The sequence below is a fragment of the Campylobacter lari genome (assembly GCF_001017575.1).
In the GTDB taxonomy this organism is placed as follows: Bacteria; Campylobacterota; Campylobacteria; order Campylobacterales; family Campylobacteraceae; genus Campylobacter_D; species Campylobacter_D lari_C.
The window spans coordinates 400,503-458,173 of the sequence record NZ_CP011372.1 but is presented as its reverse complement, the minus strand read 5'-3'; the positions used below and the strand labels follow the sequence as shown (position 1 = coordinate 458,173).

Genomic DNA, 57,671 nt, shown 5'->3' with positions numbered 1-57,671 from the left:
TATTAAAGAAGTAAGTACCAATGATAATGAAATTTTCATACTTACAAAAGATGGAAGAATTCTTAAAAATGATTACAATCTTAGAAAAATCGATGAAATAAAATTTCAGTTTGCTCTGTTTTCTAAAAGCACCTTGTATAACAACTCTTTGTATATTTTTGAAAAAACAGGCTATTTGATCAAGCTAAATACAAATTTGAAAGATTATACAGTATATAAACTAAGTGAAGCCGTTGATAAAAAAAGTTTTATGGCTAATGGCAAATTTTTCTTTCAAAATAAATTTTTACAATTAAACTAAAATGAATCAAGAGCTTAGTGATATTCTTATAAAATATGGGATTGTTTTAAAAAATACTAAGTCTTTAGATATCCATGCTTTTAGTAAAAAGAAAAAAATAACTTGTATTTATGGAGAAAATACAAGTAAGCAATACTGCTTAATTTTATTTTCTTTTGCGAAAAGTAAAATTTTAACAAAAGAATGTCTAGAATTTGAAGATATTTTTCAAAATATAAACCAAACTCTAAATTTAAATTTCAAAAATTATTTTATTTTTCATCAAGCTTTGATTTGCTCAAAAGCAAAAGAATATTTAACTACCAAAGGGATTAAAAGCTATGCTTTTATGTGATATTGGCAATACAACCGCAAGTTTTCTAAATGAGCAAAAATTTCATTCTATGAGTATAGAACAGTTTTTACAATATGAGCCGACGCAGAAAGTATTTTATATCAATGTTAATCCAAATTTAGAGCAAAGATTAGAACAAAATCCTTTATTTATTAATCTTGCTCCATATTTTAATTTTGATACCATTTATAATAATTTAGGTGTTGATAGAGTAGCAGCGTGTTATACTATAGAAGATGGTGTTGTAGTCGATGCAGGATCTGCAATCACTGTAGATATTATCTCTAATTCTATTCATCTTGGTGGTTTTATTCTTCCTGGTATTGAAAGCTATAAAAAATCTTTTTCTAATATTTCTTCTCGTTTAAAGTACGAACTAAACACTCAGATTAATTTCGATGCTTTTCCTCAAAGAACTATCGATGCTTTGAGTTATGGTGTCTTTAAAAGTATATATTTACTTATAAAAGATAGTGCATACGATAAAAAATTATATTTTACAGGCGGCGATGGGCAATTTCTTGCAAATTTTTTCGACTATGCTATTTATGATAAATTTTTAATTTTTAGAGGTATGAAAAAAGCTGTTTGTGAAAATTTTATACTTTAAAATTTATTTCTATATCTCTACACTTTAATTTATAAGCTTTATTTAAACTCAAAACAACTATATTTTGATATCATTAGCAAAAGTAAACACACAAAAGGAAAAACAACAATGGATCAAAAACATTTTGATACCGTAGTAATAGGCGGTGGGATTTCTGGTGCTGCAGTATTTTACGAACTAGCTAGATATACAAATATTCAAAATATTGCTTTATTAGAAAAATACAATAATGCTGCAACTTTAAACAGTCATAGCACAAGCAATTCTCAAACCATCCACTGTGGCGATATAGAAACAAACTATACTCTAGAAAAAGCAAGAAAAGTTAAAAAAACAGCAGATATGATTGTAAAATATGGACTTTTACAAAATGCGCAAAACAAATTTATGTACTCACATCAAAAACTTGCACTTGCGGTTGGAGACAAAGAATGCGAGTATATGAAAAATAGATATGAGGAATTTAAAGAATTATATCCTTACATTAAATTTTACACCAAAAACGATATCAAGCAAATAGAACCTAATGTTGTCTTAGGTGAAGATGGTATCAATGATAGAGCAGATAATATAGTAGCTATGGGTGTAGAGGAAGGTGAAATTTACACCACAGTAGATTTTGGATTAATGAGTCAAAATCTCATAGAGCAAGCTTGTAAACAAGGAAAAAACACTCATGTAGCTTATAATCAAGAAGTTATTTTTATAGAAAAAAAAGATGATATTTTTTATATAAAAACAAGAGATTTTAAAGAATATAGTGCAAAATCAATTATAGTAAATGCAGGTGCGCACTCCTTATTTTTAGCACATAAAATGGGTATAGGTTTAGACAAATCTTGTTTTCCTGTTGCAGGAAGTTTTTACATGGCAAAAAGAAAAATTCTAAATGGTAAAGTTTATATGGTACAAAATCCAAAACTCCCATTTGCTGCGTTGCATGGTGATCCTGATTTATTAGCTAATATGAATACGCGCTTTGGTCCTACTGCTTTAGTTATTCCTATGCTAGAAAGATACCATGGTTTTAAATCATTACCTGAATTTTTCAAAACACTTAACTTAGACATGAATGTAGTCAAAATTTGCCTTAATCTTTTTAAAGATTCTACTATTAGAAATTATATTCTTTATAATTATTTGTTTGAAATTCCTTACATTAATAAAAGACTTTTTGTAAAAGATGCAAGAAAAATAGTTCCTAGTTTGAAAACAGATGATATATACTATGCTAAAAATTTTGGCGGAGTACGTCCACAAGTGCTTGATAAAAAGGCAGGAGAATTAATGCTTGGAGAGGCAAGCATTACTGAAATTCCAGGTATAATTTTCAATATGACACCAAGTCCAGGTGCTACAAGCTGTCTTGGCAATGGTTATAGAGATGCAAAACTTATTTGTCAATACTTGGGTGCTAATTTTAATGAGGATTTATTTACTAGCGAACTACTATAAAAAGGATAAGAAATGTTAAAAAAAACAAAAATAGTTGCAACGATTGGACCAGCAAGCGAAAATGAAGCTACAATAAGACAAATGATTATTAATGGAGTGAATGTTTTTCGTTTAAATTTTTCACATGGAACCCATGAGTATCATAGTCAAAATCTAGCTACCATTAGAAAAGTAGCAGCTGAACTTAATGCAAGAATTGGAATTTTACAAGACATTAGTGGGCCAAAAATTAGAACTTTAAAAATTCCAGAAGCTTTTGAATTAAAAAATGGAGATAGACTAGACTTTTATAAGGATACTTTTGAAGGAGAAAAACTTTCTAATGAACATTATAAAGTCTGTATTAATCATCCAGAAATTCTTTCTATGCTAAAGGTAGGAGAATACATCTATCTTTGCGATGGTTCCATCAAAACCAAAGTAGTGCAAGTTGAAAAAGATTTTATCCAAACCCAAGTAGAAAATAGCGGGGTGCTTAGCTCAAACAAGGGAATTAATTTTCCAAATACAAAAATTAATATTGATGTTATCACTCAAAAAGATAAAGACGATCTTGCATGGGGCATTAAAAACGATGTAGATTTTTTGGCCATATCTTTTGTGCAAAATGCTCACGATATTGATGAAGTTAAAAAAATACTCGATGAAAATAATGCCAAAATAGCTATTTTCGCAAAAATAGAAAAATTTGATGCGGTTGAAAATATCGATGAAATTATAAATAGCAGTGATGGTATAATGGTAGCAAGAGGGGATTTGGGCATTGAAGTGCCTTATTATAGAGTGCCAAACATACAAAAACTTATCATTAAAAAGGCTAATGAAGCCAATAAACCTGTTATCACTGCTACTCAAATGCTTTTTTCACTTGCAAAATCCAAAACTGCCACAAGAGCTGAAATTTCAGATGTTGCTAATGCTGTGCTTGATGGCACTGATGCGGTTATGCTTAGCGAAGAAAGTGCAGTAGGGATTGATCCAGCAAATGCAGTTGATATTATGACTCAAACTATCATTGAAACAGAAAAAAACTATCCTTATGAAAAATTTGAAAGCTTTAAATGTTTCAATGAAACCGATATCATTGCTAAATCAAGCACACAACTAGCAACTGATTTAAATGCAAATGCAATTTTTACCATCACAAGTAGTGGCGCTTCTGCGGTTAAAACAGCAAGATATCGTCCAAAAATGGATATCATAGCTATCACTCATTCTAAAAAAGCTTTAAATTTTTTAAGCATAGTTTGGGGGGTTCAACCTGCTATATTAATAGAAAAGCATGAAAATTTAACAGAACTTTTAAGCAATTCTGTAAAACTTGGAGTTGAAAAAGGTCTTATGAAAAAAGATGGGGTTTGCACTCTTACCGCAGGATTTCCAGTAGGTGTTGCAGGAAGTACAAATTTAATTAGAATTTTACAAAAAGATCAAATTGAATATTATTTAAGTTTGGGAAAATAACCCAAACTTAATATTCTTCTTCTATCAAATCACATAAGCAGTGTATGATTAAAATATGCATTTCTTGAATTCTAGCCGTATCATCGCTTGGAATGACTATATTATACTCGCATAATGCATTCATCAAACCACCGCCCTTTCCACTGAGTCCTATACATTTAACACCGATTTCTTTAGCCTTTTCAAAAGCTTTGATCACATTTGGACTTTTTCCACTAGTAGAAATTCCAATCAACACATCATTATCACTAGCTAAAGCTTCAACTTGTCTTGAAAAAATAAATTCAAAACCATAGTCATTTCCTATAGCGCTTAAAGCAGAGGTATCAGTACTTAAGGCAATAGCAGCTAAAGCCTTTCTTTCTTTTTTATATCTTCCGCTAAGTTCAGCTGCAAAATGTTGGCTATCTGCAGCACTTCCACCATTTCCACAAATTAAAATTTTCCTTCCATTTTTCAAACATACTTTTAACTCTTGAGCAACCATAGCAATTTGCTCTTTTAATTTTAAACTTTCCTCCAAGGTTTTTTGATGTTGAATAAATTCCTTTTCGATTTTATTTATCATTTGCAATCCTATTAATTATATTGGTAGTGCTAAATCCATCTTCAAAGTCAATCAATTCTACTTTTTTTACTAAATTTGAACCCACTACTTCTTTGCCTTTATAATCAGCTCCTTTAACTAGCACATCAGGTTTTAAAAACTCTATTAATTCATAAGGAGTATCCTCATCAAAAATCACTACATAATCTACAAAATACATGCTCGCAAGCATACATGCGCGTTGGAACTCTAAATTTATAGGTCTTGAGTTTCCTTTTAGTCTTTTTACGCTTTCATCTGAATTTAAACCTACAACTAAGATATCTCCTAATTTTTTAGCTTTTTCAAGATATTTTATATGGCCATAATGCATAATATCAAAACACCCATTTGTAAAAACTACTTTTTGACCTTGTATCAATTTTACAAGCTCTTCTTTGCTTTTAATTTTATCTTCAAAAGAAGCTTTTTTTAGATTTTTAATCTCTTCTAGACTTACACTCACACTTCCAACTTTTGCTACCACAACAGCCGCTGCATCATTTGCTAACTCACATGCTTTTGCAATGTCAACTTTTAAAGCCAAAGCATAAGCAAGCATAGCTATAACACTATCTCCAGCTCCTGTTACATCATAAACTTCTAAAGCTTTTGCAGGAATAATATGTAATTTTTCATCAAAAAGTGCTATTCCTTCTTCGGATAAAGTTATAATAGAATAAGTTAGATTTAAATCGTCTTTTAATTTTTTTAAAGCTTTTTCTAAATTATCTATTTTTTCTACCCCTAAGGCCAAAGTAGCTTCTTTTTTATTTGGAGTTAGCAAGGTTGCATTTTGATATTTGCTAAAATCACTTCCTTTTGGATCAATCAAAATAGGTAAATTTAAAGTATTTGCATACTCTATCAAAGCCTTTGTAACTTTTGAAGTTAAAGTTCCTTTAGCATAATCACTCAAAATAATTGCATCATAATCTTTTGCAATTTTTTTATACTCTTTGATAATTTCATCTTCTAATTTAGTGTCAAAATCATTCTCATCATCAAGTCTTAAAACTTGCTGAGAATGTGATAAAACCCTACTCTTAAGAGGAGTTTTTCTACCTTTTTCTACTAATAATTTTGCATTTAAATTCTCTTTTAAAAATCTCCCGCTCTCATCATCACCCACAAGTCCTAGAGCAAAAACCTCAGCACCAAGACTTTTTAAATTTGCATATACATTACCAGCTCCACCTAGTCTTTTATCTTCTTTTTGTGACTTCATCACCATTACAGGAGCTTCTGGAGAAATTCTAGTACAATCACACCATATATAATGATCCACCATAAAATCCCCAACAACTAAAATTTTTGGCTTTTTAGAACTTAAAAAATCAAGCATTTACTTCCTTTTCATAAAGCCTTTTAATCTCATCTAAATAATCTTTTATACCCTCTTCAAGACTAAATTTAGCTTTATATGAAAAACTCTCATCTAATTTTGCTTGGGTATGAAATTGATAAGCGTTTTTATAAGGATTAGGAATATACTCACAAGGATAATTAGTGTTTAATTCTTTTTGTAAAATATCAACTATATCTTGAAAAGTTCTTGCCTTGCCTGTAGCTACATTATAAATTCCACTTTTTGCTTCTAAAGCTTGTAAATTTGCACTCACAACATCTTTAATATATACAAAATCACGATAAATTTGATCGCTTCCCTCAAACAAACGCGGGCTTTTACCCGCTAAAATTTGATGTCCAAATTGCAAAATCATAGAAGCAGTACTATTTTTAAAAAATTCTCCCTTGCCATATACATTAAAATATCTAAGCCCGACTATATGCATTTTATCAAAGTATTTTTTTGCTAATTTATCCATCATTAATTTTGAAAATGCATAAGGATTTTTAGGAGCTTCACTTAAATTTACAGTTTGCGGGCTTGGTGCATCTCCATAAACTGAAGCTGAACTTGCATAGATTAATTTTGCATTAAGCTCTAAGGCAAGTTCTATAAAATCTTTAAAAGTGTTTAAATTAGTCTTTAAAACTTTGTTTTGATCATAAACAGTTGTATCTGAAATTGCAGCTTTATGAAAAATTACATCAGGTTTGAAAGCTTTTATAACTTTTAAAGTTTTTTCATCATTAATATCACCCACATAAAGCTCACCTTCAAAATCTAAAATATTTTTAAAATGACCAAAACTTTCTAAATTTCCATTTTCAAAAGTAGCACTTGAACGCATTTTATCCACAATTAAGACTTCATGCTTATTTTGAAGTTCCAAAGCAAGAGCAGAGCCTATAAAGCCCGCTCCACCCGTTATCACTATTTTCATTTTCTATCCTTTAAATAATGCAAAAGTTCTTTTAAATTTTTAAAGACCTTATAATTTTCATCATCATTATAATTTTCATTAATCAAAAATAGATTTTTTATACCAGCATTAATTCCGGCCTGCATATCACTTAAATTATCCCCTATAAAAAAAGATTGTGAAAAATCTATATTAAATTCTTTTTGTGCTTTTAAAAACATACCAGGTTTTGGCTTACGACATTCACAATTTTCTAAATGCGGGCAGTGATAAATTTTTTCTATTTTAATGCCTTTTTTCAAAAACTCACCTAGCATATACGAGCTTAAAATTTCAAAATCTTTTTCATTATAATAAGCCCTTGCAATACCTGATTGGTTAGTTGCAACAAAAATTACAAAATTTTGCTTTTGAAAAAGGTCACAAAGTTCAAAAATACCATCGCAAAATTCAAAATCCTCAATTTTATGAACGTATTTTTTATCTATATTAATAACACCGTCTCTATCTAAAAATAATGCCTTTGTTTTCATAAAAAAATTATAATGTATTTTTATTAAGATTTTTATAATTTATCAAGTAAAAAAAATTTTTAAGCGACTTTAAATAAAAAAATCTTATAATTAAAAACATTTTATTTTCAATTTATATAGGAGTGATACAATGAAAAAGCTACTTGTTTTATCAGCTTTAGCATGTCTTGGCGTTTCAGCTTTTGCTGCAGATGGTGCTACACTTTATAAAAAATGTGCAGTATGTCATGGTGCTAAAGCAGATAAAGTTTACCTTAATAAAGTTCCTGCTTTAAATTCTCTAACTGCAGCTGAAAGATTACAATATATGAAAGATTATGCAGCAGGTAAAAGAAATGCTTATGGCCAAGGCGCAATTATGAAAATCAACCTTAAGGGCTTAACAGAAGAAGATTTTAAAGCTATTGAAGATTATATCGAAAGCTTAAAAAAATAATTCAACAGCCTTTATGGCTGTTTTTTATTCTTTTCCATGGCTTCTTTTTTTCTTTTTTCTAAAATCACTGCATCATTTAAAGCATCTTCACTATCACTTAAAGTAGTAAATTTATAATCATCATCAAATTGTTTATTCTTTATACCCCAAAGCAAAGCGCAAATTGCCAAAAATAAAGCAACCAAAGAAACACCTATCATCATCATCAAAACGCCATTCATTTTTTTATCCTTAAAGCATTTAAAATTACTATTATACTACTAAAAGACATTGATAAGGCTGCAATTAAAGGATTAATCAAACCAAAAAAAGCTAAAGGCATACTCAAAGCATTATAAAGCAAAGAAAAAGCTAAATTTTGCTTAATAATTTGATAAGTTTTTTTAGCTATTTGCATAGCCTTTTGCAAACTTTTTAAGTCGTTTTTTAACAATATAATATCGCTATTTTCCATAGCAAGCTCAGATCCTTCTTTTAAAGAAACCCCAACACCTGCATAAGAAAGTGCTAAAGCATCATTTACTCCATCTCCTACCATTAAAACCTTGCCTGTTTGATTTAAATTAGCTATTGTTTGCATTTTATCTTCTGGCATACATGCGGCTTTGAAATTATTTATTTTTAATTTTTCAGCTACCTTACTCACAGCAGATAAATTATCACCACTTAACATATAAATTTGCATTTTACACTCTTTCATAAATCTAATCAACTCTTCAGAGTTTTCTCTTATACTATCTTCTAATTCAAAAACTGCTAATATAGTTTTATTTTTAGCAAATATAAAATGCGTAGTTTGAAATTCTTGTACTTGCATATGGTTTTCTTTGAAAAATTTCTCATTTCCTCCCAAAAATTCATCTTTACCCAAAAAGGCTTTATAACCTCTTGCTTGAAAATTTTGAACTTTTTCAAATTCTATTCTACTATCAATTTTTTGATCTAAAAATTTCAAAATACTTTTAGCCACTGGATGATTAGTTAGGTGTAAGAAATTTAATAACTCATTTTTATCTAACCTCTCATCTAAAAAGCTTTTTTTAACTTCCAAACTAGCCTTTGTTAAAACCCCTGTTTTATCAAACACAGCCACATTACACTTGCTCAAATCCTCCACAACACCTGCTTCTTTAAATAAAATTTTTTCTTTCAAACCAGCACTAATTGCTACTAAAGAACTCACCGGAGTAGCCAAAGCTAAAGCACATGGACAAGCTATGATTAACACAGAAACCATGCGTATCATAGCTTCTTCAAAACCCAAATTTAATACAAAAAAAGTAAAAGCGAAACAAAGCAAAGCACAAGTTAAGATAATAGGTGAAAAATACTTACTTACTTGCTGTACCATTTTTTCTATTTTGGCTTTTTTTGAACTTGAGTTTTCGAGTAAATTAATAATCCTAGCTAATTTAGAATCCTTATAAAGTGCATTTGCCTTATATAAAGCATTCCCGCTTAAAACCAAAGAGGCAGAATAAATCATATTATCTTTTTGCACATCAAGCGGTAAACTCTCTCCACTTAAACTAGACATATCCAAGCTAATATTACCACTAACACACACTCCATCTATTAAAACCCTATCGCCTTCTTTTAATTCTATAATATCCCCTATTTGCACTTCTTCTACATCGATATTTTCTATTTTGTCATTTTTTAAAACCCTTACTTCGTTGCTTAAAAACGATCGCAAATGATCAAGTGTATCAAGAGCTTTTTTCTTACTTAAAAGCTCTAAGTACTTTCCTATAAAAACAAAACAAATAATCATCGCTACAGAATCAAAATACACTTGCGAAGCTCTTGAAAACATTGCCCATATTGAATATATATAAGCTAAACTTGCCCCACTAATTACCAAAGTGTCCATATTAACACTTTTAAATTTTAAAGCATAATAGGCATTTTTATAAAAAATCGAGCCTGTATAAAAAAGCACAGGAGCACAAAGTAAAAATTCAGCAAAATGCAAAATATCCTTAGTATCAGCTTCCATGCCACTAAAAAACCCAGCATACTTGGCTACAGATATCCACATGATATTCATCACACAAGCTATGGCAACTATTAATTTTGCATAAAAATCTCTTTTGGTTTGAGTTGCTCTTTGTTCATTTTTTGTAGGTAAATATACACTAGCTTTATAGCCTATACTTTCTATACTTTGGATGATTTTTGCTAAATTTATGCTTTTTTCATCAAAAACAATTCTAGCTTTATGAGTAATAGAATTAATATCAACTTCTATCACCCCTTCACTTTTAATGAGAATTTTTTCATTAAGCCAAACACAGGCAGCACAATGAATTTCTTCTATAAGTAAAAAAATCTCACTAAAACCCTCTTTGGTTTTTTGTATGTATTTTTCATAATCTTTAACATTATGTTCTATTATCGCAGGAGTTAGAGTTTGATTGCCAAGTTTTTCATAAAATTCTTCCAAATTATTTTCTTGTAAAATCTCATAAACACTCTCACAACCCTTACAACAAAAATAATTTCCATTTTTTTCTATCATTTGATCTTGTCTAAAGCTTAATTGGCAGTGTTTGCATTTCATCTTATACTTTCTTTGATAATTTTTACAATATTTTATCATTTTTTTAAAATCACTATTTTAAAAATTATTTACAAAGCTATATTATAATTTTAAAAATTTGACAAAGAAGCATTTTTTTGAATAAAATCTCTTATTCATTATTAAATACTACATTTTCTACATTTTAGAGGATATATGGAAAATACAAAAGAAAAAAAACAACATCAAAGAACACACATTCCGGTGGAAGGTTATAAGATAGAAGATTTAAAGTTGCTTGATCTAGAAAGCTTAGTTAAAATTGCTAATGAAGCAGAAATAGAAAATCCAAGAGAATTTAGAAGACAAGATCTTATTTTTGAAATTCTAAAAGCACAAACCAAAAAAGGTGGTTTTATACTCTTTACAGGGATCTTAGAAATTTCACCTGAAGGCTATGGGTTTTTGCGTGGAATGGATTCAAATTTAAGCGATAGTGTAAATGATGCTTATGTATCAAACTCACAAATTCGCAAATTCGCTCTGCGTGTTGGGGATATAGTTACCGGTCAAGTTAGAGAACCAAAAGATCAAGAAAAATACTATGCTTTGTTAAAAATCGAAGCAATTAATTATCTTCCATTAAAAGAAGCCAGAGAAAGACCTTTATTTGACAATCTTACTCCAATTTTTCCAACTGAAAAAATCAAATTAGAATACGATCCTTTAAAACTTACAGGTAGAATGCTTGACTTATTTGCCCCTATAGGAAAAGGCCAAAGAAGCTTAATTGTAGCACCTCCAAGAACTGGTAAAACCGAGCTAATGAAAGAATTAGCCACTGCTATTGCTAAAAATCACCCAGAGGCTCATTTGATTGTGCTTTTGGTAGATGAGCGCCCTGAAGAAGTTACAGATATGCAAAGATGTGTTAAAGGTGAGGTTTTTAGCTCAACTTTTGACTTACCTGCTTATAATCATGTTAGAGTAGCTGAGCTTGTTATAGAAAAAGCAAAAAGGATGGTAGAAACAGGCAAAGATGTCATTATTCTGCTTGATTCTATTACAAGATTAGCAAGAGCTTATAATACCGCTACACCAAGTAGTGGTAAGGTTTTAAGTGGCGGGGTTGACGCAAATGCCTTGCATAAACCAAAACGCTTTTTTGGTGCAGCTAGAAATATAGAGCATGGTGGCTCATTAACCATTATAGCAACTGCTTTGATAGAAACAGGCTCAAGAATGGATGAAGTAATTTTTGAAGAATTTAAAGGAACGGGAAATAGTGAAATCGTTCTTGATAGAAATATTTCAGATAGAAGAATTTACCCTGCAATTAACATCATAAAATCAGGAACTAGAAAAGAAGAATTGCTCCAAGGTGTTGAAAAGCTTCAAAAAATTTGGGCAATTAGATCAGCTATTTCGCAAATGGATGACATAGAGGCTTTAAAATTCTTATACTCTAAAATGCTAAAAACCAAAAGCAATGAAGAGTTATTATCAATCATGAATGAGTAGTAATGCTTCAAGCTCTTGCTGTTAAATACAGACCAAAAAATTTCAATGAACTTGTAGGGCAGAATACTGTTTCTACAAGCTTAAAATACGCTCTTGAAAATAATCGCCTAGCACATGCTTATTTGTTTTCAGGATTACGTGGAAGCGGAAAGACTTCAAGTGCAAGAATTTTTTCAAGAGCTCTAGTATGTGAAAATGGGCCAAGTGCTAATCCTTGTGGAGAATGCTCTCAATGTTTATCTTCGCTTAATGGTTCTAATATAGACATTATAGAAATGGATGCTGCAAGCCATAGAAGCTTAGAAGACATTCAAGAGCTTATCGAACAAGTCAAATACGCTCCATCTTTAGCTAGATTTAAAATTTTTATTATCGATGAAGTACATATGCTTACCCCACAAGCTGCAAATGCTTTACTTAAGACCTTAGAAGAACCACCAAGCTATGTAAAATTTATACTAGCAACAACCGATCCCTTAAAACTTCCTGCCACAGTTCTTTCAAGAACACAGCATTTTAGATTTAAGCAAATTTCTACCCATGATATCTTAAATCATCTTGAGTGGATTTTGGAAAAAGAAAATATTAGTTATGAAAAAGAAGCTTTAAAACTCATTGCAAGAAGTGGAAACGGATCTTTAAGAGATACCCTAACCTTACTAGATCAAGCCATAGTATATTGTCAAAATGATGTACAAACGCAAAAAATCACTGCAATGCTAGGCTTTTTAGATCCAGCTAAAATTGAAGAATTTTATCAAGCCATTTTAGCTAATGATAAAGATAAAGTTCTTGAGTTTTTAAAAGAATTTGAAGATTATGAAGCAAGTAATGTCATTGATGAGATGATATTTTTTCTAAAAGAAGCATTTTTTGCCAAAAATAATCTTTTTTCTATGTTAATTTATGAAAGATTTTTTAGAATTCTTTCACGCGCTAAGACTATGTTAAATTCTAGTGATGATGATAGCTTTGTACTTTGCGTTATGGCTTTTATGCTTATTGAAGCAACTTATTTAAAAAGCATTGATGAGGCTATTAAAAGTTCAAAACAAGATAGTATACCAAGTCCAAAACAACAAGAAACTCCTTCTATTCAACAAACCCCTAAAGAAGAAAAACTTAATCCTTATGAAAATCTCTTAAAAGCAATATATAAAAGAGATTATGACTTAGCTGAAGTTTTCAAAAAAACTACACAGTTTGTTTCTTTTGAAGATGACATTTTAAGTATTAGCTCACATGCTAAAGATGATGATAGAATGGTTTTAAACAATGGTTTTAAATTAATCAAAACATTACTTCATGAGCTTTTTGGAGAAAAAGCACAAATCAAAATTCAAAAAACAGAAACCATAGACACTCAAAAACTACAAGATATATTCAAAACTCCCATAAAACAAGAAGTAAAAAGCACTCCAAATTTAAATGAGCATTTTGAAAATTTTAAAAAAGATGCTAAAAAATACAATCCTAAAGACGAAACCAAAGAAGCTCTTAGCAAGCTCTTTGGTTCACCAACTATACAAAATTAAAAACTACCATTGATTGAAATATAAATTCTTCTTCCCTCTTCTATACGATTATAAGTATTTACCCAAGTATCTTCGCCTTTGTTTTTATAAGATTCCCAATTATTTGTAAAACTTTTATCAAAAAGATTATAAATTGCTGCATTGATGTTCCAATTTTTATTGATATCATAACGCACGCCCATAGAAGCTAAAAAGACATCTTGATAGTATTCTCTATTAATATTTGTATCACCCATATAACGATCTATTTGCCACTCACCTTTTACCCATGGAGTAAATTTATTAAAGATGTTATAACTTGCTTTTAACATGATATTGTGTTTTAAACTATCAATTTCTGGCTTTCCTATCACAACCTTATCTTGTGCATCTTTTACTTCACTATCAAGATAAGTGTAAGCTAAATCTAGATTTAAATGTTCTATAGGAGTGATCCCCGCTCCAAGCTCTATACCCTTATATTCAACCTTGCCAAGATTTACATCCTTATAACATTTATCAGCTCCGCAAGTACCAACGCCTGGTATCATATCATCTTTTTTAAATTCTTGTTCTGAGATTTTATCTTTAAAATGAGTTAAAAAACCAGTTGCTGAAATATAAAATAAATCATTATTATAAACAGCGGCTAGTTCATAATTAAGCGATGTTTCTTCTTTTAGATTTGGATTTCCATAAATAGGAATTTTTCCTTGTCCACTGTAATTATAAGCACCAGCTATCAATCTATTAGCATATGGAGTTCTAAAGCCCGTTGAAACACCACCTTTTAAAGTGAGTTCGCTAGTAGGATTATAAACTAAATAAGCTCTTGGTGAAATATTATTTCCAAAAATTTCATGATGATTATACCTTGCGCCAAAAGTAAATCTCAAATCATCTCTTATACTATATTCATCTTCTGCAAAAAAAGCTAATAAATATTGATCAAAATTCGTAGGATTAGCGATTTTATCTTGCATTTTTTCAAGTCTATATTCACCACCCACGCTTAAAATATGACTTTGGCCTAAAGGAATAACTGATCTTGTATCTAAAATAATATCTTCAGCAACTATATCTCTATTTTGCCCTAAAAATGGCTGATTTGCTTGGCCAACCACCTCACGCCCATCGTTACTTACACGGTTATACTGCAAAGTAGAAGTAATCGAAAAATCTTCATACACACCCTCATGGCTTAAATAAGTTGCTAATTTATCTACTTGCATGGTGTCTTTATAGCCACCCTTTAACGAACCTGCGTCGTCTCCAGGCAGAGTTAAATCACCTATTTGACCTCTATTATTATCATAATGATTTCTTGAAAAATCAATATCAAATATCAAAGTATTATAATCATCTACTAAATAATTTAACCTAGTTCCTAAATTAAAATTATTTGCTTTTGTAGGACTTTGTTCCTTTTTTGCTTCGATTTCTTTTCCACCACCATCTCTATATTTTATATTAGATTGCTCCCTATAAAATTCCCTAAAACGCAAAGTAAGTCCCAAACGATCATTCATCAACGGGCCGCTTGAATATATACTTGTGCCATAAGTATTGCCCCATTCTTTATGCGCATTAAAAATACTATCTAAACTAACTGATGTTTCCCATTTATCACTTACTTTTTTTGTGATGATATTTACAACACCACCTAAAGCTTCAGATCCATATAAAGTACTCATTGGTCCTTTGATTACTTCTATTCTTTCTATGCTAGAAATTGGAGGTAGGAATGAATTTGAAATTTCATTAAAACCATTAGGTCCTACTTCTCCGCCTATCCCTTGACGGCGCCCATCAGTTAAAATTAAAGTATATCCAGTAATACCTCTCATGGTAATATTATAAGATCCGGTTTTTCCTTTGCTAGCAAATAAATCCACACCAGGAATATCAGCAATAGCTTCGGCAACATCTCTATAAGGCTTACTTTCTAAATCTTTTTTGCTAATCACATTTATAGTAGCAGGGGCTTCTTTGATATCTTGAGAAAAACCAGAAGCACTTACTATGGAGCTATCTAATAAAACTTCTTGTGATAAAGCATTACAGACCAAAAAACTAGCAACACAAAATGATAAACAATGTTTTTTCATTATTTCCTTTCTTAAATAAACAAAAATTTTAAAAATTGGTATATTATGATAATAATTATTAATTTAAAATAAATTTATTGTATCAATTATGATAATTGTTATTAATAAAAAATTTAACTTTTAGTAATATAATCACAAAAATTTTTAAAATGAGGGTATGATGGAATTTTTAAAAACTTATATCGATTTAATTATATTTGTAGTTTTAGGGATAATGGCATTTATTGCTATATGGTGTACTATTGAGCGTATCTTGTTTTTTAGAAAAATTAAGCTAAATGATTATCAGTGTCAAGAAAAATTTGATGATGCAATTAGTGAAAACCTCACCATGCTTTATATTATTTACACTAATGCTCCTTATGTAGGACTTTTGGGAACTGTAGTAGGGATTATGATTACATTTTATGACATGGGCGCAAGTGGGAATATTGATGTTAAATCTATTGTTATTGGTTTATCGCTAGCTTTAAAAGCTACAGCATTGGGAATTTTAGTTGCTATTCCTTCTTTAATGGCTTATAATGGATTGCTTAGAAAAATATCAACTTTGAGTAATGCATATCGTATTTTTAAGGATAAAAATGCTTAAATTACCAAAAAATGAAGGTTTAAACATTATTCCTTTTATAGATATAATGCTTGTTTTGCTAGCTATTGTTTTAAGCATATCCACTTTTATCGCGCATGGTGAAATCAAAATCAATCTACCTCAAAGTGAAAATTCAAATTCCATAAACGAAAATAAAGATAAAGTAAGTATTTTAATCAACAAAGAAAATGAATTTTATATCTATGGAAAAACAGCTTCCTTAGAAGAAATAAAAGAAAAATTTGACACTATAGATTCTAAAACATTAGTAGAGTTAAGAAGTGACAAAGAAGCAAAATTTGAAAGTTTTGTAAAAATTATTGATATTTTAAAAAATAAAAATCATGAAAATTTTCAAATTTTAACAGAGCAAAAAAGATGAAAACATTCATAAATAACCATAAAAATCAATCCTTTTTTATCACTTTATTTCTCTTTTTGCCTTTATTTTTTGTTTTTATTTATACTAAGAGTTTTTTACATATACAACATAGTGCTTCAAAAGAAGAAAAATTTAATATAGCTATAAAACAATTTTTACAAGATTCCCCTAAAGTAAAAACCGAACAGCCTAAACAAGAAAAAATAAAAAAGCTAGAACAAACAAAAGAAAAGTCTGTTGTTCAACCTAAAAAAACAAATACTTTAACCAATACCAAGGCAATAAATCAATTAAATGAAGAAATAAAACCTCAAAAAACTTTAATCCAAGAAAAAAACACTCCAATAACTTCTCAAGAAAGCATATCTCTAGCTAATAATAATGAGCTTTTAAAAGAAGTCAAACAAGCTATAGATGAAGCTTTAATCTATCCTAGGCAAGCCAAAAAAATGCGAATGAGTGGTGAAATTTTAGTAGAATTCACATGGACTAAAGATAAAAATCTATTAAACTTAAAAATATTAAAACCATCAAAATATAAATTATTGAACGATAGTGCCTTAGAAACTATACATATAGCATCTAAGAATTTTCCACAATATGAAAAAACTTTTCATATAAGAATACCATTAATATATAAAATAAACTAAGCAAAATTGCTTAGTTTGTGGTAATTAAATTATGTCCTTTATAGATCCCATAAATTTTATAATCTCCATTTTTAAGCATTAAAACCACAGGATATTCTTCTTCATAACCTTGCTCCATCCCAGGACTTCCTTGAGGCATACCAGGAGCAGAAATACCTATAACATCTTCAGGTTTATTTTTCAAAAGCCAAGCAACTGCATCTTCAGGAACATGTCCTTCTATGGCATAACCATCAATTACACCAGTATGGCAACTTTGATACATAGGTTGAATATTCATTTTTTCTTTTATTTTTAAAAAATCCTCACTTTTATGTATTTGCACTTTATAGCCTTTATCTTTCATATAATTAGCCCAAAGATCACAACATCCACAAGTGGGACTTTCATAAACATTCAATAATTTATCTCCACCAATTAAAGCTATACTTGATAATGCTAAAACACTAATAATTTTTTTCATAATTCTCCTTTATCTTAAATAATTACATAAAAACATCCGATGTTTTAAGAGTCGCTTTTTGTTTTTCTTCAAATTGTGCTTGTGCTATTAACTGCTTAGGACTTAATTGAATATTGATATGAGAAATTTTATCTTGCAAACTATTTTGTATATTTTCTTTAATTTGCTCTTCTATTTTCTCTTTTATCTTTTCTTTGTATTTTTCATTACTTTCTGTAAATTTTTTCTCATATTTACCGGTCTCTTTATTATAATACATTTCCTCTTTGTATTCTTTCAAGGCATTCTCTGAAGCTTCTTTTGCTTCTTGAAACAATTCCTTTAAAGGTCTATCATATAAGCTATTTTTTTCTTGGATGCTTGAATTTAATTCAAGTGAAAATGCTTGTTCTTGATGGGATTGCACAGTTTGTTTTTCATTTTTTTGTTTTGAACTAAAAATATCATATGAGTGATTAGAAAATCGATTTTCCTCTATACGAAACATCTTTATACTCCTGAATAAATTTATAAATTACAACAAGCAAAAAATATTCCAATATATAAGTTACAAACCTAGCAAACCATTAAAAAATTATCAACCTTTTCAACTAAAACATAAATCACAATCTAAAATCATAAAAATTTAAAAATAATGTCGTAAACAAAAATATCTATAATAAAATAATCCAACTAAATAGTCAAACAATTTACTATTTTCTCATCACCCAACCTCAAACCATCAAATAAACCATTAAAACAATTCAATAACCAAACAACACAAATCTAAGCCATAAAAATAACTAAAACAACCAAATCATCTAATTCTTAGTAAGCATTCTATCAAATCTTAAAGCTACAGTTAATTAAAAAATTTCACAATAAAAACGTACCCTACCGTTTAACCAAACAACCAAACAACCAAACAACTAAACAACTAAACAACTAAACAACTAAACAACTAAAAATCTAATTTTTCATATTAATAAAAAAGCAAAAAAATAAGCAGTAAAAACTAAAAAACTAAATTTATCAAACTCGCTATAAACATTTTAAACTTAAAACGACTAAATCCCCAAACAATATAAATCCAAAAGCTAAATCACTAAAAACACAAACAACTAAAAACAAAAATAAAAACCATGACAAAAAATAAAAAACAATAGCAAAAAAAATAAAACAATAAAGAATAAAAATAAATTAAAAAATAAAAAGGAATATAATTAAATAAAAAAACCACAAAAAATAAAATAATAAACCTAAAAACCATAAAAAATTTAAAAATAAAAACAAACTACTACTAAAAAAAATTAATAGCCACTCAAACTAAAACATCTAAAAAATAAAACCATCCAACTAAATAACTAAATTTTATAAAATAATAAAAAATAACAATAAACATCCTACCTAATCAACACAAACTAATTAGAAATTTTCACAAGCTAACCAAACTAATCCACCACAAGCAATAAAAACTAACTAAACCAATAAATAATTCATGATCGCACCATAAAAGAAATAAAAGAAATAAAAGAAATAAAAGAAATAAAAGAAATAAAAGAAATAAAAGAAATAAAAGAAATAAAAGAAATAAAAGAAATAAAAGAAATAAAAGAAATAAAAGAAATAAAAAAAAAAGAAATAAAAGAAATAAAAGAAATAAAAGAAATAAAAGAAATAAAAGAAATAAAAGAAATAAAAGAAATAAAAGAAATAAATTATAAAACAATAAAAACTATCTCTAAAGAAAAGAAATAATAAACTAATTAAGGATTCAACTAAGTAATAAGTAAGAATAATAAGAGAACTAACAAGTCCGCAATGAGCTACTTTCCCCCTGCCAGTAAGGCGTAGTATCATCACCCACGATGTGCTTAGCTTCTTGGTTCGGGATGGAGCAAGGCGTCTCCACATCTGTATAATCACGGACATTGTTATTTAAATATTCTATTTAATATAGCATAATAAAAGCAATCAATAAGATTTAGATATAAAAATCATTTTTATTTTAGTTTTTAATCTTATTCTTATATTTAGATGTTTTATTAAACTAAATCACTTTATTGTTTTAGAATACTTAAAAAACAATGTTAAGAGCAAGTTCTAATATAAACTTTACTTGTAAGATTTTATAAGCTAAATGTAGTTTTCATATAAAAACATTCAAAGCTTTATTAAAAACCTTAACAAGGAAGTGATGCTTAAATAAGATAAGCCAAACGCTCTATTAGTACTGGTCAGCTAAAGGACTTTCATCCATTACACACCCAGCCTATCAAACTAGTAGTCTTCTAGAGAGCTTAGAGAAGATTCATCTTAGAGTTGGCTTCACGCTTAGATGCTTTCAGCGTTTATCCGTTCCAAACTTAGCTACGCTGCGATGCTCTTGGCAGAACAACAGCTACACCAGTGGTTTGTTCAACCCGGTCCTCTCGTACTAGGGTCAAATCTCTTCAATCTTCTTACGCCCACGGCAGATAGGGACCGAACTGTCTCACGACGTTCTGAACCCAGCTCGCGTACCGCTTTAAATGGCGAACAGCCATACCCTTGGGACCTGCTCCAGCCCCAGGATGCGATGAGCCGACATCGAGGTGCCAAACCTCCCCGTCGATGTGAGCTCTTGGGGGAGATCAGCCTGTTATCCCCGGGGTACCTTTTATCCTTTGAGCGATGGCCCTTCCACACAGAACCACCGGATCACTAAGACCGACTTTCGTCTCTGCTTGACTTGTATGTCTTGCAGTTAAGCTGGCTTATACCTTTATACTCTACGAACGATTTCCAACCGTTCTGAGCCAACCTTTGTAAGCCTCCGTTATTATTTGGGAGGCGACCGCCCCAGTCAAACTACCCACCAGACATTGTCCCACTTGAGGATAACTCAAGCTGGTTAGCTACCCAAATAAGAAAGAGTGGTATCTCAACAACGGCTCATATACAACTGGCGTCATATACTCAAAGCCTCCCACCTATCCTGCACATTCTTATCCAAATAGCAGTGTCAAGCTGTAGTAAAGGTCCACGGGGTCTTTCCGTCTTGCCGCGGGTAGGAGGAATTTTCACCTCCACTACAATTTCACTGGATCCCTCTTTGAGACAGCTCCCATCTCGTTACGCCATTCATGCAGGTCGGTATTTAACCGACAAGGAATTTCGCTACCTTAGGACCGTTATAGTTACGGCCGCCGTTTACTCGGGCTTCGATCAAGAGCTTCGCTAATGCTAACCCCATCAATTAACCTTCGAGCACCGGGCAGGCGTCACACCCTATACATCCTCTTACGAGTTAGCAGAGTGCTGTGTTTTTGGTAAACAGTCGGGAGGGACTCTTTGTTGTAAGTTTCTTCGCTTTCGGAGTAAATCCTAATACGAAGCGAACCACACCTTATACCGAAGATACGGTGCTATTTTGCAGAGTTCCTTAAAGAGAGTTCTTCCACGCGCCTTAGAATACTCATCCCACCCACCTGTGTCGGTTTACGGTACGGGCAACATTAGCTAAACTTAGAAACTTTTCTTGGCTCGACGGCATCAGCAATTCTCCTCGCTGTCCGAAGACTTTGAAGAGCCTTTCAGTTCTCGGAGTATTGTTATACGGATTTGCCTATATAACCTCCTACGACCTTAGACTAGCACTTCCATCCGCTAGCTTGCTTAGCCCTAAGCGTCCTTCCATCGCACACTAATGTTGGTATTGGAATATTAACCAATTTGCCATCGTCTACCCCTTTCGGACTCGACTTAGGACCCGACTAACCCTACGATGACGAGCATCGCGTAGGAAACCTTGGGTTTACGGCGTTAATGATTCTCACATTAATTATCGCTACTCATGCCTGCATGCTCACTTCTATTCGCTCCAGCACTCCTTACCGGTATACCTTCGGCGCAAATAGAACGCTCTCCTACCACTTGATAAAATCAAGTCTACAGCTTCGGTACTTACTTTAGCCCCGTTATATTTTCCGCGCAAAATCACTAGACCAGTGAGCTATTACGCTTTCTTTAAAGGATGGCTGCTTCTAAGCCAACCTCCTGGTTGTTTAAGTAACTTCACATCGTTTTCCACTTAAGTAAGATTTAGGGACCTTAGCTGGTAGTCTGGGTTGTTTCCCTCTTGACGACGGATTTTATCACTCGCCGCCTGACTGCTGTGATTACATATAAGGTATTCGGAGTTTGATAGGGTTTGGTACATTGGTGTATGCCCTAGCCCATTCAGTGCTCTACCCCCTTATACTACGACACAACGCTATACCTAAATATATTTCGGAGAGAACCAGCTATCACGAAGTTTGATTGGCCTTTCACCCCTATCCACAAGTCATCCGGGGGCTTTTCAACGCCTATCGGTTCAGTCCTCCACTAGTTCTTACACTAGCTTCAACTTGCTCATGGATAGATCACTTCGTTTCGGGTCTGCAGCATCTGACTTAAGCGCCCTATTCAGACTCGCTTTCGCTACGGCTTCGCGTGTGCTTAACCTTGCCAGACACCACAACTCGCAGGCTCATTATGCAAAAGGCAGTCCATCACACTGTATTGCTACATAGTGCTCTGAATGATTGTAAGCAAATGGTTTCAGGTTCTATTTCACTCTGATCACCTCAGTTCTTTTCACCTTTCCCTCACGGTACTTGTGCACTATCGGTCTGGTATTAGTATTTAGGGTTGGATCGTGGTCGACCCAGCTTCAGACAGGATTCCTCGTGTCCCGCCCTACTCAGGATACTGCTAGCTAAGGTTTGGTTTTCGTATACGGGACTATCACCCTCTATGGCTACACTTTCCAGAGTGTTCTACTAACCTCACCTATTGCACATTGCAGTCCTACAACCCCCAGTGCAAGCACTGGGTTTGCCCTCTTGCGCTTTCGCTCGCCGCTACTGACGCAATCTCTATTGATTTCTTTTCCTGTAGGTACTAAGATGTTTCAATTCCCTACGTTCGCTCCATTATGGTAGTATATATCTCTATATACTGGGTTGCCCCATTCGGAAATCTACGGATCAAAGCTTCTTGACAGCTCCCCGTAGCTTATCGCAGTCTAGTACGTCCTTCATCGCCTTTACCAGCCAAGGCATCCACCATTCGCTCTTAATAGCTTACCTTTTAATTCATTCTAAAACGCATCACTTCCTTGTTAAAGTTTTTATGATAAGACTTTACTATCTTAAGACGGAAAGCATTTAAACACTTAATAAAACTAAATAAATTAGTCTCACTAGGTTGTGAGTTTAAAACTTGTCTTTAACTAAAAGCTAAAGAAAAGATAGCTAGGTTTTATCCTTTAACAAGTCCTGTAAAATTGTTTTTATTAAAACTTGCTTGTGACTCTTAACAATGATAATTCAAATAACATTAAATAACTAATCTAATATATAAAATATTCTATTATTTATTTAGCTTAGGTCTTAAAACCTAAAGGAAGTATATATAAAGAGTTTAAATAATTTAAAAACATAAGTAATAAATTATTTTACTTTACTTATTACTTTATTATTAGTTATATACTTGCTTTAAGTTTTAAAACTTTATTATATGATTGATAAACAAATCTTTTTTATGGTGGGCCTAACAAGACTTGAACTTGTGACCTCACCCTTATCAGGGGTGCACTCTAACCAGCTGAGCTATAGGCCCTTATAAATGGTGGAGAATAGCGGGATCGAACCGCTGACCTCCTGCGTGCAAAGCAGGCGCTCTCCCAGCTGAGCTAATTCCCCAAAATTAGCTTTTCATCAATCTTTGAAATCTAAACAAGGATGATTGAGTCTATATATGAACTGATAGTTGTGAGACTTATCAGTTTGTACTCTAGAAAGGAGGTGATCCAACCGCAGGTTCTCCTACGGTTACCTTGTTACGACTTCACCCCAGTCGCTGATTCCACTGTGGACGGTAACTAGTTTAGTATTCCGGCTTCGAGTGAAATCAACTCCCATGGTGTGACGGGCGGTGAGTACAAGACCCGGGAACGTATTCACCGTAGCATGGCTGATCTACGATTACTAGCGATTCCGGCTTCATGCTCTCGAGTTGCAGAGAACAATCCGAACTGGGACATATTTTATAGATTTGCTCCACCTCGCGGTATTGCGTCTCATTGTATATGCCATTGTAGCACGTGTGTCGCCCTGGGCATAAGGGCCATGATGACTTGACGTCGTCCACACCTTCCTCCTCCTTACGAAGGCAGTCTATTTAGAGTGCTCGGCCGAACCGTTAGCAACTAAATACGTGGGTTGCGCTCGTTGCGGGACTTAACCCAACATCTCACGACACGAGCTGACGACAGCCGTGCAGCACCTGTCTCTAAGTTCTAGCAAGCTAGCACCCTCTTATCTCTAAAAGGTTCTTAGGATATCAAGCCCAGGTAAGGTTCTTCGCGTATCTTCGAATTAAACCACATGCTCCACCGCTTGTGCGGGTCCCCGTCTATTCCTTTGAGTTTTAATCTTGCGACCGTACTCCCCAGGCGGTACACTTAATGCGTTAGCTGCATTACTGAGATGACTAGCACCCCAACAACTAGTGTACATCGTTTAGGGCGTGGACTACCAGGGTATCTAATCCTGTTTGCTCCCCACGCTTTCGCGCCTTAGCGTCAGTTAAGTTCCAGCAGATCGCCTTCGCAATGGGTATTCTTGGTGATATCTACGGATTTTACCCCTACACCACCAATTCCATCTGCCTCTCCCTCACTCTAGACTACCAGTTTCCCAAGCAGTTCAACGGTTAAGCCGTTGGATTTCACAAGAGACTTGATAATCCGCCTACGCGCCCTTTACGCCCAGTGATTCCGAGTAACGCTTGCACCCTCCGTATTACCGCGGCTGCTGGCACGGAGTTAGCCGGTGCTTATTCCTTAGGTACCGTCAGAATTCTTCCCTAAGAAAAGGAGTTTACGCTCCGAAAAGTGTCATCCTCCACGCGGCGTTGCTGCGTCAGGGTTTCCCCCATTGCGCAATATTCCCTACTGCTGCCTCCCGTAGGAGTCTGGACCGTGTCTCAGTTCCAGTGTGACTGATCATCCTCTCAGACCAGTTAAGCGTCATAGCCTTGGTGGGCCATTACCTCACCAACTAGCTGATACTATATAGTCTCATCCTACACCGAAAAAACTTTCCCTACTCAACTTGTGTTAAGCAGGAGTATAGAGTATTAGCAGTCGTTTCCAACTGTTGTCCTCTTGTGTAGGGCAGATTAACTATACCTTACTCACCCGTGCGCCACTAATCCACTTCTAGCAAGCTAAAAGCTTCATCGTTCGACTTGCATGTATTAGGCACGCCGCCAGCGTTCACTCTGAGCCAGGATCAAACTCTCCATAAAAAATAATTGGATAAGTTTAATCTTTTTCTTCAAAGAAAAAGTTGATTGTTAAGATTTAAAAATAAATCTTTCTGGCTCAATCGATCACTTATTTAGATTTCAAAGATTGACTATAAGATTTGATTAACAATATTAATAATTTAAAGAACAAATACTAAAAAATTAAGACAAAAAGTCTTAGCTTTTTAAAACCCTTTCGTTTAAAAAGGAAATGAAATTATAGCAATAAAAGCTTAAAGTTTTATTAAATAGATTATATATTTAAAGGAATTTGTTTTAGGATAAAAAAAAAAAGGGGGGGGGTATTTGCTTATAACATGTAGTAGAGTTTTTAGTAAAAATAATGGAAAATAAGTTATTATAAAAAATGTGGGAATTTTGTGTCAAATATAAAGAAAATAATATTTTAAATATAAATATAAATTAAGAAAATGAAAGAAAAAATAAATAGTTAAAGATAAAATATGATTAGATAAATTTATGATCAAAATATATGAAAACAATAATATTGATTATGTTGCAAGACAATATAGGTATATTATCTTTTTTGTTTATTAAGAAGATTCACACTTAGTAAAACAATAAAACTAAAAATTAAAAGTATGAGACTATAAATATGAGCTGTGGTAAAATCTAAATTTTCCATACTTTCATATATAGCAATACTAGCTACTTTTGTTTCTCCACTTAAAGAACCACCTATCATTAATACTATACCAAACTCGCCCATAGTATGTGCAAAACTTATTACTAAAGCACTGAGTATAGCTGGTTTAATACTAGGTAAGATTACTTTTAAAAGCGTAATGAAAGAATTTTTTCCCAAAGAAAAACTAGCTTCTATAATATTTTTAGAAATCGTAGACATTGCATTATATAAAGGATTAAACATAAAAGGTAAAGAATAAATACAACTTGCTATTACCAAACCTTCAAAGGTAAAAGCTAAAGTGATATTAAAATATTTTTCTAAAAAACTACCAAAAAAAGAGTATTTTGAAAATAAAATCAATAAGTAAAAACCAACAACAGATGGTGGTAAAACTAAAGGTAAGGTTATTATGGTTTCTAGAATTTTTTTTGCTCTAAATTGCTTAAAAGTAAAAACCCAAGCAAGGGGTATGCAAAAACAAAACAAAATTATACAAGTAATAATAGAAAGTTTTATGGAAACTAAAAAAGGTGTCCAATCTATACTTAATAATAATTGTGTCATTGTTAAAACTTTCTCAAGTCAAAAAAGACTTGAGATTATTTTCCTAAATTTGGCTCCATTTCTATAATTTTCCAAGGAAGTCCTTGAGTATTTAACTCATCCATGAAAGGCTTGGCATCAAATTCTTCCATGTTAAACACACCTTTTCCTTGCCAAATTCCTTTAGCAATTAACTTTGTTCCTATCATTGCAGGAACTCCAGTAGTATAACTCACAGCTTGTGCTCCGGTTTCTTTAAAGCATTCTTCGTGATTACAAACATTATAAATATAAACTTGTCTATCTTTTCCATCTTTTACACCGCGAATCACACAACCTATATTAGTATAGCCTTTGGTGCGAGGGCCTAAACTAGCAGGATCAGGAAGTAGTGTTTTTAAAAATTCTATTGGTATTATTTCTTTGCCTTGATGCATAACAGGCTTAATACCTAGCATGCCAACATTTTCAAGACATTTCATATGAGTTAAATAGCTTTGCCCAAAAGTCATAAAAAATCTTATTCTTTTTAAACCTTTGATATTTTTTACTAAGCTTTCAAGCTCCTCATGATAAAGTAAATAGCTATCTTTTACCCCTACTTCAGGATAATCCCATTCCATTTTTATTTCCATAGGTTCAGTTTCTATCCATCTACCATTTTCCCAGTAACGACCTTTAGCAGAAACTTCTCTTAAGTTAATTTCAGGATTAAAATTAGTTGCAAAGGCATAGCCATGATCTCCTGCATTACAATCTAATATATCTATATAATGAATTTCATCAAACAAATTTTGCTGTGCATAAGCACAAAATACATTAGTAACACCTGGATCAAAACCGCTACCTAAAAGTCCTAAAATTCCTGCTTGTTTAAATTTATCATTTCTTGCCCATTGTTCTTTATATTCAAATTTAGCTAAATCAGGATGTTCATAATTTGCAGTATCTATATAGTGAATATTAGCTTGAATACACGCATCCATTAAGGTAAGATCTTGATAAGGTAAAGCTACATTTAATAAAATTTCAGCTCCTGTTTTTTTGATAAGTTCTACAACAGCAGCAGTGTCGTCTGCATCTATTTGCTCAGTTTGAATTTCTATACCCAAACGCTCTTTTATAAAAGCTGCTATTTCATCACATTTACTTTTAGTTCTACTTGCTAGAGTTATTTTGCTAAAAACATCACTATTCATTGCACATTTTACAGTCGCAACACGACTTACACCGCCTGCACCTATAATCAAAAGATTTTTCATCATTTTTCCTTAAATTTTTTAGAAAATTGTAACAAAAAAACTTTATAAAGCATTGAAATAAAAAATAAAAAATAATTTTTATAATGTTTTTTTAAAATAAAACAAGTAAAATGATAGTTTTTTAAATTTTTAAGGACACTTATGAATTTACAAAGTGTAGAACTTTCTTATCCTATTATTATTACTTTTATTACCTATGCATTTTTAATGCTTTTTATAGGTTTTTATTTTTACAAAAAAAATCAAAACAGTAAAGATTATTTTGTTGGTAATGCTTCCATGGGACCTGTAATATCTGCCTTAAGTGCAGGTGCTTCTGATATGAGTAGTTGGCTTTTAATGGCTTTTCCTGGTGCTTTATATGCAGCTGGCTTGGGGCAAATTTATATAGCCATAGGCTTAAGTTTTGGTATGTTTTTAAACTGGACCTTTGTTGCTAAAAGATTGAAGATTTTTTCTCAAATAGCTAAAGAATGTATTACAATTCCTGATTTTTTTGAAAGCCGTTTTCATGATGATAAGCATATTTTAAGAAGCATTTGCGCAATAGTTATTTTAGTATTTTTTACTATTTACATTAGCGCTGGATTGGTAAGTGGCGCTAAGCTTTTTGAAAGCGTATTTAATTTACCTTATATTTTTGCTTTAAGCATTGGATTTTTAGTTATTGTTTTATATACTTTTTTAGGTGGTTATAAAGCCGTATGCTGGACTGATATGATACAAGGACTTTTAATGATGAGCTCATTAATCATCATTCCTTTTGTGATGATTTTTGAACTTGGTGGCTTTGGTGAAGCCTTTTCTACTATAAATGATGTAAAACCGCAAGCCTTTGGTTTAGACGGTGGTGGTTGGCTAGTCGTGGTATCGACCCTAGCATGGGGGCTTGGTTATTTTGGCCAACCTCACATTTTAATCCGCTTTATTTCTATAAAAAATGTAAAAGAAATTCCTACTGCAACTTTTATAGGTATAACTTGGATGGTAATTTCTTTATTTGGTGCTGCTATGATAGGATTTTTAGGTATTGCTTATATAGCCAAATTTAATCTTACTTTAAATGACCCTGAAAGAATATTTATTGTAATGTCTCAAGTGCTTTTTAATCCTTGGGTTGCAGGAATTTTACTCAGTGCAATTTTAGCAGCTATAATGAGTACTGCGAGTTCTCAACTACTAGTATGCGCTTCTAGCTTGGTGCAAGATTTTTATACACAAATCTTAAAAAGAAAAACAAATGATAAAAATATTACTTTATTATCACGTCTAGGTGTTTTAGCTGTTGCATGTGTAGCTTTTATACTTTCACTTGATACTCAAAGTCAAATTTTAAGTATAGTTTCTTACGCTTGGGCTGGTTTTGGTGCTAGTTTTGGAAGTGTTATTTTATTTTCTTTATTTTATAAAAATATGAGCAAAGAAGGTGCTATAGCTGGAATGGTTAGCGGAGCTTTAACTGTTATATTTTATAAACATTTTGGCTCAAATTTTATAGCAATTTATGAAATCATCCCTGGATTTTTAGTTGCGAGTTGTTTTATTGTGATTTTTAGCATAATTTTTAAAGCAAAAAAACATACAATAAAACACTATGAAAAAATGTTAAAAGAGATTTAAATGTTTAAATCTTTTTTTTATTCAAAAAAATGGGCATTGTGGGCTTATTTGGGTTTGTTTTTTTTGCTAGCTTCTTTACTCGCTCAAACTTCCATTAATGTTGCAATAAATGAATGGTATAAAGAATTTTATGATGTTTTACAAGATGCAAAAAATCACAGCATAGATGACTTTTATCATTTTATTAAGCAATTTTTATATTTAGCATTGCCTTATGTATTAATCGCTACTATCACACAATATTTTGGAAGTATTTATGCCTTTAAATGGCGTGAGGCTATGACTTTTGATTATATTAAATTTTGGCAAAAAAAAGATGACAATATAGAAGGTAGCTCACAAAGAATTCAAGAAGATATTTATAATTTTTCAAAAATCATAGAAAGCTTAGGATTGGCTTTTGTTAAGGCAATTATGACTTTAATTGCTTTTGTGCCAATTTTGTGGATGTTAAGCGCGCATGTTAATTTACCTATCTTAAAAGACATTAATGGCTCTTTAGTATGGATTGCATTTTTGGTTTCTTTAGGAGGTCTTGTTATATCATGGTTTGTTGGCATTAAATTACCCGGACTTGAATATAACAATCAAAAAGCTGAAGCTGCTTTTAGAAAAGAACTTGTTTTTGCTGAAGATGATAGAAAAAATTATGCGAGCGATGAAAGTATTTTAAGTTTATTTACCGGACTTAAAATCAATTATAAAAGATTATTTTTGCATTATGGATATTTTAATATATGGCTTTATCTATTTGAGCAAATCATGGTTATAGTGCCTTTTTTAATCATGGCTCCAAGCTTGTTTTTAGGACTTATACAACTTGGAATTATCATACAAGTTGGCAATGCTTTTGATCAAGTTAGATCTTCATTTAGTATTTTCATCACCAACTGGACAACTATCACGCAATTGCGCAGCATTTATAAACGTTTAGATGAATTTGAAAAAAATATTGAATACAGAAAACATTAAATTAATTTAAAATATATCATTTATTTTAAGCTAATTTTATAGTTTTGATTTGATATAATTTTGCAAAAATTTTATTAAAGGAGTTTTTTTGGACCCCAGTCAATCTTTAGACTTAAATCAAACATTACCCGCTGTTGCCTCAATTGATGTAGGCTATTCTACTTTTATGATTCTTGTTGCATTAGCTTTAGTGCTTTTAAATGGATTTTTTGTTTTATCTGAATTTGCTATTGTTAAAGTACGTAGATCAAAACTTGAAGAAATGGTAAAAGAAAAAAAACGTAATGCAAAAAAAGCTTTAGAGGTAACTTCAAAACTAGATACTTATTTAAGTGCTTGCCAACTTGGTATTACGCTAAGCTCTCTTGCTCTTGGTTGGATAGGTGAACCTGCTATTGCTAAAATTCTTGAAGTTCCTTTGGCAAATTTAGGCTTAGCTCCGGCATTAATTCACACCATAGCATTTATTATTGCTTTTGCTATTATCACATTATTGCATGTTGTATTAGGTGAGTTAGTTCCAAAAAGTGTTGCTATCGCTATTGCAGATAGAGCTGTTTTATGGATTGCAAGACCATTGCATTTATTTTGGTTGCTTTTCTTACCTTTTATCAAAACATTTGACTTTTTAGCTGCAATTTCTTTAAAAGTTATAGGTATTAAACCTGCTAAAGAACATGAATTAAGCCACTCTGAAGAAGAGATTAAATTTATTGCAAGTGAAAGCCAAAAAGGTGGAATACTGGATGAGTTTGAAACTGAAATCATACGCAATGCTGTTGATTTTTCAGATACAGTAGCAAAAGAAATCATGACACCTAGAAAAGATATGATATGTCTTAACAAACAAAAAAGCTATGAAGAAAATATGCAAATAGTTTGTCAATACAAACATACACGCTTTCCATATATAGATGGTTCTAAAGATATCATTTTGGGTATGGTACACATTAGAGACATCATGCAAAATGAACTTAGCAAAGATAAGAAAAATTTAGATGATTTTTTAATCAAAATGATCTTAGTTCCAGAAAATATCAGCATATCCAAAGTTCTTTTCATGATGAATAAAGAACAAGTACACACAGCATTAGTAGTAGATGAATATGGTGGTACAGCCGGTCTTTTAACCATGGAAGATATTATGGAGGAAATCGTTGGAGATATTAACGATGAACATGATGATTCTAGTCCACATTTTAAAAAACTTGCAGAAAACATTTATGAATTTCAAGGAAGATATGAAATTAGTGAAGTAGAAGAAATGCTTGATATACGCTTTAATGAAGAACTAGAACAAGTCACTATAGGTGGATATGTTTTCAATCTCTTAGGACGCTTACCGGTGGTTGGAGATAGAATAGAAGATGAATTCTGCTACTATGAAGTCAAAAAGATGGATGGCAATAGTATAGAACGTATTAAAGTTGTACGCAAAAATACTGATGAAGAAGAGTGATAAACTCTTCTTTTTACTCTCATACAACCCTCGCAATCTTATTGATTCTAACCACAAGGAAAATATATACAATTACAAGATAAAATTAATCAATTTATACAAGAATGCAAAAGCATTGTGATATCTTCTTTAAATTTAAATAATCAAACAGTAGCTCATATGTACCCATTATATGACTTTTATATTTATATTAGTGAAATTTGCTGAGTATTTTGAAGGAATTAAGTGCAACAATAAAAACATAGAAATTATGTTTATAGAAGATGAAAAAGATTGCATGTCAATCTTTGCAAGAAAAAGACTTAAATTTAGAATAGAATGTATAGAAATAACAAGAGATAATCAACTCTTTGAGCAAGTATTAAATGCTTATGAAAATAAAAACAATAAAAAATAATCCAAGTTATTAAGAGTACACAACATTTTCATTTATTTCAACTTATACTGAAAAATGGAAGATATGTTAAAGGTTTTGAAAAAGCATATGAAATTAATGAATGAGTAATTAATTTAATTAATTCAAAAGGACATAAATAATTCAAGATGAGCAATAAGCTCATCTTGATAAATTTAGCCGTTTCTTTTCTTGATAATTTCTTCAGAAACATTTTTTGGAACTTCATCATAGTGATCAAATTCCATAGAGTAAGTAGCACGACCTTGAGTTTGACTTCTAAGATCAGTTGAATAACCAAACATTTCAGCCAAAGGACAAAATGCTGTAATAATTTTATTACCACCTCTTTCATCCATTGAATTTACTTGACCACGGCGTTTATTTAAATCACCAATAACATCACCCATGTATTCTTCTGGAGTTTCAACTTCAACTTTCATCATAGGTTCTAAGATTACCGCACCTGCTTTTCTAGCACCTTCTTTAAAGCCCATAGAAGCTGCAAGTTTAAATGCCATTTCAGAAGAATCCACTTCGTGGTAACTTCCGTCATAAACAGTTACTTTAACATCTTCAACAGGATATCCTGCTAAAACACCGTTTTGCAATGCTTCTTGAACACCTTTATCAACTGCTGGAATATATTCTTTTGGAATTACGCCACCTTTGATATCATTTACAAACTCATAACCACTACCTGGCTCAAGTGGCTCAAGTCTTAAGAATACATGACCATACTGACCACGACCACCTGATTGTTTAGCGTATTTGTATTCTTGCTCAACTGTTTTTCTAATAGTTTCACGGTAAGCAACTTGAGGTTGACCAACTTCTGCTTCAACTTTAAACTCACGAAGCATTCTATCAACGATAATTTCTAAGTGAAGTTCACCCATACCTGAGATGATAGTTTGACCGCTTTCTTCATCTGTAGAAACTCTAAAGCTTGGATCTTCTTGAGCTAATTTATTTAAAGCAATAGACATTTTTTCTTGATCTGCTTTTGTTTTAGGCTCAACAGCAACTGAAATAACAGGATCTGGGAAATCCATTCTCTCTAAAATAACTTTATCTTTTTCACTTGCTAAAGTATCACCGGTTAGTGTATCTTTAAGACCAACAACCGCTCCGATTTCTCCTGCGTATAAAGTTTTAATCTCTTCTCTTTTATTAGAGTGCATTTTCAAAAGACGGCCAATTCTTTCTTTTTTATCTTTTGTTGAGTTGTATGCATAAGAACCGCTTTCTAAACTTCCTCTATATACACGAACGAAAGTTAATTGTCCAACAAAAGGGTCGGTCATAATTTTAAATGCAAGACCTGCAAATTCACCATCATCAGTTGATTTTACAGAAACTTCTGTACCATCTTCATATTCACCTTTGATATTAGCAACTTCATCAGGAGCTGGTAAATAAGCAACAACAGCATCAAGCAATGGTTGAACACCTTTATTTTTAAAAGCTGTACCACAAAGCATAGGAACCATAGAAAGACTTAAACATCCTGCTTTAATACCTGCTTTGATTTCTTCTTGAGTAAGTTCTTCACCGCCTAGATATTTTTCCATTAACTCATCGCTTGTTTCAGAAACCGCTTCTATCATTTTTGTACGATATTCTTCAGCTTTTTCTTTAAGCTCAGTTGGAATTTCTTTTTCTACATAATCAGTCGGCTTGTTTTCATCTTCCCATACCAAAGCTTTCATGGTAATAAGATCAATTACACCTTTGAAATTATCTTCAGCGCCAATTGGAATTTGAAGTGGAACTGGGTTGCCTTTTAAGCGATTTTTAATTTGCTCTTCAACATTAAAGAAATTTGCACCAATTCTGTCCATTTTATTTACAAAAACAATTCTTGGAACACCATATTTATTAGCTTGTCTCCAAACAGTTTCTGATTGTGGTTGAACTCCACCTACTGAACAAAATACCGCAACAGCACCATCTAAAACACGCATTGATCTTTCAACTTCGATTGTAAAGTCAACGTGGCCTGGAGTGTCTATAAGATTAATTTGGTGATTTTTCCAAAAACAAGTTGTAGCAGCAGAAGTAATTGTAATACCTCTTTCTTTTTCTTGCTCCATCCAGTCCATTGTAGCTGCACCATCATGCACCTCACCAATTTTATGACTCATACCTGTAAAGAAAAGAATTCTCTCACTAGTAGTTGTTTTACCAGCATCAATGTGAGCTGCAATACCTATATTTCTAACTCTTTTTAAAGGAGTACTTCTTGACATGCTTTACTCCTCTTACCAGCGATAATGAGCAAATGCTTTATTAGCTTCTGCCATTTTGTAAGTATCTTCTTTCTTCTTGAATGAAGCACCTTTACTATTAGCTGCATCTAATAATTCAGCTGCTAATTTTTCAATCATAGTTCTTTCACTTCTTTTTCTAGCAAAAGAAATAATCCATCTTATAGCTAAAGCTTGTTGTCTAGCTGGGCGTACTTCTACTGGAACTTGATAAGTAGCACCACCAACACGACGAGATTTAACTTCTAATAAAGGCTTGATATTTTCAATAGCATCATTAAAAATTTCTATACCTTTTTTTTCTCCACCTTTTTTATCGATAGCTTCTAAAGCACCATACATAATAGTAGTAGCTGTGCTTTTTTTACCATCATACATTAAAGAATTAATGAATTTTGTGATTACTTTGTTTCCATAAATCGGATCTGGCAAGACTTCTCTTACCGGAGCTTTTCTTCTTCTCATAATTTTCCTTCAAATTTATAATTTTACTCAAACAAAATCAAATCTAACGGATTTGTCTGCAATCTTATTACTTAGCTACTGCTTTAGGGCGTTTTGCACCATATTTAGAACGAGAAACAGTTCTTTTTGCAACACCTGCAGTATCTAAGGCACCACGAACAATGTGATACTTAACACCTGGTAAGTCTTTTACCCTACCACCACGCACTAAAACAATGCTGTGTTCTTGTAGGTTGTGACCTTCACCACCGATATAACTAATAACTTCAAAGCCACTTGTAAGTCTTACTTTGGCAACTTTTCTTAACGCTGAGTTTGGTTTTTTAGGAGTTGTTGTATAAACCCTAGTACAAACTCCCCTTCTTTGTGGGCAATTTTTAAGCGCTGGTGATTTAGATTTTTCTAAAACTTTTTTGCGCTCTTTTCTAACCAATTGATTTATGGTTGGCACAGTAATTCCTTTCATTAATAAAATAATAAACTTTGGATAATATCTAAATTTTACTTATAAAATTATAAACTATTAAGGTTTTCTTGGAGTTTTTCTAAAAACAAATAAACGTGATAAGCATCATTGGTGGCATGATTAACATTAATACTAAAAGGAATGAGAATTTTTTATTTTCTTTTATAATCTTTCCACTTGCTATAATCTAGGAAAGAAATTTTGCTCTTTTTTGGCAAGCATAAAGAAAAACTCTTAAAAGTTATCCAAGGAATAGTAAAAATATTAAAAAAATTATCTATAGGTTCTTTTAAAAACATACTTTTATTGCTTTTTAATAATTGTTTATCCTCTTCATATAAAGATAAAAAATCATTTAAATTTTCTTTATAGAAAGTCCAAAGAACAGAAAAAGTTTTAGAGTCCTTATGAAAAATAGTATAAGAAGGATGGATAATATCATAACATATTAGTTGTTTGTTTTGATCTAAACTAAATTTAAAATTATCAAAAGAATTTATACTTTTACTAATAGTGTGGATAAAACAAGGATAGAATTCATAATTATTGTTTTTAATAAAATAACAAAAAGAACTAATATCTAATTTGACAGTAATTTCAAACGAGCAAGGGATATTTTGAGTATAAAAGTTAAAATGTTCTTTTCTTTTATATTGTTCTAAATCAATTATTTAAACATAAAATACTTTAAAAAATCCTAGCAAAATTGCTAGGATTGAAAATTAATTTTGTTGCTTAAGCTTTAAATTTTGATCTCCATAAAGACCCGTACCAACAGGAATCATACGACCTAAGATTACATTTTCTTTTAGATCTTCAAGATAGTCAAATTTACCTGCAATACTTGCTTCTGTTAAAACTTTTGTTGTTTCTTGGAATGAAGCAGCTGAAATCACACTATCACTTCCAATAGCTGCTCTTGTAACCCCAAGCAATACAGGCTCAGCTACAGCGGGTTCGCCACCGTATTTTAAAATTCTTTCATTTTCTTCTCTGAATTTTCTTCTTGAAACCAAATCTCCCACAATAAAGTTTGTATGACCACTATCAACAATTTTTACTTGTCTTAGCATTTGCGATACGATGATTTCAATATGCTTATCAGAAATCACAACACCTTGACCACGATAAACTTGCTGAATTTCAGAGATAAGATAATAATGCAACGCTTTTTCACCTAAAATTCTAAGCACATCATGACTTGAAATAACTCCATCGGTTAATTTCTCACCCGCATGGATAAATTCACCATCTCTTACTTGAATGCGTTTTGATTTATCTATCAAATACTCTGCACTACTTCCATCTTCTGCTTGAATAATGATTCTTTCTTTTGATCTTAAAGGTTTATCAAATCTAACAACCCCGTCAATTTCAGCCACAACAGCAGTATTTTTTGGCTTTCTTGCTTCAAATAATTCAGATACCCTTGGAAGACCTCCAGTAATATCTTTTGACTTAGCCGCTGCCTTTGGAGTTTTAGCTAAGATATCAGCTTGTTTAACCTTATCGCCATCATTTACATAAATAACAGTTTTTGGCTCTAGTTGATAACGCACTACTTTGTCATTTTCACCTATAATTAACAATGCAGGACGCACTCCACTTGGTAAATACTCATTAATAACAAGTGATCTTTTACCCGTTGCTTCATCAATTTGCTCATCAGCACTATAGCCTGATTCAATATCTTCAAAATTAATTGTACCTGCAACTTCTGCAATTACAGTATTATTATACGCATCCCATTCAGCAATAATGGTTTTATCTTCTTTGCTTGATTTTGCTATGATGGTTTTAGGATTATCCACAAAAGCACTATCATCAAATTCAATCACAGATTCTCTTGGTATATAATGTCTTTTTGCTTCTCTATCATTTTCATCAGCAATAACAACAAAAACACCTTTTTCTTTAACCACATCACCTTTTTTTAGATTTCTAATTCTATCTAAACCGTCCCCTTTAAGCATATAAAACTTCAAAGTACCTTTTGCGCCAGCTATAATATCTTGAGTGATAGGATCACCATCTTTTACTAGCAATTCACTCGCATAAGGAATACGATTTGGTATATTCCAACCCTCTTTGATTACTTCTACAATACTTTCATTTTCAGCTACTTCAGCACCATCACTATATGGAATATATAATTTACCTTCTATATTACCACTTACACCCGCAAGTTCGTTAGCTTTTGCTAAGTCATACTTTCTTAATATAAATTTAGCTTCATTGTTTTTTGCTTTAACGCTAACCACCACATCTTCATACGCATGCTCAATATGGATAGTTCCTTTAAATGGAGCTTTGATTTTTGGCTCAACAAGTAAAATAGCAGCATTGCGGTGATTAGCCACTATAGTTTTGCCTTGTCTATCTTCATAGGTATTAAGATTATAAAATCTTACAAAACCTTCTTTGTGTGCTACTACTTGGCGATCTTGTAAATCTGTACTAGCAGTACCACCACTGTGGAAAGTTCTTAGCGTAAGCTGTGTTCCTGGCTCACCGATTGATTGAGCAGATATAATACCTACAGCTTCACCTGGTTTAACTAATTTGCCTTCACCTAGGTTAATACCATAGCATTTAGAACATACGCCTTTTTTAGCTTTACAAGTAATAGGAGTTCTAATGCTTACACTCTTTACTCCACTTTCAACAATAATTCTAGCTTTTTCCTCATCTACTAAAGTACCTTCTGAGAATAAAATCTCATTAGTAATAGAATCAATGATATTTTCAGCTAAAACTCTTCCTAAAATTCTTTCTTCTAAGGTTTCAATTACAACACCATCTGCGGTAATTTCATTAATCTCAACACCCTCATGTGCGCCACAATCTTCCATTGTAACTTTTACATTTTGTGCCACATCGATAAGTTTTCTTGTCAAATAACCTGCATTTGCTGTTTTTAAGGCTGTATCTGCAAGACCTTTTCTAGCACCGTGAGTTGAAATGAAATATTCAAGAACGTTAAGTCCTTCACGGAAGTTTGAAATAATCGGTGTTTCAATAATAGAACCATCAGGTTTAGCCATAAGACCCCTCATCGCAGCAAGCTGTGAAATTTGAGCTGCTGAACCCCTAGCACCAGAATCTGCCATCATATAAATAGAGTTAAATCCTTCTTTGTCTTTTTTAATTAACTCCATCATATCTTTTGATAAGACATTATTAGTACTTTTCCAAATATCAATAATCTTATTATATCTTTCACCTGAAGTAATCAAACCTAAATTATATGAATTTTGGATTTCTCTTACTTGTTTTTTAGCTTCTTCTATACTTTTTTGCTTTTGATCAGGCACAATAATATCAGCAATTGAAATAGAAATACCCGCTTTTGTTGCATATTCAAAACCAAGATCTTTTAATTTATCTAAAAAGCTAGCACTTACTTCAAGGCCACCTTCTTTATAAACATAATCAACCAAAGCTGCAATATCTTTTTTCTTCATGACTTTATTCCACATATTTTCAGGAACAAAATCAGGTAAGATAGACTTAATGATTAATCTTCCCGCAGTTGTTGTGATTTTTCTACCATCAACCACACTTCTAATACTTGCATGAATATCTAAAGATTTTGCTTCTAGGGCAATCATAACCTCTTCAATACCTGTACAAATTTTATGTTCACCCTTAGCACCATCTTTTTCTAAAGATAGATAATAAATCCCCAAAACCATATCTTGAGAAGGCACAGTCACAGAACGACCACTTGCTGGAAGCAAGATATTCATAGATGAGAGCATTAATACTTTACACTCAGCTATTGCTTCTTGCGATAAAGGCACATGCACAGCCATTTGGTCTCCGTCAAAGTCAGCATTAAACGCTGCACATACTAATGGATGAAGTTGAATTGCCTTGCCCTCTACAAGCACAGGGTGAAATGCTTGAATAGAAAGTTTATGCAAGGTTGGAGCACGGTTAAGCATTACAGGATGACCTTTAACAACTTCTTCTAAACACTCCCAAACTTCGTTGGTTTTATTTTCTATCATTTTTTTAGCTTGTTTTACAGTGGTAGCATAACCTTTTTCTTCAAGTTTAGCTAATAAGTGTGGCTTAAATAATTCTAAAGCCATTTTTTTAGGTAAACCACATTGATCCATTCTAAGTTTTGGTCCAACAACAATAACACTACGACCTGAAAAATCCACCCTTTTACCAAGTAGATTTTGTCTGAAACGACCTTGTTTACCTTTGATGATTTCACTTAAAGATTTTAATGGACGTTTATTTGCACCTTTAACCGCATTTGCTCTTCTACCATTATCAAATAAAGCATCAACTGCTTCTTGTAGCATTCTTTTTTCATTTCTAATGATAATTTCAGGCGCATCAAGCTCCATAAGTCTTTTTAAACGTGTATTTCTATTAATAACTCTTCTGTATAAATCATTCACATCAGAAACTGCAAATTTTCCACCATCTAAAGCTACTAAAGGTCTTAAATCAGGTGGTAATACAGGTAAATTTGTAATCATCATCCACTCAGGACGATTAGGTACCACTTCATCAATATTTGTATTGCTATTTAAATTGCTATTTAAGAAATTTTCTACCACTTTTAAACGCTTGATGATAGTTTTTTTCTTTGCTTCTGAATTAGTTGCTGCAATATCTTCTTTTAGTTTATTTAAAAGCTCTACAAGATCTAAATTTGCTAGCAAATCTCTAACAACTTCACCACCCATTCTAGCTTTAAATCCACTACTTTCATAGCGCTGCATTAAATTTAAATACTGCTCTTCATTTAATACATCACAAAATTCAACTTTTTTAGTATTTTCGTTATCATAGTAAGCATCACCTGGATTTTCTACTATATATGCTTCATAATACAATACGCGTTCTAAGTCTTTCATCTTTACACCAAGCAAAGTACCGATACGACTTGGTAAAGAATTTACATACCAAATATGAGCCACTGGAGTAACTAATTCAATATGCCCCATTCTTGAACGACGCACTTTAGAACTAGTAACTTCAACACCACATTTTTCACACTTAATGCCTTTGAAGCGCATTTTTTTATACTTACCACAAAGACATTCATAATCTCTTACTGGTCCAAAAATTTTAGCACAAAAAAGCCCGTCTCTTTCAGGCTTTAAGGTTCTATAATTAATCGTTTCTGGTTTTTTTACCTCCCCATAAGACCATGATTTGATTTTTTCAGGACTTGCAAGTCTTAATTGAAAAGCTTCAAAGTCTCTAGGTCTGCCATCTTCTTTTATTTCGATAGGTTTAAATTTACTCATTATTCTCATCCTTATCAAAAATCTCAACATCTAAAGCAAGAGATTTTAATTCATTTGTAAGTACAAAGAATGTTTCTGGAATACCTGTTGCTGGAACATTCTCACCTTTTGTTAAAGCTTTATAAGCACTAAATCTACCTTCAACATCATCAGATTTTATGGTTAACATTTCTCTTAAAGTATGAGCTGCCCCATAAGCTTCAAGAGCCCAAACCTCCATCTCACCAAATCTTTGTCCACCAAATAAAGCCTTACCACCAACTGGTTGTTGTGTTACAAGACTATAAGGTCCGGTACTTCTTGCGTGAACTTTTTCATCTACTAAGTGGTGTAATTTAAGCATATACATACATCCAACATGTACACGCTCTGCCATTTTTTCGCCAGTTCTTCCATCATAAAGTTCGCTTTTTCCATCCATAGCTATTTTAGCCATTTCAAAAAGCTTACCAAATTCTTCAACCGTTACACCCTCAAATACAGGAGTAGCAAATTTTACTCCTTTAGCCCAATCTCTAGCATAAGAAATAAGTTGCTCATCATTTAAAGTTTGTACAAATTTCTTTTCTAGCTCAAGTCTAGATACACTGCAAATTTCAAGAATTTTTTCGCGTAATTCTTTTACAAAATCTTTTTGTTTTCTATCAAAAATTTCTTGAATTTGATCACCTAATTTCATACCAACAATTCCTAAGTGACTTTCAAGAATTTGCCCTATATTCATACGGCTTGGAACCCCTAGAGGATTTAAAGCTATATCAATAGGTCTTCCATCAGGTAAATATGGCATATCAACTTCTGGAACGATATTAGATACAATACCTTTATTTCCATGGCGTCCTGCCATTTTATCCCCAACTTTTAATTTTCTCTTAGTCGCAATATATACTTTAACAAGTTTTACTACTCCACTTGGTAAAATATCATCTTTTTCTAAAATTTCTAATTTTTCATCATGTTCTGTTTTAAGCTTTTTCTTCTCATTTTGGAAATGGTTTTTTAAATCATCATATTCTTTTTGCACTTCTTTAGAATAAGCCTTAACTAAAGAATTTAATGCAAAACGATTGATTTTTTCTAATTCTGTAATTTCTACTTTGGAACCTTTTTTATATTTAACACCATTTATTTCTTCATCTGAATTTAAAGGCGACTTAGAAAGCAAAGAACAAACCCTTAAAGTTTCTTCTCTATCCATCATTAAAAGTCTATCATGATGTTCTTTTTCAAGGTTTAATTTTTCATCATCATAAGCTTTTATAGCGCGTGCATCTTTTTCATAACCTTTTTTAGTAAAGATTTTCACATCTACAACAACACCTTCTAGTGAAGCAGTTGCATATAAAGATTTATTTACAACATGTCCTGCTTTTTCACCAAAAATAGCTCTTAATAATCTTTCTTCAGGTGTAGGTTTTACTTCACCTTTAGGAGAAACTTTACCTACTAAAATCATGCCAGGCTTAATATGGGTTCCTATTTTAGCAATACCACTCTCATCAAGATGTGCTAAATCCTCTTCTTTTACATTTGGAATATCTTTTGTAATTTCTTCTACACCGTCTTTAAGTTCTCTAGCCTCTACTTCTTTTTCATAAATATGAACACTAGTAAAAGTATCTTCACGTAAAATTTTCTCACTAATTACAATAGCATCTTCATAGTTATACCCATGCCATGGCATAAATGCGATTAAAGCATTTTTACCAATAGCAAGTTCACCTTGATCCATACTTGGACCATCTGCAATGATTTGACCTGCTTGAACAAATTCACCTTTTTTAACAATTGGATGTTGAATAAAAGTTGTATTTTGGTTAGTTCTTAGATTTTTTTCCATTTTGTAATGATCTATAAATGGTCCATTTTCATCCTCACCCAAAATGAAAATATTTTTATTATCAACTTTTTCTACAATCCCTGCTCTTTTAGCTTTAATAGCTTCCCAAGCATCACGCGCAATGATTTTTTCCATACCAGTACCTACTATAGGTGCTTGCGCAGTTAGCAAAGGCACTGCTTGACGTTGCATGTTTGAACCCATCAAAGCTCTGTTTGCATCATCATGCTCTAAGAATGGAATCAAAGATGCTGCAACCCCTACTATCATACCCGAACAAAGGTCAATCAAATGCACTTCTTCTCTTCTTGCTAAGATTGTTTCACCATCTTGTCTTGCTTCAACAAATTCCTCAACAATATTACCCTTTTCATCAATTTTTGTTGAAGCTGCTGCGATCACTAAACCTTCTTCTTGCGTAGCGGTTAAATAAACGATTTCATTGCTTACTTTACCATTTTCTACCTTCTTATAAGGTGCTTCAACAAAACCCAAATCATTTACTTTAGCATAAGTTGAAAGTGTATTAATCAAACCGATATTTTGACCTTCTGGGGTTTCAACAGGACAAATTCTTCCATAATGCGTTGCATGGACATCACGCACTTCAAATCCTGCTCTTTCTTTTACCAAACCACCCTCGCCAAGTGCAGATAAACGACGCTTGTGAGTTACTTCACTCAATGGGTTTGTTTGATCCATAAATTGAGATAATTGACCACCGGTAAAAAATTCCATAATTGTTACAGTAATGGTTTTAGGATTGATCAAATCATAAGGCATTACTTTGTCAATATCCGCATTTAAAGCCGTAAATTTATCTCTAATAGATTTTTGCATTTTAGCAAGACCTACATGAAGTTCATTCGCTAAAAGCTCTCCGATTGATCTAATACGACGATTACCCAAGTGATCTCTATCATCGATATGACCTCTACCATTTTTTACTTTAATTAGATATTTTGCAGTTTTTACTATGTCCTCATTAGTTAAAACTGTAACGTATTCAGGCGTATCTAAACCTAATTTATGGTTCATTTTCATACGACCAACTTTTGTTAGGTCATATCTTTCAGGATTGAAAAACAAATCATTCACAAAAGCTTTTGCAGCATCTTTCACTACAGGCTCACCTGGTCTCATCACTTTATAAATTCTAATAGCTGCTAAATCATTTTCATCTTCTATATTTTCTGTTTGTTTTAATAATTTTAAAGTTTCATTATCTTGAATAAAAGAATTAATAATAGCAGCATCTACTCCATTAGCTAAGTCGTTTGCAATATCAAACTGTTTTTCTTCTTTAATTTTTGCTAGTTTTCCCTCATCTAATAGTGTTAAAGAATCATATAAAACTTCACCGGTTTCTTTATTAATGATAGGATTAGCTAAATATCTATTTGTTAAAATTTCAACTGGATATTCAACCCATTTAACACCATCTTTTACAAGCTGTTCTGCTTTTTTCTTTGTCATTCTTTTACCAGCTTGATGAATTACATTGCCTTTTTCATCTTTTAAGTCATATTCAACTCTATCTAAAAAGTCATTTGGATTAAATTCGGTTAAGAATTTATCTTTTTTTACATGAATAGTTTGTATAGGGTAGAATAATTTTATAATATCTTGTTTTTTATAACCAAGCGCTCTAAATAAAATTGTAATAGGCACTTTTCTTCTTTTATTGATACGTACATAAAGTACATCTTTAGCATCATATTCAAAATAAAGCCAAGAACCACGATCTGGTATAATTTGAGCTGTATATACTAATTTATTTGCAACAGTAGAACTTTCTTCTTCTTTGAAGATAACACCTGGACTTCTATGAAGCTGATTAACTACAACCCTTTCTACTCCGTTGATAATAAAAGAAATTCTATCTGTCATTAAAGGAATTTCTCTAATATAAATTTCTTGTTCTTTAATATCTTTTATACCAATTTTCTCACCCGTTTTTTCATCTTTTTCATGTAAAGTTAAACGGATTTTCATTTTTAAATTTACAGAATAAGTCAAGCCTCTTTCCATACACTCTCTAATGGTATATTTAGGCTTACCTACTTCACTACTTACATATTCTAAACTTAATCTATTTTGCGGATCATGGATTGGAAAGATAGATTTAAATACTTTTTCAATTCCGCTTTCTGAATTTTTTGCATCTAAATTTAAAAAATAATCAAAACTCTTTTTTTGTAATTGTAATAAATTTGGAATGTCTATTTGTTGTGGAACATTCGAGAAGTCTATTCTTAAACGATTTCCTGATTGTGAATTTAACATATTATTATACCCCATGGTAAAAGTATTGAAAGAAAGAATCCTTAATTAAAGGAAAACAAGAAAGGATATATAATCCTTTCTTTTAAAAAACAAAAAATTATTTAAGCTCAACCTTAGCGCCAGCTTCTTCAAGTTGCTTTTTAGCTTCTTCAGCTTCAGCTTTGCTAACACCTTCTTTAAGAACTGATGGAGTTTGCTCAACTGCGTCTTTTGCTTCTTTTAATCCAAGACCAGTTAATGCACGAACAACTTTAATTACGTTGATTTTTTTATCACCACCATCTTGTAATACAATATCAAATTCAGTTTTTTCCTCAGCAGCACCGCCAGCAGCACCTGCAACAGCAGCACCTGCAACCATAACTGGAGCAGCAGAAACACCAAATTTTTCTTCAAATTCTTTTACTAATTCTGAAAGCTCAAGAACACTTAGGTTAGAAATAAATTCTAATACATCTTCTTTAGTAATTGCCATTTTTTATCCTTTTTATAATTTTATTCAGCTTCTTTTTTTTCTTTTAATGCATTTAATCCAATTGTGAAATTGGTGATTGGTGCATTCCAAACTTGCAAAAGCATAGCAAGTAATTCATTGCGAGAAGGCATTTTAGCTAAAGCTTTAACTTTATCTACAGAAGCAACTTCGCCTTCGATAAATGCAGTTTTGATCTCAAATGCTTGATTAGCTTCGCTAAATTTATCAGCAACTTTTGAAACATTTAATTGGTCTTCACCCCAAAGATAAATATTAGTATCTTTAAGTTCCATTCCATCTTTGCCGGCATTTTTAAGAGCAATACTTGCTAAAGTATTTTTAATAATTTGAACTTTAACATCCATTTCTCTCGCATTATTTCTTAACTCTTCAAGTTTTTTAGTGTTTAAACCCTTATAGTTACAAACTACAACAGCTTCACTAGCTTTAAAACCTTCTTCAAGTTTAGAAACAAGTTCAACTTTTTGGCTTTTAGTCATCTTTACTCCTTTCCGACCGGTGATTTCAAGCAGAGCAGAAAATCTAATTAAGTCCTAGGACCTCGGCTATCTCCAATCTAAGATAAAAATTAGATAAAATAAAAGTTATTATCTTATCTAATTTTTATTAATGAGAGTAAAACTCTCATTAATTTTATTTTGTATCAAGTAATTCTTGAGTATCAAGAGAAAGAGAAGGACTCATAGTTAAAGAAAGACTAGCATTTTTAATATATCTTCCTTTTGCAGCAGCTGGTTTGTGTTTATTAATAGCTTTTACAAATGCTGTCATATTTTCTTTTAATTGCTCTTGAGTAAAGCTAACTTTACCTAAACCTGCATGGATATTTCCTTGTTTATCAACACGGAAGTTAACTTGACCATTTTTAGCATTATTCACAGCTTGTGCAACATCCATTGTCACAGTACCTGTTTTAGGATTTGGCATCAAACCTTTAGGCCCTAAAATACGACCTACTTTACCAACTAAACCCATCAAATTTGGAGTAGCAATTAAAACATCAAAATTCATATTTCCTTTTTGAATTTCTTCTACTAAATCATCACTACCAACTATATCAGCACCTGCATTTTTTGCCTCATCAGCTTTTGCATCTTTTGCTATAACAGCAACACGCACTTTTTTACCTGTACCACAAGGTAAAACTACACTACCTCTTACCATTTGATCTGCATGTCTTGGATCAACATTTAATTTTAAAGCAATTTCAACTGTTTCATCAAATTTAGCAGAAGCAAGAGTTTTAACTGTACTTATTGCTTCATCCATTAAGTAATTTTTATTTGAATCAATTTTTTTTAATAATTCTGTAAATCTTTTAGTATTTTTAGACATTAATTTTTCTCCGCATTTTATATAAAGTGCTACCGCCTTTTTAAACTCTTGGCGGTAAAGAGTATTAATCTACGATTTCAACACCCATAGAACGAGCAGAACCCATAATAATCTTAGCAGCTTGCTCTCTATCTTTTGTGTTCATATCAGCTATTTTTTTATCAACAATTTCTAAAACTTGTGCTTTAGTTAATTTACCTACTTTGTTTTTTAAAGGATTATCCGCACCTTTAGAAATACCTGCAGCTTTTTTGATTAAATCTGTAGCTGGTGGTTGTTTTGTGATAAATGTAAAGCTTTTATCTGCATAAACAGTAATAACAACTGGAATATTAAAACCAGCCATATCTTTTGTTCTTTCATTAAATGCTTTACAAAATTCCATAATATTAACACCTTGTTGACCCAAAGCAGGACCAACTGGAGGTGATGGATTAGCCTTAGTAGCAGCTATTTGTAATTTTATTTCTCCTACGACTTTTTTAGCCATAACCTTTCTCCTTTACTTGCTATATTATCAAACTATTTTTTCAACTTGAGAGTATAAGATCTCTACTGGAGTTGATCTACCAAATATTGAAACATTTAGTTTTAAAACTCCTCTAACCATATCATATTCTTCTACAATACCTACAAAGTTTGCAAAAGGACCTTCGGTTATTCTTACACTTTCTTCTTTATCAAATGAAATTTTAGGTTTAGGTGCTGCTTTATTTTTCACCTTTTCTAAAATAAGATTGATATCTTTTTCACTCAATGGGGTTGGTTTTTTACTTTCCCCTATAAAACGACCAACTTTTGGCAAAGATTGAATTTTATGCCAAAGTTCTGTTGATAAGTCAATATTGGCAAACACATAGCCTGAATATAAACTTCTTTCGCTTATTTTTTCTTTACCATTTTTAAATTCGATCACATCTTCAGTTGGAACAATCACTTCTAGCAATTGTTCTTGAATTCCATGATCTCTAACTAAATTTTCTATGGCTCTTTTTACAGCCATTTCACTACCTGCATAAGTTTGAATTGCATACCATTTATGATTCATTATTTTATCCTATAATCTTAGATAATGAAAATGACATAATCAAGTCAACCAATGCTAAAAATAATGAAACAACAGTAACAACTACAAAAACTGTAATATAAGCATTTCTAACTTGCTCTTTCAAAGGCCAAATAACTTTTGATAATTCAGCTTTTGACAATTTAAAATAAGTTATTAGTTTTTCCATATTTTACCTTATTTTGTGGCAGGGCAAGAGGGATTCGAACCCCAACCATCGGATTTGGAATCCGGCGCTCTACCGTTGGAGCTATTGCCCTAAGGGCTTTTATATAAAAGCCTTAACTTTTTAATTTAACTTCTTTATGAACTGTATGTTTTTTTAATCTTGGGCAATATTTTTTTAATTCTAATTTTTCAGTTGTATTTTTACTATTTTTAAAAGTACTGTAATTAATATCACCGCACTCTTCACATTTCAAGCCAACTTTAATTCTCATTTTTATTCCTTAAAAAGCGAGATAAAATCTCGCTTATGATTATTTAATAATTTTAGATACAACACCTGAACCAACAGTACGGCCACCTTCACGGATAGCAAAACGAGTACCTTCTTCAAGTGCAACTGGTGCAATAAGACTTACAGTAATTCTAACATTCTCACCTGGCATAACCATTTCAACGCCTTCTGCAAGTTGGATAGAACCAGTAACATCTGTTGTTCTTACATAGAACTGTGGTCTATAGTTATTAAAGAATGGAGTGTGACGACCACCTTCATCTTTATTTAAAATATAAACTTCTGCTTCAAAGTCAGTATGTGGAGTAATTGATTTTGGCTTAGCAAGAACCATACCACGAAGAACATCTTCTTTCTTAGTACCACGTAGAAGAACACCTACGTTATCACCTGCTTCACCTTGATCCATTTCTTTTCTGAACATTTCAACACCAGTTACTGTAGTGCTTTGTGTTTCTCTAATACCAACAATTTCAATAGTGTCACCAACTTTAACAACACCTTTTTCAATTCTACCAGTAACAACTGTACCACGACCTGAAATTGAGAATACGTCTTCGATTGGCATTAAGAAATCTTTATCTGTATCACGAGCTGGAGTTGGGATATACTCATCAACTGCTGCCATAAGATCTAGGATTTTTTTAGACCATTCACCATCTTGTCCAGCTTTTGCTTCTTCAAGAGCTTGTAAAGCAGAACCTGAAATAATTGGAGTGTCATCTCCTGGGAAGTCATAAGAACTTAATAGTTCTCTAATTTCCATTTCAACTAATTCTAATAATTCAGCATCATCAACCATATCAGCTTTGTTCATGAAAACAACGATATATGGTACACCTACTTGGCGAGAAAGTAAGATGTGCTCTCTAGTTTGTGGCATTGGGCCATCTGCAGCAGAAACAACAAGAATAGCACCGTCCATTTGAGCAGCACCAGTAATCATATTTTTAACATAGTCAGCGTGACCTGGGCAGTCTACGTGAGCATAGTGACGATTTTCTGTTTCATACTCAATGTGAGAAGTTGCAATAGTAATACCACGCTCTTTTTCTTCAGGAGCATTGTCGATATTATCATAATCTTTAAGCTCAGCCAAACCTCTTCTTGAAAGAACAGCAGAGATAGCAGCTGTTAAAGTAGTTTTACCGTGGTCAACGTGACCAATAGTACCAATATTTACGTGAGGCTTATTACGTGAAAATTTTTCTTTAGCCATCTTTTTCCTCCATATAAAATTTACAAACAAATACTAATTTATGTTTTATAATCTTTTGAAATCAATGGAGCTCATAGCGGGACTTGAACCCGCGACCTCTCCCTTACCAAGGGAGTGCTCTACCTCTGAGCCATACGAGCGCTCAGAAAAATTAAAAACATAAATTATAAAATTTTGGAAATTTGAAACTGCTAGAAATTCTGAAATTAAAAACAGCTCCCAGTTTCACTCTACCAAAATTAGGTTGGAGCGGGAAACGGGACTCGAACCCGCGACCCTCAGCTTGGAAGGCTGATGCTCTAGCCAACTGAGCTACTCCCGCAAAGCAATGGTGGTGAGTCGTGGATTCGAACCACGGAAGGCGAAAGCCAGCAGATTTACAGTCTGCCCTCGTTGGCCACTTGAGTAACTCACCATGAATAAAAATGCTTTTTATTTCTGGTCAAACACTGCTATTAACAATGGAGCTGGTTAAGGGACTTGAACCCCCGACCTGCTGCTTACAAGGCAGCTGCTCTACCAACTGAGCTAAACCAGCAAAAAATAAAGTTGAATTATAATGTAATTTTGAATTAATGTCAAGTGTTTTAAATAATTTTGTATAATTTTTTAAAAAAATAAAGGATTTAAAATGAAAATCTTATTTTCACCTAGTGAAAGCAAAAGTAAAACGAACTCACAAACTTGTATAAATGAAAACTCTTTTGTTTTTAGTAACTTATATAGCAAAAGACTAGAAGTGCTTACAAAATATAAAAATCATATAAAACAATGCAGTGAAAGTGAACTTGAAAAGTTTTTTGGTATAAAAGATAAAAATGAAATGCAGGAACTAACTCAAGATATCATAACAAAAGACACAATTAAAGCTATCCAAAGATACAATGGAGTTGCTTTTGATTATTTAGACTATGAAAATTTAAGTGAGGTTTCAAGAGAATACATAGATGTGAATGTTTTGATTTTTTCTAATCTTTTTGGTCCTATTTTAGCAAAAGATTTAATACCTTATTATAAATTAAAGCAAGGAGAGAAAATCAAAGATTTTAATATAGAAAAATTTTATAAAGATAATTTTTCTGATGAGATTGATAAATTTTTAGAAAATGAATTGATAATTGATCTTAGAGCTAAATTTTATGAAAAATTTTATACTATTAAAAGGCCTTTTTTAACTCTCACTTTTTTAAAAAATTCCAAAACTTTAAGCCATTTTGCAAAAGCTTATAGGGGTAAAATGTTAAGAATATTAGCAAATAAAAATATACATAGTAAAGAAGCTTTGCTTGAAAACTTACCTAATGATTTAAAAATAAAAGAAATTAAAATACAAGGATTAAAAGAAGAGATAATTTTAGATATAGTAAGCTAAGCCTTTTGGCTTAGCTTTTATAATTAGAATTTATATAGAGCTTCAAGTCTGATGAATTGATCGTCAGCATCCTGATCTTTTACACCATTATGATTATCTTCAGTTAAGTAAGAATAGAAGCCACTAAATGTAAGTTTTGGGCTGTATTTATAAGATACTCTTGCTATGTATTCGTTTTTATCTGTATCAGGGATACCTGCTGCATATTCAGTTTTACCACCGATATAGTCAAATCCTACTCTTACAGTTTCAGCAAAAGTATAACCTAAACCTGCAAAATAGAAGAAGTTTTCACCCATATCTCCAGTTAATTTACTACCATCAGAATAGAAAATTTGTTCACCTGGAGCAATCACTCTACCTTTATCTTCTAATACAACAATAGTATTTTTGTCTTTTTCACCATAACCAACTACACCAGCTTGGAAATCAAATGCTGAAATATTTGCTTGGATTTGAGCAGCGTAGAAGTTACTATTGTCTGCATTTAAGCGTTTTTCTGTATCGCTATCAACACTATTTCCTAGATATTGACCTTGGATTTTGAAATTAGCATCATTAAATGCAAATTTATAGCTAGCATCTATTGCATATAAGAATGCATAATTATTTGAGTAAGCTGCCCATAATTGGAATGCAAATGGATCAAAATCACCTAATACAGCAGCACCATATAGTGAAGATTTAGCCATATTGATTCCATCTTCAATTGCAGTATCACCATCATCTTCAGCATTAAAGCTATCAAACCAATAACCTGCGAAAGTTAAACCTTCAATAGAAGTGTTTACTACTTTAGCTCCTGTTCCTACTAAGTCATCAGTCCAAATAGAGCCAACTTCCATTTTACCGAAAGTTACATTTGTAGCGTAAGCTTCGTTAGTGTATTCTAAGTAAGCTTGTTGAACATTGAAAGTTTTATTTGTAACTGTTTGATTACCTGTACCAAAGCCAGCTTCATTTGTGCTGTATTGGAATTGAACAAAAGCTTTAAAGTTATCATCTAAAGCTGCTTTGAAGTTTAATTGAGATTTAAATCTGTGTTTGTTTTCTTTGGTGTTGTTATAACCTTCCGCTTGAACTGCATTACCAATTTCTTGTCTATCAGATTCAAATCTGTATCTGAACATTCCTGATACATCAACATCTTTTATAGCTTCTTCAAGTGAAACAGCGTTAGCTGCTGAAAAAGCACCTGCAGCTAAAGCTGCTACTAAACTAAGTTTAACTAGTTTCATGAGAATTCTCCTTATTAAAATTAAAACTATGGCTTGTATTATAGCATAGTTTTATATAAGAATTCTTAAAGTAAATAAAAACAATATAAAATATATTAGATTATATAGTATTAATATAAGTAGATAGATATATCTTTAAAGATCTAGTTTGAAACTAGATCTTTAAAAACTAAGGAGTTATCTATGAATGTTTGCTTTTACAAATGTAATTATGCTCTTTGATAGTTAATGTATGGAAACTGAGGGAGTTAGTTTTCATTACTTTCTAAAACTTCTTCTTCCTAGCATCCTCTAAGATATCATTAGCTATTTTATTTACATTATCAGATATAGCTGCACTATCTTTTGCTATCTTTAAGTTCTCTTGGGTTACATGATCAATTTGTGCTACAGCATCATTTATTTGAGTAATACCTGTAGTTTGTTCTTTAATACTCTCACCCATTTCATTAATAGATTGAACTAAGATATTAGTATTAGCTTCAATCTCACCTAAAGACTTTTGAGTTCTTTCAGCTAGGTTTCTAACTTCATCTGCAACAACAGCAAAGCCACGACCGTGTTCTCCTGCACGAGCTGCTTCAATAGCAGCATTTAATGCAAGCAAGTTAATTTGATCTGCAATATCACCTATTATAGAAGTAACATTTTTAATCTCTTCACTTTGAGCAATAACTTCACTAGTTTTATGCGATACATTTTGCATAGAAGAAGTAATCTCTTCTAGTGCTGCTGCTGTTTCTTCTAAAGAAGAAGCTTGAGAAGATGAAGAATCTGTTAAGTTCTTAACAGCACTTTGTAATTTACCACTTTCATCTGCTAATAAAGAAGCAAATTCAGATGATTGTCTTAGCATAGCTACGATTTCTTGACCTAATACATTAGTAGTTACTTCAACTCCACCTTTAGCATTTTTAACTTCAGTAGTAAAGTCTAATGCCTTATAGCTATCAAATACTCTATTAATTTCATTCATATTAGAACCAACCTTTTGTTCTAATACATTTAGCATTTCATTTAATACATTTTTTAATTCTACTAATTGAGGATTAGCAGGAATTGCAGTAATTCTAGCTGTTAGATTACCACCTTCTATTTCTTTAGCTGTATCTACTGATTGTTCTACTGCTTTAGCATCTTGTTCTAATGCATTTTTAGTTTTGGTGATGTTTTCATTGATAGCTTTTGCCATAGCACCAAGCTCATCATTTGTTTTAACATCTATCATAGCTGAATCTTTAGTTTTATGATTGATGAAATCAAAGAAAGAGTTGAGACCGGTAGTGATAACTGCAATAGGTTTTAAGTTTTTGATAATAGCAAATCTTACTAAAAGTAAAGCCACTGCTATAGCTATTAATGCAATGATGATTTGTTGAAATAATACTTTATTAACTGCATCAGTATATACAGATTCATCTGTAATAGAACAAACCATATATTTAGGATTTAGTGCTTGGTTACAAGTTACTACTTGAGTTTTTCCTTGATCGTCTTTAGCATAGAACAAGGTTTCTTGTTTAGTTGGATCAATCAAATCAGGATTTGCTTTAACGGCATTAGCTATGTTGATACTTAAATCGTTTTTGGTGAGCATTCTATCTTTGTCTTCATGAAAAACAATAACACCCTCTTTATCATATACACCTGCATAGGAGCTTTCAGAATGACCAATAGCTAAAACATCTTTAGAGAAAGTGTTAAGGTTATAAACCCCACTCACTACACCTATGAATTTTTTACCATTATCAAAAACCGGAATGGAATATGTTACAACCACCTGTCCATTCAAAACTATACTTTTATAAGGATCAGTAACAATTAGTTTTCCTGCTGTTTTAGCATCCTTATACTATGGTCTTGTTCTTGGATCAAATTTGCTAGGATCGCTGTGAAGATTAAATTTAGTATCAATTTGATAATCTTTACCCGAATCTTCTAAACCAAAATGTACAGTATCAAAACCACCTGATCTTTTTGCAGTATCTAAAACACTAAAAATTTCTCTATCACTAGAATTATAAGCAATTGCACTCAAACTATATGCTAATGACTCTATGATATTTCTTTTGCTATTTGAATAACTTGAGTACATATAATTTACATCAAACATGGTTTTCTTTTGGATTTCTTCTAAATAATAGCTAGTGCTTTTCTTAGAATCATAATAATTAAGTATATTAACTATAGCTAAGATAATAACTATCAAAAAAACAAACTATACTTGTTAATTTATTAGAAAGACTGTTAAACTTAAACATTAATACTCCTTGTAATAATTTATTAAAAATTTAGCAAAATTAAAATAAATTATTAATAAAAAAATAAAAAATAATTATAAATTATGACAAAATATTTGCTTATTGTTTAAAATTATATTTTGCTCTTTATGGGAAGTAAATTTAGGAATATAAGCATAGCCACTAATGGGATTTATAATAATGCATATATGCTCATTTTGGTTATTAGATAATCTTATAATGCAATCATTATTAAAAGAAGTAAGTTTATCATAAGTGCGTGTAGCATTTTTTAAAGGTGTATATAAACGACCGTAATCATCAAAAATCAAACGCGTGCTTCCTTTACAAGCACCTTCAAATAAAACCTTAGATATACCATAAGTTTTTTCTATATTGTATTTTAAATTTGCTTTGAAATCATTTTGATTTATCACTCCACTTTGGCCTGAGTTCATTAATATATCTGGATTGATAAGATCAACAGCTATTTCTCTGTCTTTATTGATCATATTTTTACCTATATTTGCATTACCATCGCCATTTTTATCTAAAAAAATGGTATAGGTTTGCTCGTTATTGGTAGCAGATTTTGAGCGTATAAAATACAGCTGCCATTTAGCCTTAAACCACTCTCGTTTAGCAATATTAAATTCTTTTGCTCTAAAATCATTTTGTATTAAAGCTAAATGTCTTGTGTATTTAATATCATTTAAAACTTGCTCAGCTCCCAAGCGTAAATAATCGGGCTTATAATAAACATAAGCCATAGAAAATAATAAGGATAATATTATACAAACAAAAACTAGTTCTATTAAAGTAAAAGCTTGTTTCATTTTATAGAATAATAAACTTTATGCTTGCCCAAACTAACATAAATCTTACTAACTTCTTTACTAGAATGAAGCTCCAGTTTGCCTTTAGAAATACCATAGAATTTTAGTCTTAGGGCTAGTTCTTTATCTTGAGTAAAAATATGCGTAAGATTGTGTTGTTTTAAATTTAGAGCTAATTCTTTAGCTATATGATAATCATAGGCAAAATGTTTTTTTGGATCTTTTAATAAATAATAAAAACTTTGATTAAAAATGATACCAAGATAAAAAAATAGTAAAAAAACTAAAGAACATTCTATAAAAATTTTATGTTTTAAGCGCAGTTGCGGCATTCTTGAACGATAAGAAGACATTAAATAACGAATCAATAAAGGGGTACAAACCACACAAAAAGGTAAAAAGTCTTCTAAAAAAAGTCTTTGTCTTATAGAAAAAATTAAACAAAAAACAAAAGTAGTTGCGCTAATAAACCATAAAAGTGGCTTATCATCTTGCAAAAGAATTCTATAAACAACGTAAAAAAAATAAAGAAAAATCAAAGGGGAAAAACAAGCTGCAAAAATACCCAAAGTATCCAAAAAATACCCTTTAGGCTTTCCACTTGCATCAAATCCATAAACACTCATTGCGATAGCAAATAAAATCAAAGAACACGCAATAAGTAATTTATCTTTTTTATAAATAGCATAGAAGAAAAAAGATAAGTATAAAATTGCAAAATTTCCATCTACAAAAAGAACTAAAACTAATAAAACATAAAATAAAAATATTTTCTTATATTCAAATAATACTAAAATTAAAAGTGTAAAAAATATCACGATGCTTGATTCATTAATAAGTAAAGCGCTAGCAACACTACCAGGGAGTAATATAAAAAGCACCACGGAAATAAAAGCATCAAAAGAGGTTTTAGTATATCTTAAAGCCAAAATGTACAATAAAACACAACTTAAAGAATGCAATAAAACAAAAGGTAGTCTTAATCCAAAATCATTTTGACCAAAAAGAGCAGTGCCAAATCTAGCGATCATAGCAATTAAACTATGATCGTAAAAATAAATTTGTGCTTCATTGTAGCTTATAGATAAAGTACTTATGCCATATAATAAAGCACAAAAATCAAAAAATAAAACAGCTAGTAAATACCTTTTCATTTTTGACTAGTCAAGTTTTACAGGACCATTACTTGCGTGAGATTGTAAAAATCTTAAAATTCTATCTTTTTCTGCATCAGTAATTTTTGCAAAACCTTGCATAGCAGATAAGTACGCATCCCATTCTTCCATTAAATGTTCTTTTGGTTTATGCGCTGCATGACAACTTGTACAAGTATCATAATAAGTTAATTCTATCTCATCCCAAGCAAGAATTTCTTGATCAGTTAAATCTTTACTTTTAACTAAAAATTCCATTTCATTGCTTGCATTTTTAGCATTTAAAGTAAGCAAAAGATAAATTCCATCTTTAGTATAGGCAAGACTTTTTGGATTTGACTCCACAACCTCACCTTTAACTTTGATTAAAGAATATTCACCTTCTTCTTTTATAAGCTCTACTTTAGAGCCTTCATAAATTTGTCCTACTACCTTCTTACTAACACCATCTAAAAGATCCACTTTTTCATTAAAAACAAACATATCTTTAGCAAATAAAGCATTGGCTAAAAAAATCAATACTAGCATAATTTTCTTCATTATTAAGCTCCTATGATTTCTGGTGGGGTAGTTGAGTTATAAGGTTTTATAACTTCTTTTAATTTTTTAATACCCACTAGACAAGTATTTACACTGGTTGCTTGAGCCATAGTTGAAGTTGGTCTTGAACTTGTTAAAACATTTACATGACCTGCATTACATCTTGGTTTACTATCGCTTACATCTTCAGGATCATACCAAGCACCCTCTTGGATACTAACAACCCCTTCCATGATATTATCTGTTACAAAAGCCCCCGCTAAAAGCGATCCGCGATCATTATATACTTCTACAACTTCCCCGTGTGTAATACCAAGCTTTTTAGCATCGTTTGTATTAATCATCACAGGTTCTCTACCTTGAATTTTATACAAATCTCTTACCCAAGTATTATCAAGCTGAGAATGCACTCTATATCTTGGATGTGGACTTAATAAATGGAAAGGATATTTTTTAACTAATTTTTCATTACCTAACCACTCAGCTGGTTCAAACCAAGTTGGATGTGCTTTAAAGTCTTCCAAGTTATATTTTTCAAATTTTGGTGAATAAATTTGAATTTTTCCACTTTCTGTTGCAAGTTTATTTACTACAGGATCGGCTCTAAATTCAGAGTGTCTTACGAAGTCATATGCTTCTTTTGGAGCTTCAAAGTGAATAAAGCCTTGTTTCCAAAAATCAGCAAATTCCATATAATAAGGACAATCACTTCTGCCATAAAAACCTTCAAGCCACTGCTCTTTTGTTTTATTTCCAGTGAATTTTTTATGCTCTCTTTCACCTATTCTTTTTGCCAATTCTTCAAAAATATCATAATCATTTCTACTTTCAAAATAAGGCTCAATTACCTTTTTCATAGCATAAACATAATCTTGAGAATAAGAACCACCAAAACTAATATCATCTCTTTCTAAGGTTGTGGTTGAAGGTAATACAATATCAGCCATTTTTGCCATAGGCGTCCACCAAGGTTCATGTACAATTAGCGTATCAAGAGTTCTTAAAGCTTTAATAAGCTCATTTGTATTTGGATGATGACCTAATACAGAAGCACCAACTACATACATAAGTTTGATTTTTGGATAGGTGATTTCTTTACCTTTAAATTTAACTGTTTTACCTGGATTTAATATTGCTTCTGAAATTCTACCTG

General features: G+C 31.8%; 48 protein-coding genes, 7 tRNA genes and 3 rRNA genes (2 of these 58 cut by a window edge). 16 read left to right on the top strand and 42 right to left on the bottom strand.

Annotated elements, in window-relative coordinates:
• The 5 genes from CD56_RS02415 to pyk form a co-directional block, all read left to right on the top strand.
• A protein-coding gene (locus tag CD56_RS02415; protein ID WP_047208080.1) for a hypothetical protein crosses the window boundary here: on the top strand, window positions 1-301 show its final stretch. The gene continues 695 nt to the left of window position 1, outside the view; only the last 301 of its 996 coding nucleotides appear in the window; its start codon lies beyond the left edge, outside the window; the stop codon is at window positions 299-301.
• A gap of 1 nt (window position 302) precedes the next feature.
• Complete coding sequence (locus CD56_RS02410) at window positions 303-635, top strand: hypothetical protein (RefSeq protein WP_047208079.1); 333 nt, start codon at window positions 303-305, stop codon at window positions 633-635.
• Window positions 622-1,245: a type III pantothenate kinase gene (locus CD56_RS02405; protein WP_039617796.1), complete on the top strand. Its 624-nt coding sequence runs from the start codon at window positions 622-624 to the stop codon at window positions 1,243-1,245. Before CD56_RS02410 ends, CD56_RS02405 begins: the two co-directional genes overlap by 14 nt.
• 108 nt (window positions 1,246-1,353) lie before the next feature.
• Entirely contained in the window at window positions 1,354-2,700 is a 1,347-nt protein-coding gene (locus CD56_RS02400) for an FAD-dependent oxidoreductase (protein WP_047208078.1), read from the top strand.
• A 12-nt stretch (window positions 2,701-2,712) separates the two neighbouring features.
• The gene (pyk, locus tag CD56_RS02395; protein WP_047208077.1) at window positions 2,713-4,164 is read left to right on the top strand and encodes a pyruvate kinase; all 1,452 of its coding nucleotides are present in this window, start codon (window positions 2,713-2,715) and stop codon (window positions 4,162-4,164) included.
• Between the two features lie 7 nt (window positions 4,165-4,171).
• Here pyk and gmhA read toward each other — a convergent pair whose 3' ends face one another.
• The 4 genes from gmhA to CD56_RS02375 are packed head-to-tail and all read right to left on the bottom strand — an operon-like array spanning window position 4,172 to window position 7,553.
• Entirely contained in the window at window positions 4,172-4,732 is a 561-nt protein-coding gene (gene gmhA / locus CD56_RS02390; RefSeq protein WP_047208076.1) for a D-sedoheptulose 7-phosphate isomerase, read from the bottom strand.
• A complete protein-coding gene (gene rfaE1 / locus CD56_RS02385; protein ID WP_047208075.1) occupies window positions 4,722-6,095 on the bottom strand; it encodes a D-glycero-beta-D-manno-heptose-7-phosphate kinase in 1,374 nt (457 codons plus the stop codon). The genes gmhA and rfaE1 overlap by 11 nt, the downstream gene beginning before the upstream one ends.
• Entirely contained in the window at window positions 6,088-7,041 is a 954-nt protein-coding gene (gene rfaD, locus CD56_RS02380; protein WP_047208074.1) for an ADP-glyceromanno-heptose 6-epimerase, read from the bottom strand. Before rfaD ends, rfaE1 begins: the two co-directional genes overlap by 8 nt.
• A complete protein-coding gene (locus CD56_RS02375) occupies window positions 7,038-7,553 on the bottom strand; it encodes a D-glycero-alpha-D-manno-heptose-1,7-bisphosphate 7-phosphatase (RefSeq protein WP_039628102.1) in 516 nt (171 codons plus the stop codon). Before CD56_RS02375 ends, rfaD begins: the two co-directional genes overlap by 4 nt.
• 130 nt (window positions 7,554-7,683) lie before the next feature.
• Between CD56_RS02375 and CD56_RS02370 the strand changes: the two genes are divergently transcribed.
• Window positions 7,684-7,989 carry a cytochrome c553 gene (locus CD56_RS02370; protein WP_039617785.1) on the top strand — a complete coding sequence of 102 codons (306 nt, stop codon included), beginning with the start codon at window positions 7,684-7,686 and terminating at the stop codon, window positions 7,987-7,989.
• A gap of 11 nt (window positions 7,990-8,000) precedes the next feature.
• On the opposite strand, the gene ccoS is transcribed toward CD56_RS02370, so the two are convergent.
• Both ccoS and CD56_RS02360 read right to left on the bottom strand, forming a co-directional pair.
• Window positions 8,001-8,210: a cbb3-type cytochrome oxidase assembly protein CcoS gene (ccoS, locus tag CD56_RS02365; protein ID WP_047208073.1), complete on the bottom strand. Its 210-nt coding sequence runs from the start codon at window positions 8,208-8,210 to the stop codon at window positions 8,001-8,003.
• Window positions 8,207-10,552, bottom strand: coding sequence for a heavy metal translocating P-type ATPase (locus tag CD56_RS02360; RefSeq protein WP_047208072.1), 2,346 nt, complete (start codon window positions 10,550-10,552; stop codon window positions 8,207-8,209). Before CD56_RS02360 ends, ccoS begins: the two co-directional genes overlap by 4 nt.
• Before the next feature lie 174 nt (window positions 10,553-10,726).
• On the opposite strand from CD56_RS02360, the gene rho reads away from it, so the two are divergent.
• Window positions 10,727-12,031, top strand: a complete 1,305-nt coding sequence (gene rho / locus CD56_RS02355; protein WP_039617780.1) for a transcription termination factor Rho — start codon at window positions 10,727-10,729, stop codon at window positions 12,029-12,031.
• A 2-nt stretch (window positions 12,032-12,033) separates the two neighbouring features.
• On the top strand, window positions 12,034-13,566 hold the full coding sequence (locus CD56_RS02350; RefSeq protein WP_047208071.1) for a DNA polymerase III subunit gamma/tau: 1,533 nt from the start codon (window positions 12,034-12,036) through the stop codon (window positions 13,564-13,566).
• Here CD56_RS02350 and cfrA read toward each other — a convergent pair.
• The gene (cfrA, locus tag CD56_RS02345) at window positions 13,563-15,653 is read right to left on the bottom strand and encodes a TonB-dependent ferric enterobactin receptor CfrA (protein WP_047208070.1); all 2,091 of its coding nucleotides are present in this window, start codon (window positions 15,651-15,653) and stop codon (window positions 13,563-13,565) included. The two genes, CD56_RS02350 and cfrA, sit on opposite strands and share 4 nt — an antisense overlap.
• A 160-nt stretch (window positions 15,654-15,813) precedes the next feature.
• On the opposite strand from cfrA, the gene exbB reads away from it, so the two are divergent.
• From exbB to CD56_RS02330, 3 genes are read left to right on the top strand one after another with little or no spacing between them, the layout of a single operon-like run.
• The gene (exbB, locus tag CD56_RS02340; RefSeq protein WP_039625543.1) at window positions 15,814-16,245 is read left to right on the top strand and encodes a TonB-system energizer ExbB; all 432 of its coding nucleotides are present in this window, start codon (window positions 15,814-15,816) and stop codon (window positions 16,243-16,245) included.
• Window positions 16,238-16,627 (top strand): TonB system transport protein ExbD, encoded by a 390-nt coding sequence (exbD, locus tag CD56_RS02335; protein ID WP_047208069.1) that lies wholly within the window; start codon window positions 16,238-16,240, stop codon window positions 16,625-16,627. The genes exbB and exbD overlap by 8 nt, the downstream gene beginning before the upstream one ends.
• A complete protein-coding gene (locus tag CD56_RS02330; protein ID WP_047208068.1) occupies window positions 16,624-17,277 on the top strand; it encodes an energy transducer TonB family protein in 654 nt (217 codons plus the stop codon). The genes exbD and CD56_RS02330 overlap by 4 nt, the downstream gene beginning before the upstream one ends.
• A gap of 10 nt (window positions 17,278-17,287) precedes the next feature.
• Here the strand turns inward: CD56_RS02330 and CD56_RS02325 are convergent, their stop codons facing one another.
• The 9 genes from CD56_RS02325 to CD56_RS02280 form a co-directional block, all read right to left on the bottom strand.
• Window positions 17,288-17,740, bottom strand: a complete 453-nt coding sequence (locus tag CD56_RS02325) for a DUF411 domain-containing protein (protein ID WP_039617768.1) — start codon at window positions 17,738-17,740, stop codon at window positions 17,288-17,290.
• A gap of 22 nt (window positions 17,741-17,762) precedes the next feature.
• Window positions 17,763-18,227: a hypothetical protein gene (locus tag CD56_RS02320; protein ID WP_039628094.1), complete on the bottom strand. Its 465-nt coding sequence runs from the start codon at window positions 18,225-18,227 to the stop codon at window positions 17,763-17,765.
• Between the two features lie 1,305 nt (window positions 18,228-19,532).
• Window positions 19,533-19,649 (bottom strand): 5S ribosomal RNA (gene rrf / locus CD56_RS02310).
• 276 nt (window positions 19,650-19,925) lie between these two features.
• Window positions 19,926-22,833 (bottom strand): 23S ribosomal RNA (locus tag CD56_RS02305).
• 455 nt (window positions 22,834-23,288) lie between these two features.
• Window positions 23,289-23,365: transfer RNA gene (locus tag CD56_RS02300), tRNA-Ile, on the bottom strand.
• A 7-nt stretch (window positions 23,366-23,372) separates the two neighbouring features.
• Window positions 23,373-23,448, bottom strand: a tRNA-Ala gene (locus CD56_RS02295).
• A 95-nt stretch (window positions 23,449-23,543) separates the two neighbouring features.
• Window positions 23,544-25,057, bottom strand: a 16S ribosomal RNA gene (locus CD56_RS02290).
• Together the 16S, 23S and 5S rRNA genes with 2 tRNA genes alongside form the textbook arrangement of a ribosomal RNA operon.
• Before the next feature lie 538 nt (window positions 25,058-25,595).
• Entirely contained in the window at window positions 25,596-26,273 is a 678-nt protein-coding gene (modB, locus tag CD56_RS02285; RefSeq protein WP_047208067.1) for a molybdate ABC transporter permease subunit, read from the bottom strand.
• 35 nt (window positions 26,274-26,308) lie between these two features.
• Entirely contained in the window at window positions 26,309-27,514 is a 1,206-nt protein-coding gene (locus CD56_RS02280; protein ID WP_047208066.1) for a saccharopine dehydrogenase family protein, read from the bottom strand.
• A 141-nt stretch (window positions 27,515-27,655) separates the two neighbouring features.
• Between CD56_RS02280 and putP the strand changes: the two genes are divergently transcribed.
• The 4 genes from putP (at window position 27,656) to CD56_RS08255 (ending at window position 31,962) form a co-directional block, all read left to right on the top strand.
• Complete coding sequence (gene putP, locus CD56_RS02275; RefSeq protein ID WP_047208065.1) at window positions 27,656-29,134, top strand: sodium/proline symporter PutP; 1,479 nt, start codon at window positions 27,656-27,658, stop codon at window positions 29,132-29,134.
• A complete protein-coding gene (locus tag CD56_RS02270; RefSeq protein ID WP_039617759.1) occupies window positions 29,135-30,106 on the top strand; it encodes a putative transporter in 972 nt (323 codons plus the stop codon). It abuts the gene before it with no gap.
• A gap of 88 nt (window positions 30,107-30,194) precedes the next feature.
• Window positions 30,195-31,565, top strand: a complete 1,371-nt coding sequence (locus CD56_RS02265; RefSeq protein ID WP_047208064.1) for a hemolysin family protein — start codon at window positions 30,195-30,197, stop codon at window positions 31,563-31,565.
• Between the two features lie 172 nt (window positions 31,566-31,737).
• Entirely contained in the window at window positions 31,738-31,962 is a 225-nt protein-coding gene (locus CD56_RS08255) for a hypothetical protein (RefSeq protein WP_144411977.1), read from the top strand.
• A 173-nt stretch (window positions 31,963-32,135) separates the two neighbouring features.
• On the opposite strand, the gene fusA is transcribed toward CD56_RS08255, so the two are convergent.
• The 19 genes from fusA to CD56_RS02170 form a co-directional block, all read right to left on the bottom strand.
• Complete coding sequence (gene fusA / locus CD56_RS02255) at window positions 32,136-34,211, bottom strand: elongation factor G (protein WP_047208063.1); 2,076 nt, start codon at window positions 34,209-34,211, stop codon at window positions 32,136-32,138.
• Window positions 34,212-34,223: 12 nt separating this feature from the next.
• Window positions 34,224-34,694, bottom strand: a complete 471-nt coding sequence (rpsG, locus tag CD56_RS02250; protein ID WP_012661188.1) for a 30S ribosomal protein S7 — start codon at window positions 34,692-34,694, stop codon at window positions 34,224-34,226.
• Window positions 34,695-34,761: 67 nt separating this feature from the next.
• Entirely contained in the window at window positions 34,762-35,145 is a 384-nt protein-coding gene (gene rpsL / locus CD56_RS02245) for a 30S ribosomal protein S12 (RefSeq protein ID WP_047208062.1), read from the bottom strand.
• 167 nt (window positions 35,146-35,312) lie between these two features.
• Window positions 35,313-35,828 (bottom strand): CatA-like O-acetyltransferase, encoded by a 516-nt coding sequence (locus tag CD56_RS08520; RefSeq protein WP_407712418.1) that lies wholly within the window; start codon window positions 35,826-35,828, stop codon window positions 35,313-35,315.
• Between the two features lie 54 nt (window positions 35,829-35,882).
• The gene (gene rpoC, locus CD56_RS02240; RefSeq protein WP_039628075.1) at window positions 35,883-40,436 is read right to left on the bottom strand and encodes a DNA-directed RNA polymerase subunit beta'; all 4,554 of its coding nucleotides are present in this window, start codon (window positions 40,434-40,436) and stop codon (window positions 35,883-35,885) included.
• Window positions 40,429-44,562 carry a DNA-directed RNA polymerase subunit beta gene (gene rpoB, locus CD56_RS02235; RefSeq protein ID WP_047208760.1) on the bottom strand — a complete coding sequence of 1,378 codons (4,134 nt, stop codon included), beginning with the start codon at window positions 44,560-44,562 and terminating at the stop codon, window positions 40,429-40,431. Before rpoB ends, rpoC begins: the two co-directional genes overlap by 8 nt.
• Window positions 44,563-44,659: 97 nt before the next feature.
• Window positions 44,660-45,037, bottom strand: a complete 378-nt coding sequence (rplL, locus tag CD56_RS02230; protein WP_012661184.1) for a 50S ribosomal protein L7/L12 — start codon at window positions 45,035-45,037, stop codon at window positions 44,660-44,662.
• 20 nt (window positions 45,038-45,057) lie between these two features.
• Complete coding sequence (gene rplJ, locus CD56_RS02225) at window positions 45,058-45,537, bottom strand: 50S ribosomal protein L10 (RefSeq protein WP_039617749.1); 480 nt, start codon at window positions 45,535-45,537, stop codon at window positions 45,058-45,060.
• Window positions 45,538-45,691: 154 nt separating this feature from the next.
• Complete coding sequence (rplA, locus tag CD56_RS02220) at window positions 45,692-46,393, bottom strand: 50S ribosomal protein L1 (protein ID WP_039617747.1); 702 nt, start codon at window positions 46,391-46,393, stop codon at window positions 45,692-45,694.
• A gap of 64 nt (window positions 46,394-46,457) precedes the next feature.
• A complete protein-coding gene (gene rplK, locus CD56_RS02215) occupies window positions 46,458-46,883 on the bottom strand; it encodes a 50S ribosomal protein L11 (RefSeq protein WP_012661181.1) in 426 nt (141 codons plus the stop codon).
• Between the two features lie 27 nt (window positions 46,884-46,910).
• Window positions 46,911-47,444 carry a transcription termination/antitermination protein NusG gene (gene nusG / locus CD56_RS02210; protein WP_087684660.1) on the bottom strand — a complete coding sequence of 178 codons (534 nt, stop codon included), beginning with the start codon at window positions 47,442-47,444 and terminating at the stop codon, window positions 46,911-46,913.
• Window position 47,445: 1 nt separating this feature from the next.
• A complete protein-coding gene (secE, locus tag CD56_RS02205) occupies window positions 47,446-47,628 on the bottom strand; it encodes a preprotein translocase subunit SecE (RefSeq protein WP_039617745.1) in 183 nt (60 codons plus the stop codon).
• A 16-nt stretch (window positions 47,629-47,644) separates the two neighbouring features.
• Window positions 47,645-47,719 (bottom strand) — tRNA-Trp (locus tag CD56_RS02200).
• 21 nt (window positions 47,720-47,740) lie between these two features.
• Window positions 47,741-47,899 (bottom strand): 50S ribosomal protein L33, encoded by a 159-nt coding sequence (gene rpmG / locus CD56_RS02195; protein ID WP_039617743.1) that lies wholly within the window; start codon window positions 47,897-47,899, stop codon window positions 47,741-47,743.
• A gap of 39 nt (window positions 47,900-47,938) precedes the next feature.
• The gene (gene tuf, locus CD56_RS02190) at window positions 47,939-49,138 is read right to left on the bottom strand and encodes an elongation factor Tu (RefSeq protein WP_039617742.1); all 1,200 of its coding nucleotides are present in this window, start codon (window positions 49,136-49,138) and stop codon (window positions 47,939-47,941) included.
• A 65-nt stretch (window positions 49,139-49,203) separates the two neighbouring features.
• A tRNA-Thr gene (locus tag CD56_RS02185) sits at window positions 49,204-49,278 on the bottom strand.
• Window positions 49,279-49,383: 105 nt separating this feature from the next.
• A tRNA-Gly gene (locus CD56_RS02180) sits at window positions 49,384-49,460 on the bottom strand.
• A gap of 7 nt (window positions 49,461-49,467) precedes the next feature.
• Window positions 49,468-49,553: transfer RNA gene (locus tag CD56_RS02175), tRNA-Tyr, on the bottom strand.
• 47 nt (window positions 49,554-49,600) lie between these two features.
• Window positions 49,601-49,676, bottom strand: a tRNA-Thr gene (locus CD56_RS02170).
• 93 nt (window positions 49,677-49,769) lie between these two features.
• Between CD56_RS02170 and CD56_RS02165 the strand changes: the two genes are divergently transcribed.
• Window positions 49,770-50,510, top strand: a complete 741-nt coding sequence (locus CD56_RS02165; protein WP_047208061.1) for a YaaA family protein — start codon at window positions 49,770-49,772, stop codon at window positions 50,508-50,510.
• Window positions 50,511-50,533: 23 nt separating this feature from the next.
• Here CD56_RS02165 and CD56_RS02160 read toward each other — a convergent pair whose 3' ends face one another.
• The 7 genes from CD56_RS02160 to CD56_RS02135 all read right to left on the bottom strand — a co-directional run.
• Window positions 50,534-51,748 (bottom strand): major outer membrane protein, encoded by a 1,215-nt coding sequence (locus CD56_RS02160; RefSeq protein WP_047208060.1) that lies wholly within the window; start codon window positions 51,746-51,748, stop codon window positions 50,534-50,536.
• 265 nt (window positions 51,749-52,013) lie between these two features.
• Window positions 52,014-53,528 (bottom strand): methyl-accepting chemotaxis protein, encoded by a 1,515-nt coding sequence (locus tag CD56_RS02155; RefSeq protein ID WP_407712414.1) that lies wholly within the window; start codon window positions 53,526-53,528, stop codon window positions 52,014-52,016.
• A 72-nt stretch (window positions 53,529-53,600) separates the two neighbouring features.
• Window positions 53,601-53,957, bottom strand: coding sequence for a hypothetical protein (locus tag CD56_RS08515; protein WP_407712413.1), 357 nt, complete (start codon window positions 53,955-53,957; stop codon window positions 53,601-53,603).
• 126 nt (window positions 53,958-54,083) lie between these two features.
• Window positions 54,084-54,824 carry a pilus assembly FimT family protein gene (locus CD56_RS02150; RefSeq protein ID WP_047208059.1) on the bottom strand — a complete coding sequence of 247 codons (741 nt, stop codon included), beginning with the start codon at window positions 54,822-54,824 and terminating at the stop codon, window positions 54,084-54,086.
• A complete protein-coding gene (locus CD56_RS02145) occupies window positions 54,821-55,978 on the bottom strand; it encodes a glycosyltransferase family 39 protein (RefSeq protein WP_047208058.1) in 1,158 nt (385 codons plus the stop codon). Before CD56_RS02145 ends, CD56_RS02150 begins: the two co-directional genes overlap by 4 nt.
• A gap of 6 nt (window positions 55,979-55,984) precedes the next feature.
• Window positions 55,985-56,518: a monoheme c-type cytochrome gene (locus CD56_RS02140; protein ID WP_039617730.1), complete on the bottom strand. Its 534-nt coding sequence runs from the start codon at window positions 56,516-56,518 to the stop codon at window positions 55,985-55,987.
• 2 nt (window positions 56,519-56,520) lie between these two features.
• Window positions 56,521-57,671, bottom strand: partial view of a molybdopterin guanine dinucleotide-containing S/N-oxide reductase gene (locus tag CD56_RS02135; RefSeq protein WP_047208057.1) — the end only. Its footprint extends 1,249 nt past the window's final position; 1,151 of the gene's 2,400 nt are visible here — the last part of the coding sequence; the start codon falls outside the window, past its right edge — the gene reads right to left on this strand; its stop codon occupies window positions 56,521-56,523.

Coding starts and splice junctions, on each gene's coding strand:
- putP (WP_047208065.1), top strand. CDS start 27,656: ATGAATTTACAAAGTGTAGAACTTTCTTATCCTATTATTATTACTTTT.
- exbD (WP_047208069.1), top strand. CDS start 16,238: ATGCTTAAATTACCAAAAAATGAAGGTTTAAACATTATTCCTTTTATA.
- CD56_RS02160 (WP_047208060.1), bottom strand. CDS start 51,748: ATGAAACTAGTTAAACTTAGTTTAGTAGCAGCTTTAGCTGCAGGTGCT.
- modB (WP_047208067.1), bottom strand. CDS start 26,273: ATGACACAATTATTATTAAGTATAGATTGGACACCTTTTTTAGTTTCC.
- CD56_RS02280 (WP_047208066.1), bottom strand. CDS start 27,514: ATGAAAAATCTTTTGATTATAGGTGCAGGCGGTGTAAGTCGTGTTGCG.
- CD56_RS02370 (WP_039617785.1), top strand. CDS start 7,684: ATGAAAAAGCTACTTGTTTTATCAGCTTTAGCATGTCTTGGCGTTTCA.
- ccoS (WP_047208073.1), bottom strand. CDS start 8,210: ATGAATGGCGTTTTGATGATGATGATAGGTGTTTCTTTGGTTGCTTTA.
- rpoB (WP_047208760.1), bottom strand. CDS start 44,562: ATGTTAAATTCACAATCAGGAAATCGTTTAAGAATAGACTTCTCGAAT.
- CD56_RS02350 (WP_047208071.1), top strand. CDS start 12,034: ATGCTTCAAGCTCTTGCTGTTAAATACAGACCAAAAAATTTCAATGAA.
- fusA (WP_047208063.1), bottom strand. CDS start 34,211: ATGTCAAGAAGTACTCCTTTAAAAAGAGTTAGAAATATAGGTATTGCA.
- secE (WP_039617745.1), bottom strand. CDS start 47,628: ATGGAAAAACTAATAACTTATTTTAAATTGTCAAAAGCTGAATTATCA.
- CD56_RS02150 (WP_047208059.1), bottom strand. CDS start 54,824: ATGAAACAAGCTTTTACTTTAATAGAACTAGTTTTTGTTTGTATAATA.
- rfaE1 (WP_047208075.1), bottom strand. CDS start 6,095: ATGCTTGATTTTTTAAGTTCTAAAAAGCCAAAAATTTTAGTTGTTGGG.
- CD56_RS02145 (WP_047208058.1), bottom strand. CDS start 55,978: ATGAAAAGGTATTTACTAGCTGTTTTATTTTTTGATTTTTGTGCTTTA.
- rpsG (WP_012661188.1), bottom strand. CDS start 34,694: ATGAGAAGAAGAAAAGCTCCGGTAAGAGAAGTCTTGCCAGATCCGATT.
- rpoC (WP_039628075.1), bottom strand. CDS start 40,436: ATGAGTAAATTTAAACCTATCGAAATAAAAGAAGATGGCAGACCTAGA.
- CD56_RS02405 (WP_039617796.1), top strand. CDS start 622: ATGCTTTTATGTGATATTGGCAATACAACCGCAAGTTTTCTAAATGAG.
- CD56_RS02330 (WP_047208068.1), top strand. CDS start 16,624: ATGAAAACATTCATAAATAACCATAAAAATCAATCCTTTTTTATCACT.
- CD56_RS02140 (WP_039617730.1), bottom strand. CDS start 56,518: ATGAAGAAAATTATGCTAGTATTGATTTTTTTAGCCAATGCTTTATTT.
- CD56_RS02320 (WP_039628094.1), bottom strand. CDS start 18,227: ATGTTTCGTATAGAGGAAAATCGATTTTCTAATCACTCATATGATATT.
- CD56_RS02270 (WP_039617759.1), top strand. CDS start 29,135: ATGTTTAAATCTTTTTTTTATTCAAAAAAATGGGCATTGTGGGCTTAT.
- rplK (WP_012661181.1), bottom strand. CDS start 46,883: ATGGCTAAAAAAGTCGTAGGAGAAATAAAATTACAAATAGCTGCTACT.
- CD56_RS02410 (WP_047208079.1), top strand. CDS start 303: ATGAATCAAGAGCTTAGTGATATTCTTATAAAATATGGGATTGTTTTA.
- rplA (WP_039617747.1), bottom strand. CDS start 46,393: ATGTCTAAAAATACTAAAAGATTTACAGAATTATTAAAAAAAATTGAT.
- rfaD (WP_047208074.1), bottom strand. CDS start 7,041: ATGAAAATAGTGATAACGGGTGGAGCGGGCTTTATAGGCTCTGCTCTT.
- rplL (WP_012661184.1), bottom strand. CDS start 45,037: ATGGCAATTACTAAAGAAGATGTATTAGAATTTATTTCTAACCTAAGT.
- pyk (WP_047208077.1), top strand. CDS start 2,713: ATGTTAAAAAAAACAAAAATAGTTGCAACGATTGGACCAGCAAGCGAA.
- CD56_RS02165 (WP_047208061.1), top strand. CDS start 49,770: ATGAAAATCTTATTTTCACCTAGTGAAAGCAAAAGTAAAACGAACTCA.
- tuf (WP_039617742.1), bottom strand. CDS start 49,138: ATGGCTAAAGAAAAATTTTCACGTAATAAGCCTCACGTAAATATTGGT.
- gmhA (WP_047208076.1), bottom strand. CDS start 4,732: ATGATAAATAAAATCGAAAAGGAATTTATTCAACATCAAAAAACCTTG.
- CD56_RS02400 (WP_047208078.1), top strand. CDS start 1,354: ATGGATCAAAAACATTTTGATACCGTAGTAATAGGCGGTGGGATTTCT.
- CD56_RS02325 (WP_039617768.1), bottom strand. CDS start 17,740: ATGAAAAAAATTATTAGTGTTTTAGCATTATCAAGTATAGCTTTAATT.
- rpmG (WP_039617743.1), bottom strand. CDS start 47,899: ATGAGAATTAAAGTTGGCTTGAAATGTGAAGAGTGCGGTGATATTAAT.
- exbB (WP_039625543.1), top strand. CDS start 15,814: ATGGAATTTTTAAAAACTTATATCGATTTAATTATATTTGTAGTTTTA.
- rho (WP_039617780.1), top strand. CDS start 10,727: ATGGAAAATACAAAAGAAAAAAAACAACATCAAAGAACACACATTCCG.
- CD56_RS08255 (WP_144411977.1), top strand. CDS start 31,738: ATGACTTTTATATTTATATTAGTGAAATTTGCTGAGTATTTTGAAGGA.
- CD56_RS02375 (WP_039628102.1), bottom strand. CDS start 7,553: ATGAAAACAAAGGCATTATTTTTAGATAGAGACGGTGTTATTAATATA.
- rplJ (WP_039617749.1), bottom strand. CDS start 45,537: ATGACTAAAAGCCAAAAAGTTGAACTTGTTTCTAAACTTGAAGAAGGT.
- CD56_RS02360 (WP_047208072.1), bottom strand. CDS start 10,552: ATGAAATGCAAACACTGCCAATTAAGCTTTAGACAAGATCAAATGATA.
- cfrA (WP_047208070.1), bottom strand. CDS start 15,653: ATGAAAAAACATTGTTTATCATTTTGTGTTGCTAGTTTTTTGGTCTGT.